The sequence below is a fragment of the Rhizobium sp. P2_G2 genome (genome assembly GCF_056403555.1).
In genome coordinates, this window is sequence record NZ_JBFUFF010000006.1 from 1 (window position 1) to 55,764 (window position 55,764).

General features: G+C 60.3%; 60 protein-coding genes and 1 riboswitch (1 of these 61 only partly in view). Of the genes, 34 read left to right on the forward strand and 26 right to left on the reverse strand.

The window, feature by feature from the left end; genetic code table 11:
• Positions 1–371, forward strand: a 371-nt coding sequence (locus AC1D06_RS07005) for an SEC-C metal-binding domain-containing protein (protein WP_477985699.1), incomplete at its 5' end; no start/stop codon positions are given.
• 223 nt (positions 372–594) lie between these two features.
• The gene (locus AC1D06_RS07010) at positions 595–1,335 is read left to right on the forward strand and encodes a hypothetical protein (protein WP_477985700.1); all 741 of its coding nucleotides are present in this window, start codon (positions 595–597) and stop codon (positions 1,333–1,335) included.
• Positions 1,336–1,343: 8 nt separating this feature from the next.
• Here the strand turns inward: AC1D06_RS07010 and ubiG are convergent, their stop codons facing one another.
• From ubiG to AC1D06_RS07035, 5 genes are all read right to left on the reverse strand, one after another.
• Positions 1,344–2,087: a bifunctional 2-polyprenyl-6-hydroxyphenol methylase/3-demethylubiquinol 3-O-methyltransferase UbiG gene (ubiG, locus tag AC1D06_RS07015; protein WP_477985701.1), complete on the reverse strand. Its 744-nt coding sequence runs from the start codon at positions 2,085–2,087 to the stop codon at positions 1,344–1,346.
• A 45-nt stretch (positions 2,088–2,132) separates the two neighbouring features.
• A complete protein-coding gene (locus AC1D06_RS07020; protein ID WP_477985702.1) occupies positions 2,133–3,320 on the reverse strand; it encodes a vWA domain-containing protein in 1,188 nt (395 codons plus the stop codon).
• A gap of 3 nt (positions 3,321–3,323) precedes the next feature.
• Entirely contained in the window at positions 3,324–4,271 is a 948-nt protein-coding gene (metA, locus tag AC1D06_RS07025) for a homoserine O-acetyltransferase MetA (protein WP_477985703.1), read from the reverse strand.
• A gap of 43 nt (positions 4,272–4,314) precedes the next feature.
• Positions 4,315–4,392, reverse strand: a riboswitch (SAM riboswitch).
• 79 nt (positions 4,393–4,471) lie between these two features.
• Positions 4,472–5,314 carry an AAA family ATPase gene (locus tag AC1D06_RS07030; RefSeq protein ID WP_477985704.1) on the reverse strand — a complete coding sequence of 281 codons (843 nt, stop codon included), beginning with the start codon at positions 5,312–5,314 and terminating at the stop codon, positions 4,472–4,474.
• A gap of 120 nt (positions 5,315–5,434) precedes the next feature.
• Positions 5,435–5,686, reverse strand: a complete 252-nt coding sequence (locus AC1D06_RS07035) for a hypothetical protein (RefSeq protein ID WP_477878198.1) — start codon at positions 5,684–5,686, stop codon at positions 5,435–5,437.
• Positions 5,687–5,829: 143 nt separating this feature from the next.
• Between AC1D06_RS07035 and AC1D06_RS07040 the strand changes: the two genes are divergently transcribed.
• Both AC1D06_RS07040 and AC1D06_RS07045 read left to right on the forward strand, forming a co-directional pair.
• A complete protein-coding gene (locus tag AC1D06_RS07040; protein ID WP_477985705.1) occupies positions 5,830–6,711 on the forward strand; it encodes an HpcH/HpaI aldolase/citrate lyase family protein in 882 nt (293 codons plus the stop codon).
• The gene (locus AC1D06_RS07045) at positions 6,708–6,914 is read left to right on the forward strand and encodes a DUF1737 domain-containing protein (protein ID WP_477878200.1); all 207 of its coding nucleotides are present in this window, start codon (positions 6,708–6,710) and stop codon (positions 6,912–6,914) included. The genes AC1D06_RS07040 and AC1D06_RS07045 overlap by 4 nt, the downstream gene beginning before the upstream one ends.
• A 69-nt stretch (positions 6,915–6,983) precedes the next feature.
• Here the strand turns inward: AC1D06_RS07045 and AC1D06_RS07050 are convergent, their stop codons facing one another.
• Both AC1D06_RS07050 and AC1D06_RS07055 read right to left on the reverse strand, forming a co-directional pair.
• On the reverse strand, positions 6,984–7,430 hold the full coding sequence (locus tag AC1D06_RS07050) for a hypothetical protein (protein WP_477985706.1): 447 nt from the start codon (positions 7,428–7,430) through the stop codon (positions 6,984–6,986).
• 28 nt (positions 7,431–7,458) lie between these two features.
• Positions 7,459–7,818 (reverse strand): antibiotic biosynthesis monooxygenase family protein, encoded by a 360-nt coding sequence (locus AC1D06_RS07055; protein WP_477985707.1) that lies wholly within the window; start codon positions 7,816–7,818, stop codon positions 7,459–7,461.
• A gap of 109 nt (positions 7,819–7,927) precedes the next feature.
• Between AC1D06_RS07055 and AC1D06_RS07060 the strand changes: the two genes are divergently transcribed.
• A complete protein-coding gene (locus tag AC1D06_RS07060; protein ID WP_477985708.1) occupies positions 7,928–8,389 on the forward strand; it encodes a MarR family winged helix-turn-helix transcriptional regulator in 462 nt (153 codons plus the stop codon).
• A gap of 15 nt (positions 8,390–8,404) precedes the next feature.
• On the opposite strand, the gene AC1D06_RS07065 is transcribed toward AC1D06_RS07060, so the two are convergent.
• The 6 genes from AC1D06_RS07065 to AC1D06_RS07090 form a co-directional block, all read right to left on the reverse strand.
• Positions 8,405–9,787 carry an FGGY-family carbohydrate kinase gene (locus AC1D06_RS07065; RefSeq protein ID WP_477985709.1) on the reverse strand — a complete coding sequence of 461 codons (1,383 nt, stop codon included), beginning with the start codon at positions 9,785–9,787 and terminating at the stop codon, positions 8,405–8,407.
• Positions 9,788–9,798: 11 nt separating this feature from the next.
• Positions 9,799–10,800 carry an ABC transporter permease gene (locus AC1D06_RS07070; protein WP_477878205.1) on the reverse strand — a complete coding sequence of 334 codons (1,002 nt, stop codon included), beginning with the start codon at positions 10,798–10,800 and terminating at the stop codon, positions 9,799–9,801.
• Positions 10,797–11,777, reverse strand: a complete 981-nt coding sequence (locus tag AC1D06_RS07075) for an ABC transporter permease (protein ID WP_477878206.1) — start codon at positions 11,775–11,777, stop codon at positions 10,797–10,799. Before AC1D06_RS07075 ends, AC1D06_RS07070 begins: the two co-directional genes overlap by 4 nt.
• Positions 11,774–13,291, reverse strand: a complete 1,518-nt coding sequence (locus AC1D06_RS07080; RefSeq protein WP_477985710.1) for a sugar ABC transporter ATP-binding protein — start codon at positions 13,289–13,291, stop codon at positions 11,774–11,776. The genes AC1D06_RS07075 and AC1D06_RS07080 overlap by 4 nt, the downstream gene beginning before the upstream one ends.
• A gap of 228 nt (positions 13,292–13,519) precedes the next feature.
• Positions 13,520–14,515, reverse strand: coding sequence for a rhamnose ABC transporter substrate-binding protein (gene rhaS, locus AC1D06_RS07085; protein WP_477985711.1), 996 nt, complete (start codon positions 14,513–14,515; stop codon positions 13,520–13,522).
• A gap of 48 nt (positions 14,516–14,563) precedes the next feature.
• Entirely contained in the window at positions 14,564–15,367 is an 804-nt protein-coding gene (locus AC1D06_RS07090) for a DeoR/GlpR family DNA-binding transcription regulator (RefSeq protein ID WP_477985712.1), read from the reverse strand.
• 196 nt (positions 15,368–15,563) lie between these two features.
• Here AC1D06_RS07090 and AC1D06_RS07095 point away from each other — a divergent pair, with 196 nt between their 5' ends.
• A complete protein-coding gene (locus tag AC1D06_RS07095; RefSeq protein ID WP_477985713.1) occupies positions 15,564–17,663 on the forward strand; it encodes a bifunctional rhamnulose-1-phosphate aldolase/short-chain dehydrogenase in 2,100 nt (699 codons plus the stop codon).
• Between the two features lie 248 nt (positions 17,664–17,911).
• Positions 17,912–19,201: an L-rhamnose catabolism isomerase gene (rhaI, locus tag AC1D06_RS07100; protein ID WP_477985714.1), complete on the forward strand. Its 1,290-nt coding sequence runs from the start codon at positions 17,912–17,914 to the stop codon at positions 19,199–19,201.
• Here the strand turns inward: rhaI and AC1D06_RS07105 are convergent, their stop codons facing one another.
• Positions 19,202–20,032 (reverse strand): alpha/beta fold hydrolase, encoded by an 831-nt coding sequence (locus AC1D06_RS07105; protein ID WP_477985715.1) that lies wholly within the window; start codon positions 20,030–20,032, stop codon positions 19,202–19,204.
• 212 nt (positions 20,033–20,244) lie between these two features.
• Between AC1D06_RS07105 and AC1D06_RS07110 the strand changes: the two genes are divergently transcribed.
• From AC1D06_RS07110 to AC1D06_RS07120, 3 genes are read left to right on the forward strand one after another with little or no spacing between them, the layout of a single operon-like run.
• Complete coding sequence (locus tag AC1D06_RS07110; protein ID WP_477878213.1) at positions 20,245–20,499, forward strand: GlsB/YeaQ/YmgE family stress response membrane protein; 255 nt, start codon at positions 20,245–20,247, stop codon at positions 20,497–20,499.
• Complete coding sequence (locus tag AC1D06_RS07115) at positions 20,499–21,179, forward strand: M15 family metallopeptidase (RefSeq protein WP_477985716.1); 681 nt, start codon at positions 20,499–20,501, stop codon at positions 21,177–21,179. Before AC1D06_RS07110 ends, AC1D06_RS07115 begins: the two co-directional genes overlap by 1 nt.
• A 55-nt stretch (positions 21,180–21,234) precedes the next feature.
• The gene (locus tag AC1D06_RS07120) at positions 21,235–21,660 is read left to right on the forward strand and encodes a metallopeptidase family protein (protein ID WP_477878215.1); all 426 of its coding nucleotides are present in this window, start codon (positions 21,235–21,237) and stop codon (positions 21,658–21,660) included.
• Positions 21,661–21,663: 3 nt separating this feature from the next.
• Here AC1D06_RS07120 and AC1D06_RS07125 read toward each other — a convergent pair whose 3' ends face one another.
• Positions 21,664–22,257: a CGNR zinc finger domain-containing protein gene (locus AC1D06_RS07125; protein WP_477985717.1), complete on the reverse strand. Its 594-nt coding sequence runs from the start codon at positions 22,255–22,257 to the stop codon at positions 21,664–21,666.
• A 122-nt stretch (positions 22,258–22,379) separates the two neighbouring features.
• Here AC1D06_RS07125 and AC1D06_RS07130 point away from each other — a divergent pair, with 122 nt between their 5' ends.
• Positions 22,380–23,186 (forward strand): DUF2066 domain-containing protein, encoded by an 807-nt coding sequence (locus AC1D06_RS07130; RefSeq protein WP_477985718.1) that lies wholly within the window; start codon positions 22,380–22,382, stop codon positions 23,184–23,186.
• A gap of 53 nt (positions 23,187–23,239) precedes the next feature.
• Here the strand turns inward: AC1D06_RS07130 and leuD are convergent, their stop codons facing one another.
• Complete coding sequence (gene leuD / locus AC1D06_RS07135; protein WP_477878218.1) at positions 23,240–23,845, reverse strand: 3-isopropylmalate dehydratase small subunit; 606 nt, start codon at positions 23,843–23,845, stop codon at positions 23,240–23,242.
• A gap of 258 nt (positions 23,846–24,103) precedes the next feature.
• On the opposite strand from leuD, the gene AC1D06_RS07140 reads away from it, so the two are divergent.
• Entirely contained in the window at positions 24,104–24,982 is an 879-nt protein-coding gene (locus AC1D06_RS07140) for a LysR family transcriptional regulator (RefSeq protein WP_477985719.1), read from the forward strand.
• Between the two features lie 3 nt (positions 24,983–24,985).
• On the opposite strand, the gene AC1D06_RS07145 is transcribed toward AC1D06_RS07140, so the two are convergent.
• Together AC1D06_RS07145 and AC1D06_RS07150 are read right to left on the reverse strand one after the other, a co-directional pair.
• Positions 24,986–25,378 (reverse strand): hypothetical protein, encoded by a 393-nt coding sequence (locus AC1D06_RS07145; RefSeq protein ID WP_477985720.1) that lies wholly within the window; start codon positions 25,376–25,378, stop codon positions 24,986–24,988.
• Between the two features lie 23 nt (positions 25,379–25,401).
• Positions 25,402–25,671 (reverse strand): type II toxin-antitoxin system prevent-host-death family antitoxin, encoded by a 270-nt coding sequence (locus tag AC1D06_RS07150; RefSeq protein WP_477985721.1) that lies wholly within the window; start codon positions 25,669–25,671, stop codon positions 25,402–25,404.
• Positions 25,672–25,955: 284 nt separating this feature from the next.
• On the opposite strand from AC1D06_RS07150, the gene AC1D06_RS07155 reads away from it, so the two are divergent.
• The 9 genes from AC1D06_RS07155 to AC1D06_RS07195 all read left to right on the forward strand — a co-directional run bounded on the left by AC1D06_RS07155 (position 25,956) and on the right by AC1D06_RS07195 (position 35,425).
• Positions 25,956–26,432, forward strand: coding sequence for a formate dehydrogenase subunit gamma (locus tag AC1D06_RS07155; protein WP_477985722.1), 477 nt, complete (start codon positions 25,956–25,958; stop codon positions 26,430–26,432).
• The gene (locus tag AC1D06_RS07160) at positions 26,429–27,985 is read left to right on the forward strand and encodes a formate dehydrogenase beta subunit (RefSeq protein WP_477985723.1); all 1,557 of its coding nucleotides are present in this window, start codon (positions 26,429–26,431) and stop codon (positions 27,983–27,985) included. Before AC1D06_RS07155 ends, AC1D06_RS07160 begins: the two co-directional genes overlap by 4 nt.
• A gap of 4 nt (positions 27,986–27,989) precedes the next feature.
• Entirely contained in the window at positions 27,990–30,869 is a 2,880-nt protein-coding gene (fdhF, locus tag AC1D06_RS07165; protein ID WP_477985724.1) for a formate dehydrogenase subunit alpha, read from the forward strand.
• Between the two features lie 7 nt (positions 30,870–30,876).
• Positions 30,877–31,698 (forward strand): formate dehydrogenase accessory sulfurtransferase FdhD, encoded by an 822-nt coding sequence (fdhD, locus tag AC1D06_RS07170; RefSeq protein WP_477878225.1) that lies wholly within the window; start codon positions 30,877–30,879, stop codon positions 31,696–31,698.
• Positions 31,688–31,933, forward strand: coding sequence for a formate dehydrogenase subunit delta (locus tag AC1D06_RS07175; protein WP_477878226.1), 246 nt, complete (start codon positions 31,688–31,690; stop codon positions 31,931–31,933). The genes fdhD and AC1D06_RS07175 overlap by 11 nt, the downstream gene beginning before the upstream one ends.
• A 49-nt stretch (positions 31,934–31,982) precedes the next feature.
• Positions 31,983–32,240 carry a type II toxin-antitoxin system Phd/YefM family antitoxin gene (locus tag AC1D06_RS07180; RefSeq protein ID WP_477878227.1) on the forward strand — a complete coding sequence of 86 codons (258 nt, stop codon included), beginning with the start codon at positions 31,983–31,985 and terminating at the stop codon, positions 32,238–32,240.
• The gene (locus AC1D06_RS07185; RefSeq protein WP_477985725.1) at positions 32,237–32,677 is read left to right on the forward strand and encodes a type II toxin-antitoxin system VapC family toxin; all 441 of its coding nucleotides are present in this window, start codon (positions 32,237–32,239) and stop codon (positions 32,675–32,677) included. Before AC1D06_RS07180 ends, AC1D06_RS07185 begins: the two co-directional genes overlap by 4 nt.
• Positions 32,678–32,902: 225 nt before the next feature.
• A complete protein-coding gene (leuC, locus tag AC1D06_RS07190; protein ID WP_477985726.1) occupies positions 32,903–34,312 on the forward strand; it encodes a 3-isopropylmalate dehydratase large subunit in 1,410 nt (469 codons plus the stop codon).
• A 306-nt stretch (positions 34,313–34,618) separates the two neighbouring features.
• Entirely contained in the window at positions 34,619–35,425 is an 807-nt protein-coding gene (locus AC1D06_RS07195) for a class I SAM-dependent methyltransferase (RefSeq protein WP_477985727.1), read from the forward strand.
• 8 nt (positions 35,426–35,433) lie between these two features.
• On the opposite strand, the gene AC1D06_RS07200 is transcribed toward AC1D06_RS07195, so the two are convergent.
• On the reverse strand, positions 35,434–36,264 hold the full coding sequence (locus tag AC1D06_RS07200; protein ID WP_477985728.1) for an aldo/keto reductase: 831 nt from the start codon (positions 36,262–36,264) through the stop codon (positions 35,434–35,436).
• 182 nt (positions 36,265–36,446) lie between these two features.
• On the opposite strand from AC1D06_RS07200, the gene AC1D06_RS07205 reads away from it, so the two are divergent.
• Positions 36,447–36,986, forward strand: a complete 540-nt coding sequence (locus tag AC1D06_RS07205) for a SixA phosphatase family protein (RefSeq protein ID WP_477985850.1) — start codon at positions 36,447–36,449, stop codon at positions 36,984–36,986.
• Here AC1D06_RS07205 and AC1D06_RS07210 read toward each other — a convergent pair.
• The 4 genes from AC1D06_RS07210 to AC1D06_RS07225 all read right to left on the reverse strand — a co-directional run bounded on the left by AC1D06_RS07210 (position 36,983) and on the right by AC1D06_RS07225 (position 39,238).
• Positions 36,983–37,699 (reverse strand): RNA polymerase sigma factor, encoded by a 717-nt coding sequence (locus AC1D06_RS07210; protein WP_477985729.1) that lies wholly within the window; start codon positions 37,697–37,699, stop codon positions 36,983–36,985. The genes AC1D06_RS07205 and AC1D06_RS07210 overlap by 4 nt on opposite strands.
• 35 nt (positions 37,700–37,734) lie before the next feature.
• A complete protein-coding gene (locus AC1D06_RS07215) occupies positions 37,735–38,058 on the reverse strand; it encodes a cupredoxin domain-containing protein (RefSeq protein ID WP_477985730.1) in 324 nt (107 codons plus the stop codon).
• 7 nt (positions 38,059–38,065) lie between these two features.
• Positions 38,066–38,584: a DUF4142 domain-containing protein gene (locus AC1D06_RS07220; protein ID WP_477985731.1), complete on the reverse strand. Its 519-nt coding sequence runs from the start codon at positions 38,582–38,584 to the stop codon at positions 38,066–38,068.
• Between the two features lie 129 nt (positions 38,585–38,713).
• Positions 38,714–39,238, reverse strand: coding sequence for a L,D-transpeptidase family protein (locus AC1D06_RS07225; RefSeq protein ID WP_477985732.1), 525 nt, complete (start codon positions 39,236–39,238; stop codon positions 38,714–38,716).
• A 136-nt stretch (positions 39,239–39,374) separates the two neighbouring features.
• On the opposite strand from AC1D06_RS07225, the gene AC1D06_RS07230 reads away from it, so the two are divergent.
• The 8 genes from AC1D06_RS07230 to AC1D06_RS07265 all read left to right on the forward strand — a co-directional run bounded on the left by AC1D06_RS07230 (position 39,375) and on the right by AC1D06_RS07265 (position 48,917).
• Positions 39,375–40,058, forward strand: a complete 684-nt coding sequence (locus AC1D06_RS07230) for a response regulator transcription factor (RefSeq protein ID WP_477878237.1) — start codon at positions 39,375–39,377, stop codon at positions 40,056–40,058.
• 10 nt (positions 40,059–40,068) lie between these two features.
• Positions 40,069–40,524 carry a cyclic nucleotide-binding domain-containing protein gene (locus AC1D06_RS07235; RefSeq protein WP_477985733.1) on the forward strand — a complete coding sequence of 152 codons (456 nt, stop codon included), beginning with the start codon at positions 40,069–40,071 and terminating at the stop codon, positions 40,522–40,524.
• A 17-nt stretch (positions 40,525–40,541) separates the two neighbouring features.
• Positions 40,542–40,757 carry a helix-turn-helix domain-containing protein gene (locus AC1D06_RS07240; RefSeq protein ID WP_477985734.1) on the forward strand — a complete coding sequence of 72 codons (216 nt, stop codon included), beginning with the start codon at positions 40,542–40,544 and terminating at the stop codon, positions 40,755–40,757.
• A gap of 225 nt (positions 40,758–40,982) precedes the next feature.
• A complete protein-coding gene (gene purU / locus AC1D06_RS07245; RefSeq protein ID WP_477878240.1) occupies positions 40,983–41,867 on the forward strand; it encodes a formyltetrahydrofolate deformylase in 885 nt (294 codons plus the stop codon).
• A 328-nt stretch (positions 41,868–42,195) separates the two neighbouring features.
• On the forward strand, positions 42,196–42,939 hold the full coding sequence (locus AC1D06_RS07250) for a helix-turn-helix transcriptional regulator (RefSeq protein ID WP_477985735.1): 744 nt from the start codon (positions 42,196–42,198) through the stop codon (positions 42,937–42,939).
• A 213-nt stretch (positions 42,940–43,152) separates the two neighbouring features.
• Positions 43,153–46,611 carry a pyruvate carboxylase gene (gene pyc, locus AC1D06_RS07255; protein ID WP_477985736.1) on the forward strand — a complete coding sequence of 1,153 codons (3,459 nt, stop codon included), beginning with the start codon at positions 43,153–43,155 and terminating at the stop codon, positions 46,609–46,611.
• Positions 46,612–46,796: 185 nt separating this feature from the next.
• Entirely contained in the window at positions 46,797–48,452 is a 1,656-nt protein-coding gene (locus AC1D06_RS07260) for a putative bifunctional diguanylate cyclase/phosphodiesterase (protein ID WP_477985737.1), read from the forward strand.
• Positions 48,453–48,518: 66 nt separating this feature from the next.
• Positions 48,519–48,917: a nuclear transport factor 2 family protein gene (locus AC1D06_RS07265; RefSeq protein WP_477985738.1), complete on the forward strand. Its 399-nt coding sequence runs from the start codon at positions 48,519–48,521 to the stop codon at positions 48,915–48,917.
• Between the two features lie 11 nt (positions 48,918–48,928).
• On the opposite strand, the gene AC1D06_RS07270 is transcribed toward AC1D06_RS07265, so the two are convergent.
• On the reverse strand, positions 48,929–50,035 hold the full coding sequence (locus AC1D06_RS07270; protein ID WP_477985739.1) for a CobW family GTP-binding protein: 1,107 nt from the start codon (positions 50,033–50,035) through the stop codon (positions 48,929–48,931).
• Positions 50,035–51,153, reverse strand: a complete 1,119-nt coding sequence (locus tag AC1D06_RS07275) for a D-alanyl-D-alanine carboxypeptidase family protein (RefSeq protein ID WP_477985740.1) — start codon at positions 51,151–51,153, stop codon at positions 50,035–50,037. The genes AC1D06_RS07270 and AC1D06_RS07275 overlap by 1 nt, the downstream gene beginning before the upstream one ends.
• Positions 51,154–51,294: 141 nt before the next feature.
• On the opposite strand from AC1D06_RS07275, the gene AC1D06_RS07280 reads away from it, so the two are divergent.
• The 4 genes from AC1D06_RS07280 (at position 51,295) to melA (ending at position 55,642) form a co-directional block, all read left to right on the forward strand.
• Complete coding sequence (locus tag AC1D06_RS07280; RefSeq protein WP_477985741.1) at positions 51,295–52,464, forward strand: M20 aminoacylase family protein; 1,170 nt, start codon at positions 51,295–51,297, stop codon at positions 52,462–52,464.
• Between the two features lie 116 nt (positions 52,465–52,580).
• Positions 52,581–53,810, forward strand: coding sequence for an AGE family epimerase/isomerase (locus AC1D06_RS07285; protein ID WP_477985742.1), 1,230 nt, complete (start codon positions 52,581–52,583; stop codon positions 53,808–53,810).
• Positions 53,811–53,812: 2 nt separating this feature from the next.
• Complete coding sequence (locus AC1D06_RS07290) at positions 53,813–54,154, forward strand: low molecular weight protein tyrosine phosphatase family protein (protein ID WP_477985743.1); 342 nt, start codon at positions 53,813–53,815, stop codon at positions 54,152–54,154.
• A gap of 138 nt (positions 54,155–54,292) precedes the next feature.
• A complete protein-coding gene (melA, locus tag AC1D06_RS07295) occupies positions 54,293–55,642 on the forward strand; it encodes an alpha-galactosidase (protein WP_477985744.1) in 1,350 nt (449 codons plus the stop codon).
• Positions 55,643–55,671: 29 nt separating this feature from the next.
• Here the strand turns inward: melA and AC1D06_RS07300 are convergent, their stop codons facing one another.
• Positions 55,672–55,764, reverse strand: the final stretch of a protein-coding gene (locus AC1D06_RS07300) for a divergent polysaccharide deacetylase family protein (RefSeq protein ID WP_477985745.1). The gene runs 1,101 nt beyond the window's last position; only the last 93 of its 1,194 coding nucleotides appear in the window; its start codon lies off the right edge, out of view; it ends in the stop codon at positions 55,672–55,674.

Here is a 55,764-nt window from a genome sequence, read left to right on the forward strand (position 1 = left end):
GCGGCTACGCACAGCGCGACCCGCTGCAGGAATACAAGCAGGAAGCCTTCGAACTCTTCCAGGCCCTGCTCGCCAACCTGCGCAATACCGTGACCGGACAGCTGATGCGTGTCGAACTGGTGCAGAACGCCCCAGACATGGAAGGCGAGGAACTGCCGTTCATGCGGGGCCACCACATCGACGCCACGACTGGCGAGGACGACTTCAACGAATCCGCTGGCGGCCGTAGTACTCAGGGCTTTTCAGCCGACGAGGTGAACCGCGACCCGAACAACCCTGCCACCTGGGGTGAAGTCGGCCGCAACGAGCCCTGCCCCTGCGGTTCGGGCAAGAAGTTCAAGCATTGCCATGGGGCTTATCAGACGGCTTGAGGCTGCGACATCTCCGGCAGATACAACGCCGCTCGAAAGGGCGGCGTTTTTTATGATAGCTGTTCCAAAAATCTCAGAGTCCGGCCTGGGGAATCCCAAAATTTTGTCCAATCAAGCCGCTTGCCGCCGAAGATGAAAATGCCTGGCTCAGTTTCCTTGATGGATCCGGTGAAGGCGGCAAAATAGTCTGTGTCGCCAAGCTTGCTTATCTTGAAAGCGGCCCTTGGTTGTTGATTTCAGCGCTGGCAGCTTATTGCATTCTGCAACCAAAAATCTAAGGTGCCGTGACTATCTGTTGATACCTGACCCGTACTGGTGGCTGATGTTTCGCGTTCTATTTGCCGTTCTGGCGCTGGTTTTGTTCAGGGGATCACAGCCTGCTTATGCCTTTGAGCCGGTTGAAACATATCCGAAAGTCCTCCGCGAAGACTGTCGTAATGGCAACGCGAAACTATATGACGAATGTGGCGACCAGTTCGAAGTCCTGAGGCAGGCAACTGCGGCTGCGGAGAAAGAGCATAAGGTGCTCGTCATCTCCTACGGCGCGGAATGGTGTATTTGGTGCCACGCGTTTGATGCCCATCTGAAGGGCCAATATGGAATGTTCAACTATGACGTCGAGGGCTTTCCGCCGCTAATGGTCGAAGCTCTTGGTCCAGATGATAAGAAACAGTCGGACGAACTCAATAAGCTCGCGGCACAAAACATTGTTGTTGCTCATATTGACGCCCAGTATTCACCGAACGGTTGGGACGTCCTGTCAGCTTTGGACGCTGATACATATTATGACAACGCCATCCCCTTCATCTTCTCAGTCAGAGAGGGCAAGCTCGCTAAGGTATTAAGCTGGAAATCAAGCGGTGATCCAAAGGAAAAGCGACGAGACGGTTTTTTCCCGTATCGAGGCTTCAACCGAGATGTGCTGCTTAATGACCTAAAGCAGATCATCGAGGCTGCAAAATAGGTCAAGCCTCAGAGCCGCTCCGCCAGCAACATGTAATTCACATCCATGTCCTTCGACAGATTCCACTGATTGGAAAATGGACTGAAGAACACACCCGTCCTATCGATCACAGTCATCCCCGCCGCATTGAGCGGCTTTTCAATCTCTTCCGGCCGCACCAGTTTTTCATATTGATGCGTGCCGCGCGGCAGCCAGCGCAGGATGTTTTCCGCCGCAACAATGGCAAGTGCGGCCGCCTTGAAGGTCCGGTTGATAGTCGCGACAAACATCAGGCCGCCGGGCTTGACCATGGTGGCGCAGGTCTCGATGAAGAAGGGCACGTCGGCGACATGCTCGACCACTTCCATGTTGAGCACGATATCGAACTTTTCGTCATCGGCAGCCAGCGCCTCGGCTGTGACGGCGCGATAGTCGACCGCCACGCCGCTCTGCTCCGAATGAATACGAGCAATGGCAATGTTCTTTTCCGATGCGTCTGCCCCCAGCACATTGGCGCCCATGCGAGCAATCGGCTCGGAGAGCAGGCCACCGCCGCAACCGATGTCGAGCACGCGCAGCCCTTCGAGCGGCCGATGCGATTTCGGATCGCGGCCGAATTTTTCCGACACCTTGTCGCGGATATAGGCAAGCCGCACCGGATTAAACTTGTGTAGCGGCTTGAATTTGCCCGTCGGGCTCCACCACTCCGCTGCCATGGCCGAGAAAAGATCAACTTGCGACTGGTCTATGCTGGTCTTGGCGGCTTCGGTCATGATGGCATGCTCCTTTTCGGCACGACCTATATAGGCTCGATCCCGTTATCGCGACAATTCTTTTGCCGCGGCCTCCAGTCCGCCGAGTGTCAGCGGATACATTTTGCCGCCGAACAGGCTGCGGATCATGCCGATCGAATGCGTATGGCCCCAATAGGCCTCTGCGACCGGGTTCAACCATACCCATTTGCGGAAATGGCCGGTAATCCGATTGAGCCAGACCGCACCCGGCTCCTTGTTCCAATGCTCGACCGATCCGCCAGCCATGCTGATCTCATAGGGGCTCATAGATGCATCGCCGGCAAAGATCACCTTATAATCGGGACCATAGGTGCGGATGACCTCTTCCGTCGGGAGCATCGACGACTTGCGCCTGAGATTGTCTTTCCAGACGCCCTCGTACAGGCAATTGTGGAAGTAGAAATATTCGAGCTGGCGGAATTCGGATTTCGCAGCTGAAAACAGCTCCTCGGCGATCTTCAGGTGATCGTCCATCGAGCCGCCGATGTCAAAGAACATCAAAAGCTTCACCCGATTGCGGCGCTCGGGCCGCGTCTGCACATCCAGCCAACCATGCTCGGCCGTTGCGCGGATGGTGTTATCGAGGTCGAGTTCCTCGTCGGCACCATCGCGCACCCAGCGCCGCAGCCGTTTCAACGCCACCTTGATGTTGCGCGTGCCGAGCTCGACGGAATCGTCGAGATTTTTGAAATTGCGCTCGTCCCAGACTTTCACTGCCCGCCGGTGACGCGATTCCGGCTGGCCGATACGGACACCTTCGGGATTATAGCCATAAGCACCGAAGGGCGAGGTGCCACCGGTGCCGATCCATTTATTGCCGCCCTGATGACGGGCTTTCTGCTCGGCAAGCCGCTGCTTCAGCGTCTCCATCAGCTTCTCGAAGCCGCCAAGGCTTTCGACCAGCCGCTTCTCCTCCTCGCTCAAATGCTTTTCAGCGAGCCTCATCAGCCATTCGGTCGGGATTTCGGCGACATCGACGATCTCGGTCGCACCCGAGGCCGCCTGCACACCTTTGAAATAATGCGCGAACACCTGATCGAAACGGTCGATGAACCGCTCGTCCTTTACCAGCGACGCCCGCGCCAGATAGTAAAAAGCTTCGACATCGTAGTCGGCAATATGCGCCTCCACCCCCTCCATCAGCGTCAAGAATTCCCGGAGCGTCACCGGGATTTTCGCCGCCTTGAGTTCGAGGAAGAAGGGAAGGAACATTGCTTACGCCACCCTGCGCTCTTCCAGCCGCTCCTCTTCGCCGATCTTTTCCAGCACGAACGGTGTCGTCTGGTAGACCTGGTTGATCCAGTTGCCGAACAACAGATGCGCATGACTGCGCCAGCGGTTGAGCGGAATCTGGGTCTCGTCATTGTGCGGGAAATAATTCGCCGGCATCTTGATCGGCACGCCGGCCGACTGGTCGCGGAAATATTCGTCGGCCAACGAGGTCGAGTCATATTCGACATGATTGAACATATAGAGCCGGTTGCCCTTCTTCTCGGCGATGAGGCAGAGGCCGGTATCGGCCGAGGTCATCAGCACTTCGAGACCCAATCCCGGATCGATGTCCTTGCGCAGCACCTCGGTCCAACGCGATACCGGCACGGCGAAATCGTCAGAGAAACCGAGCAGATAGGGCGAGGTCGGGTTGAGATTGCGGTGCTGATAGACCCCGAAAGCCTTTTCCGACAGCGTATATTTCGGCACATTGTGGAAGTGGTAGACCGCCGCCATCGCGCCCCAACAAATGTTGAGCGTCGAATGGACATTGGTCGTCGTCCATTCAAAAATCTGCGTCAGCTCGTCCCAATAAGTGACGTCCTCATAATCCAGCATCTCGACCGGCGCGCCAGTGATGATGAAGCCGTCGAACTTGCGATCCTTCACCTCGTCCCAGGTCTTGTAGAAGGACAGCAGATGTTCTTCCGACGTGTTCTTGGACTTGTGTCCGCCGATGCGCACCAGCGTCAGCTCGACCTGCAGCGGCGAGGCGCCGACCAGCCGGGCGATCTGGATCTCGGTTTTGATCTTGTTGGGCATGAGATTGAGCAGGCCGATCTGCAGTGGGCGGATGTCCTGCCGGATGGCGACGGAATCGGTCATCACCGAAACGCCTTCGGACAGCAGGGTCTGGAATGCAGGCAATTGATCAGGAATCTTGATCGGCATCGGGGAACTCCATAACACCGGCTCGAAATACAATTCGCCGGTCCCCGTATACGCGGTGGCCCATTTAGCGAGTTGTTTAACGTGGCTGCAAGCCGGCCGGCAAATCACCACGGTCTTTCTCTTATACCGGGTGACGGGAAATATCAATCGGGTGGAAAGCAGGCGTTTACGGACGCGAAGCTTGCTCAGGGCACCGCGCCCTATCGCATCTCCCTGCGCGCCATGAAGGCCAGGCGTTCGAAAAGATGCACATCCTGCTCGTTCTTGAGCAGTGCGCCGTGCAGCTTGGGCAGTGCGTTCTCGTCGCTCGCGGCCAGCGTCTCGGGCTCGACATCGTCGGCGACCAGCAGACGGATCCAATCGAGCGCTTCAGAAGTCGAAGGCTTCTTCTTCAACCCCGGCGTCTCGCGGATCTCGAAGAAGCGGGTCAGCGCCTGCGACAACAGCCGCTGCTTGATGCCGGGATAATGCACCTCGACAATCCGGCCCAGCATGTCGGCATCAGGAAAGCGGATATAGTGGAAGAAACAGCGGCGCAGGAAGGCGTCCGGCAGTTCCTTCTCATTGTTGGAGGTAATGATGACGATCGGCCGCACCTTGGCCCGGACCATCTTACCGGTTTCGTAGACATGGAACTCCATGCGGTCGAGTTCCTGCAGCAGGTCGTTGGGAAATTCGATGTCAGCTTTGTCGATCTCGTCGATCAAGAGAACGATTTTCTGATCGGCCTCGAATGCATCCCAGAGTTTGCCGCGGCGGATATAGTTGGAAATGTCGTGCACCCGCTCGTCGCCCAACTGGCTGTCACGCAGGCGCGAGACGGCGTCATATTCGTAAAGCCCCTGCTGCGCCTTGGTGGTGGACTTGATGTTCCATTCGATCAGCTTCAACCCAAGACCGGCCGCCACCTGCCGCGCCAGTTCCGTCTTGCCGGTACCCGGTTCGCCCTTGACCAGAAGCGGCCGCTCCAGCCGGATCGCGGCGTTGACAGCGATCATCAGGTCCTTGTCGGCGATATAGTGCTCGGTACCGGTAAACTGCATGCGGCCTGCTCTTCGGGAAATGCGCGGTGACGATACTGTCGGAGGAAATTCAGGGCAACAAAAAAGGCGGAACGAATCGTCCGCCTTCCGATCGGCCAAGGCTCACGCCCGGCCGCCTCATCACATGTCGATAATCGTGCCCTTGCCGTCGTTCCAGACGCGCATCTGGTCCTGTTCGCGGCGTGTCCGTGCGCGGGCATAGGCACGCACCGGCGCCGGTTTGTCCGAGAGCAGGCTCGACAGCCACTGGCCGAGCAACAGCACCGAAACCGCGCCGGCAATCGCCAGGCCGATCGAAGCGGTAAACAGCGCGGCCACGGCCACGAAGGTCAGGCCGGCGAGTGTCAGTAGAAAAGAACGTACACTTCTCATGGCAACCACCATTTTTTAACATTTTTAATGTGGGGCAGTTTCCCCTCAAATGCAAGGCATACCTCGATACAGAGTTTCACATATTCTTGAAATAAGGCGAAAGTCGCGCCATAACGGCTCCAAAACAATGCTATGACCCGAAAATGACACTGCTGCACCGCTCCATCCTCAGCCTGCCCGCTTCCAACGAAAGAGCCATCGCCAAACTGCCGTCGCTGGCGATGGACGGGGTGATCCTAGACCTTGAGGACTCTGTCGCCGAGAGCGCCAAGGAAGACGGGCGCCGCAACATCCGCAATTTCCTCGCCGAAAGGCCGCTGAGGGATCGCGAGATCATCATCCGCGTCAATGACATCTCATCGCCGCACTATACGGACGACCTCAGCCTGGTCATGGATTGCCAGCCGGATGCCGTGCTGCTGCCCAAGGTCAAGACGGCAGACGATATCCTCGAACTCGCCGGCGTCCTTGCCGATAGCGAAGCACCGGAGAGCCTGCGCATCTGGGCGATGATGGAGACACCGCTCGCCATCCTCAATGCGGGACCGATCGCCGAAACCGGCAGGACAGCCGGCGGTCGGCTTGATTGCCTCGTGGTCGGCCTCAACGATCTGAGGAAAGACACGGGCGTCCCGCCGGACCCGGAACGCCGCTTCGTCATGCCCTGGCTGATGCAGACAGTGCTCGCCGCCGGCGCCTTTGGGCTGACGGTGCTCGATTCCGTCTCCAATGATTTCCGCGACCTTGCCCCCTTCGAGGCCGAATGCGCCCAAGGCCGCGCCATGGGCTTCGACGGCAAGATGCTGATCCATCCGGCGCAGATCGAGGCAGCGAACCGGCATTTCCGGCCGTTGCCTGAAGAAGTCGCGGAAGCGGAAGCAATCATCGCCGCCTTCTCCAGCCCCGAAGCTGCGGGGCTGAATGCCACATCGATCGACGGCAAGATGGTCGAGCGGCTGCATTACCAACAAGCCCTGGCGCTGATGGCCAGGGTCGAGGCAATCAAAGCAAGGACAAACGCATGAAACTCTACCGCTTCCTCACCGGCCCGGACGACGCTTCCTTCTGCCACAAGGTCTCCGCCGCGCTCAACAAAGGCTGGGTATTAGAGGGGTCGCCGACCTATGCCTATAATGCCGACACCAAGCTGATGATGGCTGGACAGGCTGTGGTGAAAGAGGTTGTGGGGAAGGACTATGATCCGGAGATGAAGCTCTCGGAGCAGTAGAGCCTATCGAACGGCCGCCTCGCGATCGGCCATTCACCATCGCGAAACCGCACATCGCGACGATCCGGATCAAGCCGGCCGGCGGCGGAGTCGGCCCTTCATCTTCAGGCCATCGCGCATGTTAAGCCCAAGCAGGACGATGTTCGTGGCACCAGCCAAGAGTTCGATCGCCTGGACCGCATAGAAGGCGGGGTCGAATTCAACGGCTCGCGCCTTCGATGCAAGGAAGAGCGCCGCCGGAATAAGGATCAAGGCACCATTGAGCACAATCAACGGCATGCGTCGGACCTTGACGCCGACCAGCCCGGCTTGCCGACCCTTGGCGAGGGCAAAGCCCGTGCCTCCGACCGCCGCCATTGCCGGAACCAGGATGAGGAAACCCCAGGGCAGGGCTGTCTTGACGGTGATAATATCGGCCTCGGAACCGAACAACTCACTGGCCGCGGTCGACAGCCAGAAAATCACAATCGTCAGTAGCGCGATTGCGCCGGCGATCGGGTGGATGAGCTTGGTCATAGTGCCCACAACCTTTTGATCAAGCGACTCAGATGCCGGGAACCGCAGCCTTTTGGAACAGGTGCGGAGAGGCCTTGGCCGAAGCCGGATAGGCTGAGAGTTTTGCCCTGAACTCCGGACTGGTGAAGGCAGCACGAAAATCGGCCGTCGATTGCCAGACAGCATAGTTGAGATAGGTCGGGCTCGGGCCGATCGCGCGATGCAATTGCGTCGAGATGAAGCCGGGCTGGCGCTTCATCAGCGCTGCATCATCCTGCCAGGCCAGCAGGAAAGCTTGTTCATCTGCCGCATCGAGAGTGAAGACATTGACGAGCACGACGTTGGTCGCTTCGACCTCTAACTGGCGGTCGATCGGGAAGGCTGGGTCGAGGGGATGCATATTAGACATTGGGATCTCCGTTCGCTATGGCATTATGATGTCAATCGGGTATGATGAGTACGTAGATAATTGACACTATAATGTCAATTGGATTTCTTGATGACAATTGGACAATGTGATGCGAACACCCGCAAGCGATGCCTTGACCGCCCTTATTCTCTCCCTCTTCCGGGCCAACAATCTCACTTTGACCTGGGGTGACAGGCTTGTTGCACCACTTGGGCTGACCAGCGCCCGCTGGCAGATCCTCGGCGCCATCTCGGCCACAGAGCGTCCACAACCCGTTGCCTGGCTCGCGCGTGACCTCGGCGCCAACCGCCAGAACGTCCAGCGCATCGTCAATGATCTGGCAGAGGAGGGGTTGGTCGCGTTCGAGCCCAATCCGCATCATCGGCGGGCGCAGCTCGTCGTGCTGACGGAGAAGGGGCGGCAGACATTCGACGCTGCCCTTCGCCTCTACGAGCCGAAGGTCAATGCGCTGGCAGAGGGGCTTTCCCTTGAGGACATTGAAACGGCACAAAGAGTGCTCTTGTCACTCCGGAAGAAGCTGGAAAGTGACGAGCAGGAGGAGCGGGAATGAGGCTGGCCCGCCCGCCTAGACCTTGCCGATTGCCGCTTGCCAGCGGACGACATAATCCATGATCCGCGGATCGGGCGACAGCGTCACGACGTCTGCGCCTGTGTCGATCCGGGCATCGCGGCCGAGCGTCAGGCAGGCGGCGCCGGAGCTCGTGCCCGTCAGCCCCGCGCCGCCGGTGACGATCTCGCGGCCGGTCATCACGGCCAGCGTTTCCAGGAAAGTCCGGTTCTGCGCAAACGGTCCCTCGACGATGACGGGCCCATCGGCGCCGATCAGTTCGAGCGATGTGCCGGTCATCATGCCGAGATGCAGCGACACGGCCAGCAGATAGCCTCCAGGCGAGAGCTTTGAGGGATCGCCGACCCAGCCGCCCTTGCGGCCGGTAAACGGCCCCGAATCCTCCGGAATCGACGGCAGGAGCATAATGCCCTCGCCGAACACCCGGTCGCGATCGGCAGGTGAAATCTCGGCCTTGCCATCCGCCTTCAGCATCTGGAACAGGCGGCCGCCCATGAAGCGGGCGGAGGGAACGGGATCGCCATAAGCGTTGACATTGACCAGCGTGTCGCGCGCTTCGTCGAGCTTCACATTCTTGCCGCCAACCGAGAAGCAGATCACCCAGGTGCCGGTCGAGACGACCGAGAAAGGGGCGGCGCGGGATTTGAGATGGGTCAGCAGTGATGCATTGGAATCGTGCAAGCCGCCGAAGACCAGCGTTTCGGGCGATAGGCCGGTCCTAGCGGCGATTTCCGGTTTCAGCGTGCCGAGCGCATCGAAGGCGCTCGACATCGGCGGCATCAGGCTACTCCAGCCCATTTGCCCGACCAGCGAAGTATAATCACGCGTCCATGGATTCCAGAGATCGGTATGCGCACCGATCGAGGTCATTTCCGTCGCTCGCACGCCCGTCAAACGGAAGGCCCAATATTGCGGATAGGGAATGATCGAGGTCGTGCGGGCGAACTCAGTCGGAAATGTCTTCTGCTGCCAGAACAGCTGCACGCCGACATTGAGCCCGCAAACCAGCCGCGGCGAACCGGTTTCGTCGAAGTGCGGACGCACCGCGTCATAGTCGGTCGTGAGAGAATCCGGCCCATCAAACTCGTAATCCAGCACCGGCAATGCCAGATTGCCCTCCGCATCGACGAGTGTGATCGACGCGCCATGGGCGGTGATCGAAATGGCATCGATGGGCGTGGACGCTTGAATCCGGCTCAGCGAATCGAGAATGAACGCCCACATGCCCTCGATATCGTAGTGCGGATAGGGCGGCGTGCGGATGACCTCATTGGCGAAGGTGAAGGCATCGGCCTCATGATGCGTCGTCATGTCGAATCGGGTGACCTTGGCATTGGTCTTGCCGATATCGATCACCGCGATAGTGCGGATCTCGGGCATGCGTCCTCCCCTCACGCCATTCTTCTCTTGCGGCTGATCTTGCCGAGAATGACGGGGATTGCAATCACCAGGATCAGCAGCAGGCCGGTGAAGATCGACATGACGATGCCCGGCACATTGAGCAGGCCAAGCCCGAAGGTGACGAGGCCGACAATCAGCGCCGCCAGCACCACGCCGAGAATGCTGCCCGAGCCGCCATTGATGTTGACACCGCCGAGCACGACCATGGTGATCGCCTCCAGTTCCAAGCCAGTCGCGATCGACGGCCGCGTCGAACCGAGCCGGGCCGTCAGGCAGACGGCGGCAACCCCGGACATCAGTCCTGTCAGCATGAACAGGATGAACTTGATCCGCCCAACCTTGACGCCGGAAAACAAAGCCGCCGTCTGGTTGTTGCCGATGGAGAAGACCAGCCGGCCGAAACTCGTGCGATGGAGCAGGATATGGAACAGGATCGCCATCACAATGAACAGCACCAGTTCGAAGGTGAAGACGTACCAGACATAGCCCTGGCCGAACCAGGAAAAATCGTCCGGATAGCCGGTAAAAGCCTGGTCGCCGAGGATGATGTAGGAGATGCCGCGAAACAGGCTCATCGTGCCGATGGTGACGACGATCGACGGCAGACCGAGACCAGTTACCAGCCAGCCATTGACCATGCCGCAAAGCGCGCCGACGACGATGCCGACGACAACCAGCTCATAGGGCCCGGCGCCCATCTTCAGTGCCGCACCCATCAGCGTCGAGGAGAGTGCGATGATCGAGGCGACGGAGAGATCGATCTCGCCGGAAATGATCACCAGCGCCATGGCGAGCGCCACGAGCGCCTTCTCGGTGAAATTATAGGTCGCGTCTGAGAGGTTGTACGGGTCGAGGAAATAGGGCGAGGCGAAGGAGTTGACGATGAAGATCACCACGGCGACGGCGAGGAGCAGGCTTTCCCAGCTCTTCAGCGCTCGTTCGAAGCCGCCGCGCAGGCGATCGGGAATCTGACGTGTGGTCACCGTGCTCATGCCGTCACCTCGGCCCGTTTGAGGATTACGCGGCCCTTCTTGCGCTCGGCCCGGGCATTGAAGGCCACGGCGATGATGATCACCGTGCCGGAGATGGCAAGTTGCCAGAAAGGCGAGACATTGATTACCGGCAGCGCATTCTTGATGATGCCGAGGAAGAGCGCACCGAGCACCGCCCCGGGCACCGAGCCGATACCGCCGGCGATCGACACGCCGCCGATGACACAGGCCGCGACGACGTCGAGTTCGAAGCCGAGCGCGATATCGACATAGGCGACGGCATAGCGCGAAATCCAGAGATAGCCGGCGAGACCCGAGAGCGCGCCGGAGATCACGAAGGCGACGAAGCGCGTCCGGCCCGGATCGATGCCGGCATAAACAGCGGCATTGGAATTGCCCCCGACAGCAAAGAAGGAGCGGCCGAGCGCCGTACGGCCAAGGGCTGTGAACATGATGGCGATGACGATGATCGACGCCCAGCTCAGCACCGGAATGCCAATAAAAGTGTCGCGCGGCAGTGCCTTGAACGCGTCGCTCATCTGATGCGCATTGATCCACTTGCCGTTGGTAAGCAGGAAGATGACGCCACGGAATACCGTCATCGTGCCGAGCGTGACGACGATCGGCGGCATATCCAGTTTCCAGACCAGCAGGCCGTTGATCGCGCCGAGCAGGCCGCCAACCACGACGACGAACAGCACCAGCAGGATCACCGGAATATCCGGATACATGCTGTTGAGCATCGCTGCGATCATGCCGCAGAGCGCCAGCACGGCGGATGTCGAGAGATCGACGCATTTCGTCAGGATCACCGTCATCTGGCCGAGGGCCAGGATGATCAGGATCGACGTGTCGGTGTAGACGCTGCCAAGACTGGAGGGCGTGAGGAAGATTGGAAAACGCGCGGCGATGATCAGCGTCAACGCAACGATTGCCGCGAGCAGCTGGATCTCGCGATGTCGGAACAATGTCTTCATGCCGCGTCTCCAATGCCGGCGGCGGCACGCACCAGGGTCTCCGCCGTCAGGCCCGCGCGTAAAAATTCGCCGACGATGCGGCCCTCGCGCATGACGATGACGCGATCCGACATGCCGAGAATTTCTGGGATTTCCGAGGAGACCATGATCACCGACAGGCCCTGGGCAGCCAGTTCGCTCATGAATTCGTGCACGGCGGCTTTCGAGCCGATGTCGATGCCCTTGGTCGGCTCATCGAGGATGATCACCTTCGGCTTGGTCGCCAGCCATTTGGCGATGACCACCTTCTGCTGGTTGCCGCCGGACAGCGTGCCGACCGGCTGGTCGAGCGAGGCGGCGCGCAGGTCGAGCCGCGATGTATATTCACGCGCCAGCTTGAATTCTTCCGCCAGCCGCAGAAAGCCGGAGCGCGACGTCTTCGGCAGCGACGGCAGGGTGACGTTCTGGAAGATCGGCATAGCTGTGATCGCGCCCTGCCGGCCGCGCTCTTCCGGCACATAGACGATGCCCTTGGCCACCGCTTCGGACGGCGTGCGGATCACCGCCACTTCGCCATCGATCTTGATCGCGCCCTTGGACGGCTTGGTAATGCCGAACAGCGCCTGCATGAATTCCGAGCGGCCGGCGCCGATCAGCCCATAAAAGCCGAGAATTTCGCCTTGCCGCAATTCGAAGCCGATGGAGTCGAATTCGGTCGGATGGCAATAGCCGGAAACGGTCAGCACCGGCGGGCCGGGCGTGACCTCCTTCTTCGGAAAAACCTGGCCGATATCGCGGCCGACCATCATCCGCACCAACGCATCACGGCTAGTTTCGGCAATCAGTCCCTCACCGATCATCTGGCCGTCGCGAAACACGGTGTAGCGGTCGGCGATACGGAAAATTTCATCGAATTTGTGCGAGATGAACAGGATCGCCTTGCCATCGGCCTTCAGGCGCTCGACCAGTTCATAGAGTTCGCCGATTTCCTTGTGCGACAGAGCCGCCGTCGGCTCGTCCATGATCACCACGCGCGCGTCGACCGACAGCGCCCTGGCGATGGCGACGAGATGGCGCGAGGCGATCGACAGATCACGCAGCCGCATTTTCGGATCGATGTCGGCGCCGGCACGCTTCAGCAGCTCGCGCGCCTTGGCATACATCACGTTCCAGTCGATCAGTCCAAAACGGCCGCGTGGCGCATGGCCGATAAAGATGTTTTCGGCGACCGAAAGCTCATCGAACAGCACAGTTTCCTGATGGATGGCGGTGATGCCGGCCTTCAGAGCCGCATAAGCGCTCGGAAATATAGTCTGCTCACGGCCGAGATAGATGGCGCCTTCATCAGGCTGGTAGATGCCGGTCAGCACCTTGACCAGCGTCGACTTGCCGGCGCCGTTTTCACCGACAAGCGCCGTCACTTGGCCGGGATAAAGGCCGAGCGCAACGCCCGACAGCGCTTTCACGCCGGGGAAGGATTTCGAAATCCCCTCGAGCCTGATCGTGGATGCCTGTTGGGTGGTCATTGCGTCCATTGAATTTCTAACAGCCAGAGTGTTCAGGCGAAAACGCCATCAGTAGTGGGATGTGGCATCGCCGCGATCTCCCTCTTCTCCCCGTCGGGGAGAAGTGCCGAGCGTAGCGAGGCGATGAGGGGGCGCCCCGAGTGCGACAGCCCCCTCATCCGGCCCTGCGGGCCACCTTCTCCCCGAGGGGAGAAGAGGGAGCCCGCAGCACCGTCCCCGCCGATTTCGCGTCGCAGATCAGAAAATCTTTGCGAACTTCTCGACATTGGACTTGTCGTAGACGAACGGATCGGCCATGGCGCCTTCGGTATTGTCGTCAAGCTTGACCTTGCCCATGCGGCCCATGTCGATTTCGGCGCCTGGCTTGGCTTCGGCCTTCTTCGTCATCAGGTTATAGGAGATCATCGTCGCGGCGTAGCCGAGGTCGATCGGGTTCCAGATCGCGAACGACTTGGACGCACCGGTCTTCACATGGCCGGCCATTTCGGACGGCAGGCCGAGGCCCGTGACGTTGATCTTGCCGACCAGGCCGGCGTCTTCAACCGCCTGGGCCGCAGCCACGACACCGACGGAGGTCGGCGCGATGATTGCCTTGAGGTTTGGATAGGCTTTGATCAGACCTTGCGTTTCCGTGTAGGACTTGTCGGTCTTGTCGTCGCCATAGACGGTCGTGACGATGTTGACGCCCGGATATTTCGGCAGGACCTTCTTCATTTCCCCGATCCAGGTGTTCTGGTTCGTGGCGGTCGCAGTCGCCGAAAGAATGGCGACATCGCCCTTACCACCCGGCAGGTTATCGGCGGCCATCTTGACGCACATATTGCCGATCAGCGAATTCGACGACGGATTGAGCTGCATCAGCCGGCCACCCGGGGCCACACCGGAGTCGAAGGAAATGACGGTGATGCCGCGCTGCATCGCCTTCTTCAGCACCGGTACCAGCGCGTCCTTGTCATTGGCCGAGATTTCGATGGCGTCGACCTTCTGGGCGATCAGCGAATTGATCACTTCGATCTGGCCTTCGGCCGTCGTGTCGGTCGGGCCAGTATAGATGATGTCGACATCGCCGAGCTGCTTGGCAGCTTCTTCGGCACCCTTATGGGCTGCATCGAAGAAGCCGATGCCGAGCGCCTTGACCACCAGCGCGATCTTCTTGTGTTCCGCATGTGCGACGTTGGCGATCAACGCCACCGACACTGCGGCCGTAAACAGTAGTTTCTTCGCAACACCCATGATTTCCTCCCTTGGGTAAAACAAACTCCCCGCCCCTCCCCTCGAGGTTCAGGCGGACGATTTCTCGCTTTTCATGTCTTCCACGCCTGCGACAATCAGGTTGACGCCGGCGGCTTCGAGCATCGAGGCATGCCTGTCCTCGATGCCGGAATCGGTGATGATGGTGGCGATGCGCTTCAGCCCGCAGAGAATGAGGCTGGAGCGCTTGGCGAATTTCGACGAGTCGACCAGCACGACGAGATCGTCCGCCTGGTCGATCAGCTTCTGCTCCGCCTGGATCAACAGCGGATCGGCCTCCATCAGGCCGAGAGCGCCGATGCCCTGCGCACCCATGAACATCCGCTGGGCGTAGAAATTGCGCGTCACATCGTTTTCGAACGGCGACAGAATTATGTTCTGCTCGCGATAAATCACCCCGCCCGACRGCATCACCGTGTTCTTGGAGTGCTTGAGCAGGTGTTCGGCGATCGGGAATGAATTGGTGAACACCTGCAGGCGCCGGTTCACCAGGAAATGCACCATCTGATAGGTCGTCGTGCCGCCATTGACGATGATTGCATCGCCATCGCTGCAGAGCTTGACCGCTTCGCGCGCAATCGATTGTTTCTGACGGATATTGATCGTTTCGTTGACCGAGAACGGCCGGCCGGCCAGACCGACGAATTGCGGCGGATGCAGCGCCTCGGCGCCACCGCGCACCCGGCGCAGCTTCTTCTGCACGTGAAGTGCGGCAATATCCCGCCTTATCGTGGCTTCCGAACTATCCGTCAGCTCGACAAGTTCAGGCACGGTGACAACCGGCTTCTCCTGAACCGCTGACATGATGATCCGATGGCGCTCTTTCTCGTGCATGATCCCTCCCGATAGACTTCATGCTTCCATCAAACTCACGCAGTGTCAATCATGTTTAATCAAAATATTTCATTGTGCGACGCAATATGATCGGAAATGATCATTTATGATTGACAGGAGCGGTTAATCCGTGTGATCTGGCCGCAAATATGCTATTGCGCTGATCGCGCAGACGAGAACGTGCCGGGAGGACATCATGGCGGAAGAAACGAAGGGCTCGCGCCTCGCAAACCTGTGGGACAAGGCGAAAGCCGAGGGCATGAGCGAAGCCGAGCGGCTGATCTATCGCTCCAACCTGCTCGGCTCCGACAAGCGCATCACCAATTATGGCGGCGGCAATACTTCATCCAAGATCATGGAGAAAGATCCGCTGACTGGTGGAATGGTCGAAGTCATGTGGGTCAAGGGTTCCGGCGGCGATGTCGGCTCGATCAAGCGCGACGGTTTCGCTACCCTCTACATGGACAAGCTCCGGGCGCTGAAGAATGTCTATCGCGGCGTCGAATTCGAAGACGAGATGGTCGATTACCTGCCGCACTGCACGTTCAACCTCAATCCCCGCGCTGCCTCGATCGACACGCCACTGCACGCCTATGTGCCGAAGACCCATGTCGACCACATGCACCCGGATGCGATCATTGCCATTGCTGCCTCCAAGAATTCCAAGGAATTGACCCAGCAGATCTTCGGCGGCGAGATCGGCTGGCTGCCGTGGAAGCGTCCGGGCTACGAATTGGGCCTATGGCTCGGCAAATTTTGCGCGGAAAACCCGACCGCGCGCGGCGTCGTGCTGGAAAGCCACGGCCTGTTCACCTGGGGCGACACTGCAGAAGAGAGCTACCTGACCACGATCGAGATTATCAACCGTGCGATCGACTGGTTCGAGAAGAACATTCATGGCTCGGTCTTCGGCGGCGACAAGCATCGCCCGCTCGACGCTGCGGAGCGCCGCCGTATCGCCGGCGCGCTGATGCCTGTCATCCGCGGCAAAATCTCCGCCTCCGAGCCGAAGATCGGCCATTTCGACGACAGCGCCGCGGTGCTGGAATTCGTCTCCTCCAACAATCTGGAGCCCTTGGCAGCCCTCGGCACGTCCTGCCCCGACCATTTCCTGCGCACCAAGATCCGGCCGCTGGTCGTCGATTTTGACCCCGCCAATCCGGACCTCGCGGGCACGCTTGCCGGCCTCGATGCGGCGATTTCCGCCTATCGCGACGACTATGCGGCCTATTACGAGCGCTGCAAGCACCCGAATTCGCCCGCCATCCGCGATCCCAACGCCGTCGTTTACCTGATCCCCGGCGTCGGCATGATCACCTTCGCCAAGGACAAGGCCACTGCCCGCATCTCCGGCGAATTCTACGTCAACGCCATCAATGTCATGCGCGGCTCGTCCTCCGTCTCGACCTATATGGGCCTACCGGAGCAGGAGGCTTTCGATATCGAATACTGGCTGCTCGAAGAGGCAAAGCTACAGCGCATGCCGAAGCCGAAGACGCTGGCCGGCAAGGTTGCGCTGATCACCGGCGGCGCCGGCGGCATCGGCAAGGCCACGGCCGAGCGTTTCCTCAGGGAAGGCGCCTGCGTCGTGCTTGCCGACATCGACACTGGTGCACTAGAGGCAGCGAGCGGCGATTTCGCCAAGCGCTATGGCACCGACCAGGTGCGCACCGCGTTGATCAACGTCACCAGCGAGGATGCGGTGATTGCCGGTTTCGCCGATTCGGTGGTGGAATTTGGCGGCCTCGACATCCTCGTCTCCAATGCCGGCCTCGCCTCGTCCGCTTCGGTCACCGAGACGACCTTGGCGCTCTGGGACAAGAATATCGACATCCTCGCCAAGGGTTATTTCCTCGTCTCGCGCGAAGCCTTCCGCGTCTTCGAGACCCAGAAAATCGGCGGCAACATCGTCTTCGTCGCCTCCAAGAACGGCCTCGCCGCCTCGCCCAATGCCGCCGCCTATTGCACCGGTAAAGCCGCGGAAATCCACCTCGCCCGCTGCCTGGCGCTCGAAGGCGCGGAAAAGGGCATCCGCGTCAACACCGTCAATCCGGACGCCGTGCTGCGCGGCTCGAAAATCTGGACGGGCGAGTGGAAGGAACAGCGCGCCGCGGCCTACAAGATGTCGACCGACGAGCTTGAAGAACATTACCGCTCACGCTCCATGCTAAAACTGTCGGTCTATCCGGAAGATATCGCCGAAGGCATCTTCTTCTTCGCCTCGCCGGCTTCGGCTAAGTCGACGGGCAATATTCTGAATGTCGATGCGGGCAACGCGCAGGCGTTTACGCGGTAAGCGTCGGTGGGTGGGGTACCCCCTCACCCGGCCTTCGGCCACCCTCTCCCCGCTGGGGAGAGGAGGGAGTGCGTTGAAACAGCAACGCAAAAACGAGGCGTCAACATTCGCTGCAGGCGCCGAGCAAAAACAGTGCGTTAGGACGGAAGGGCGCCCCGCGCTCCCTCTTCTCCCCTCGGGGAGAAGGTGGTCCGAAGGACCGGATGAGGGGGCCGCCACACCCGCTACATAGATTTGGGAGGGACACCATGACCATGATTTCCGAGAGCGTCGTCAACGACGAGAATGAAAAATCCATCGCGGCGCTCAAAAGCGACTATGCCCATCTTGGCGACGTCCTCTCCCGCCGCGGCGTCGATATCGACTGGGTGAAGAACAAGGTCGCGGCCTATGGCGTCGCCGTTCCCTCCTGGGGTGTCGGCACCGGCGGCACGCGCTTTGCGAGATTCCCCGGCCAGGGCGAACCGCGCAACATTTTCGACAAGCTCGAAGACTGCGCCGTCATCCAGCAATTGACCCGCGCCACCCCGACCGTCTCCCTCCACATTCCCTGGGACAAGGTCGACGACCTCAAGGAACTGAAGCAGAAGGGCGACGATCTCGGCCTCGGCTTCGACGCCATGAACTCCAACACCTTCCAGGACCAGCCGCAGCAGCGCCTTTCCTATAAGAACGGCTCGCTGTCGCATGCCGATGGCGCCACCCGCAGCCAGGCGATCGACCACAATATCGAATGCATCGAAATCGGCCAGGTCCTGGGCTCCAAGGCACTGACGGTGTGGATCGGCGACGGTTCGAATTTCCCCGGCCAGAGCCATTTCACCCGCGCCTTCGAGCGCTATCTCGACGCGATGAAATCGATCTACAAGCACCTGCCGGATGACTGGCGTATCTTCACCGAACACAAGATGTATGAGCCGGCCTTCTATTCCACCGTGGTACAGGACTGGGGCAGCAACTACCTGATTGCCCAGGAACTCGGTCCGAAAGCCTTCTGCCTTGTCGACCTCGGGCACCATGCACCGAACGTCAATATCGAGATGATCGTCGCCCGCCTCATCCAGTTCAAGAAGCTGGGCGGCTTCCATTTCAACGATTCGAAATATGGCGACGACGACCTCGACACCGGCTCGATCGATCCCTACCGCCTGTTCCTGGTCTTCAACGAACTGGCAGACGCCGAACTGTCGAAGGCGGATGGCTTCAATCCGGCCCATATGCTCGACCAGAGCCACAATGTCACCGACCCGATCGAAAGCCTGATGACCTCGGCCATGGAAGTCTGCCGCGCCTATGCCCAGGCCTTGATCGTCGACAGAAGCGCGCTCGACGGCTACCAGAATGGCGGCGACGCGCTGATGGCCTATGAGACGCTGAAGACGGCTTTCCGCACCGATGTCGAGCCGATCCTCGCCATGGCACGCTACGAGCGCGGCGGCGCGATCAAGCCGGTCGCCACCTACCGTGCCGCCGGTTATCGCGGCAAGGTTGGCGCCGAACGGCCGGCCGTTACCGGCCTCGGCGGCGGCATCGTCTGATTATTGCGCATTCAGCCATTCACGGAGGAAATCCGTGAATGCGCTCGGCTCGGCGTCCGGCCAGAAATGGTTGACGCCGGGTATCATGAAATGCTGGCCAGGCACATGCCGCATTGCCACCTCCGAGACCAGCTTGTAGGCCGGCCGGGTCTTGGCGCCGCAGGCAATGGTGATCGGCACCTGCAAAGCCTCCAGGTCCTCGGCGGAAATCCTGGGCGGCGGCATCTGCGCCATCAGCTTCGGCAGCATCGCCGCGTTTTCGCGCTCGGTCTGCATCTGCAGCTCGGTGCGGCTGTCGAAATACCAGTCGTCCAGCGCCGAACCATTGACGAGCAACCGGGCAGCCTCATCAAGCTGGCCGGCGCTAGCCGCCGCAAACACCGGGCCCATCAACGCATCGGAATCAGACTTGAAGGCGGCGACCTCGGTCGGGGCAGCCAGGAAGGTCTGCACGCCGGTTTCGTAGATGAACATCGCCCGGAAGAGATCCGGTCGCAGCTGTGCGGCCCTCAGCGCCGCATGGCCTGCATAGGACCAGGCGATGAGAAAAACCGCACCAGCGCCGAGCGCCTCGACAAAGCCGACCAGGTCCTCGGCATGCGTCTCGATTCCAAACGAGGGACCAGCCTCCGGCCAGGGCCGCGTGCCGAAATGGCGCTGCGTATAGCTGATCGCCCGATAATGCGGCGACAGCATCTGGGCATGCGGCGCAAACGTCCGCGCATCGCCCAATGCACCGTGCAGGAAGATCACCGGCCGGCCCGTGCCGGCCTCGAAATATTCGAATTCCTGGCCCTTTACGACCAGCGTCTTCATGTTTTCCGCATCCATGCCCATGCATCCCGCTTCGCTTCATCCTCTATAGCGCGGCCCAGGGGCATGGCACAATTGATTGAAGAGTGTCCACCAGCACATAAGATTGCCGCTGGATTCCAGCTTTCAGGTCAATTCGGTTTGGCGTAGTCTTCCGCTTGGGAACGGACAATCCATTCCTGCATTAGGAGTCGCCGCATCAAGAGAGCGGCATGCAAAGGGAGCATATCATGGGCATTGAGGCCATTATCATCTTTCTCATCATTGGTGCGATCGCCGGCTGGCTGGCCGGTGTGATCGTGAGCGGCTACGGCTTTGGCCTGATCGGCAATATCGTCATCGGCATTGTCGGCGCCTTCATCGCCGGATTTCTTTTCCCGCGCATCGGCCTTTCACTGGGAGGCGGCATTCTCGGCTCCATTATTTCGGCCGCCATCGGCGCAATCATATTGCTCCTGCTGATAAGGCTTGTCAGAAGAGTGTAATGGCGTGTCTTCGGACGGCCACCGCATTCACATTTTCCGCCGTGCTCGTCTGGAATGCGAGCGCGGCGGAGCTGCATGAAGGCTTCGTCTATCTCTCCGGTATCGATCCGACGATCCGCCAGGACATCCGCTATGCCGGCCCCGACAACTTCACCCATGCGCCTGTGCCCGGCTATCAGGCCGCAGAATGCGTGCTGACCGAGAAAGCGGCGCGGGCACTCGCAGCGGTTCAGGCCGACCTCGCGCCAGAGGGTTGTGGCCTCGTTGTCTATGATTGTTACCGCCCGGCAAAAGCGGTCAACCATTTCGTTCAATGGGCGTCGCAGGCCGGCCCGACCGATCCGGCGCACTATCCGCATGTCGCGCGTAACCGCCTGATCGCCGACGGCTATATCGGCCGCAAATCGGAGCATTCGGCCGGCAGTACGGTCGACCTGACGATGACCTATAAAGGCGTGCCGGTCGATATGGGCACCGGCTTCGATCTCTTCGATCCACTCGCCTTCACCAATGCCCGCGCTGTTTCCGCCGCTGCCGGGGCGAACCGCCGACGGCTCGTCGCAGCTATGAAAGTGCGTGGTTTCAAGAACTATCGCCGCGAATGGTGGCACTTCACTTATGCCCGCCAGCCTTTCGCCGGCACGATGTTCGATTTCAACATCCTGCCGAAAACGCCTTGAAATTCACTCGCAAATCCCGCCCGGACACTTTATATAAGCCCCGACAGGAGAGACCATGGCGAGCATAGACCAGACAGACAAGTGGCGGGACGTGTTCTCGCCATCGCTGGAAGCGATTGAGCAGCTGGCGCGCGAGGCCTATGGACATCTGCCCGAGGATTTTCGGGCACTTTGCCAAGACCTGATCATCGAGATCTCCGACTTCCCTTCTGACGACGTGTTTGAGGACATGGCGCTCGAAACGCCTTTCGACCTGCTCGGCCTGTTCGAGGGGCGTGGCGTGACCGAACGGTTCTCGGTCGAGAACGGAGAGCTGCCCAACCGCGTCTCGCTCTATCGCCGGCCGATCCTCGACTACTGGGCCGAAAACGAAGAGACTTTGGGCGACATCATCACTCATGTGCTGATCCACGAGATCGGCCACCATTTCGGCCTGTCCGACGACGATATCGAGGCGATCGAAGCCACCGTCGCCGCCTGATCATCATCCCCTCGCGCTCACCTCTTCAGCCTGCATCCGGCTTCGGAAACCCCGCACCTTCGCCCGGTTGCCGCAGGTATCCATCGAGCACCAGCGCCTTGGCTTGGAGCGGCTGTTGTCGAGGAAAAAGCCACCACAGGGATCACCCTCGCATCGACCGATCCTGCGCTCGGCCGGAATCAGCTGAAGGCTCGCGATCGACAGCGCAGTCCGGATTAGAGGCAGTGACATTAAGTGTGCCGGAGCGACGTGCATTGTTTCCAGCCCATTGATCAATAGGACCGGATCAGCAAGCGCCTTGGCAAGCCGGCGCTCCAAATCGTCTTCTCTCCCCCTGGTCTCCTGATGAACCATGCGACTGGACAGGCAATCTCGCCAGCTCGTCCTCAATGCAATCGCTTCGGCATGAACGGCCTCTGCCGCTTCAGGCGCCGGCCCCACAGCCGCCAGCAGTGCCGCGACCTCGGCCTGTGTCAGCAAGCCCGCTGGCAAGGACCACTCGACCAGTGATCGGTAGTCTCCAATGAAATCCGCCTGCCGTCCCTCGCGCCAATGAAAAGTATTGGCGAAATCGAGCGCCGGATCGCCGGCCAGCATCCGCATCCGGCCGAGATGGGAAAAGTAGGCACGGACTTCATCGATTGAATTGCTCGAAATCTTCATGTAACCTCTTAACAGGTTACGAAACTGTTTGACAAGCAGTCATCCTGGAGGTGTCGATGGTTTTGCTGAGGTTTCTTATTGCGTTCGCCGCGCTTTCGCTGCCGGCAGAGCGGCTGACGGCGGCTGAGCAGACCGAAGATCTCTACAGCTCCGTCGCCATCGTCACCGGCCAGGGTGTTGAGAACCGGCAACCGGGCTTCCGCGATTGCCTCGATCGTGTCCTTGTCCGTGTTTCCGGTGATCCCCGCCTGCCGGGCTTGCCGGCTGCGGCGAAGCTGCGCAGTCACGCCGGCGATTTCGTCAGGAGCTTTTCCTACCATGACCGTCTGGCCGGCCGCCCCATCCATGACGAGCAGGGCACCTATGACCGCCCGCATGACCTCACCTGCCGCTACGACCCGCAAGTGATCAACGGGGCGCTCGCCCAACTCGGCAGTCGCCCCTGGCTTGGCAAGCGTCCACGCTTCACCATTTTCCTCACCGTTGAGCGCAATGGACAGAAATTTAGGCTGTCTTCTGACAATCCGCGCGATGAAGCAATGCGGGAAGCCTTTGCGACTGCCGCAACGCCGCTTGCGCTAGCGCTGGCATTTCCAACTGCCGATATCGTTGACAAACTTGATGTGAACGGGGATGTCCCATCCCCCAAGCTCGCCGATGTGGCTCGGAAAGCCGGGGGCGATAGAGCTTTGGCGGGAACGCTCACCTGGAGCGACCAGGATCTCGGCTGGGTCGCGACATGGCGGCTGGCCGAAAATGGCAAGACCTATGCCTGGACCGTGCGCGGCGTCAATTTCGACGAAGCCTTCAGGGTTGCGCTCAATGGCGCTACGCAAATCCTCTCCGGCAACGGATCGCCGTGACGGTGAGCGCGGATCGAATGGCCCATGACCATCCGATCCGGAAGCAGTTGTGATCAGGCCCAGGGACGAGTGCCGGCCGCAGTCTTCTCGAAAGCGTCGATCGCCGCGGACTTTTCCAGCGTCAGGCCGATATCGTCGAGGCCGTTCAGCAGGCAATACTTGCGGAAGGCATCGAGATCGAACTTGATGACGCCGCCGTCGGGACCGCGGATTTCCTGTGCTTCGAGATCGATGGTCAGCGTCGCATTGGCGCCGCGGCTCGCGTCGTCGAGCAGCTTATCCAGTTCGTCCGGTGTCACGACGATCGGCAGGATGCCGTTCTTGAAGCAGTTGTTGTAGAAGATGTCGGCAAAGCTGGTGGAGATCACGCAGCGGATGCCGAAATCAAGCAGTGCCCAGGGCGCATGCTCGCGCGAGGAACCACAGCCGAAATTGTCGCCGGCGACAAGAACCTGCGCATGCCGGTAGGCCGGCTTGTTGAGCACGAAATCGGGATTTTCGCTGCCGTCTTCCTTGTAGCGCGCCTCGGCGAACAGACCCGTGCCGAGACCGGTCCGCTTAATGGTCTTGAGGTAATCCTTCGGAATGATCATGTCCGTGTCGATATTGACGACGGGATACGGAGCGGCGATGCCGGTCAGCGTGGTGAACTTGTCCATGGATCAACCTTTCGGATTTTTCGTGCGGGCTGCGGTTTACTCCAAGACAGCCGAGAAATGAAGGGGAATCTTCTGCCGGATTATCGCGGACAGCACCCATGCTGGCGTGATCGCACGATTTTCTTCGCACGCCGCATCGCGTCGTCGTGAGCACGGCGCCGGGCATTCGTTTTGCCTATGACGACATGACGCCGTTGGAGTGCAATTCCGCCAGTTTGATGCCAAGATCAGGCGCATGAAGAGGCCAGGCACACACTGATGATCGACAAACTGCAATTCTTTCTGACGCTGGCGCGCGAAAAACACTTCGGTCGCGCGGCGGAGGAGTGCGGCATCACCCAGCCGACGCTTTCCGCCGCGATCCGCCAGCTCGAAGGTGAATTGGGCGTGATGCTGGTCAATCGCGGCTCACGCTACCAGGGCCTGACTCCGGAGGGACAACGGGTGCTGGAATGGGCTCGTCGCATCGTCGGCGACACCCGCACGATGAAGGAAGAGATGCGCGCCGCGCGCTCTGGCCTGTCCGGCCATGTACGCATCGCCGCCATCCCGACCGCACTGTCGCTGATTCCGAAGATCACCGCGCCTTTCCAGGAGAAGCATCCGAACGTCACCTTCTCGATCCAGTCCACCACGTCGCTGCAGGTGATGAGCCAGCTCGAAAACCTCGAGACCGATATCGGCATCACCTATCTCGACAACGAACCTCTCGGCCGTGTCGTCAGCGTGCCACTGATCGAAGAACGCTATTACCTGGTCACCGCCAAGCGCGCCGCACCAGCTGGGCGCAGTTCGATCACCTGGGCGGAAGCGAGCCGTATGCCGCTCTGTCTGCTGACCGCCGACATGCAGAACCGACGCATTATCAACCGGCATATCAGCGAAGCCGGCGCCAAAATCGAGCCACGGCTCGAATCCAATTCGATGATCGTCCTCTTCACCCATGTGCTGACCGGCCGCTGGGCTTCGATCATGCCGCTCGACGCCGCCCGATCCTTCGGCTTCGCGGAGGAGGTGGCCGTCATTCCGCTGGTTGAGCCGGAAGCCAGCCATTCGGTTGGCGTTGTGGCGCTGGAACGCGATCCGAACACGCCGCTGGTGTCGGCACTGTTGAATGCGGCGCGGAATGTGGGGTGATCGTTAAGTGCGGTCAACTTGTGCTGGGCGAGCCTGAGCACGAAAGCACTCGATCAGATGCAGGAAGAATCTTTGCGGCAGGAAGCCGTATACAGGGCTCTCCGAATTGCCCGCCTCTCGCAGATCATACCCAGGCCAAAGAAACTGATTGTATTCGTCGACCAATATCCAAGACCGTTCGTCGTCGAGTTTCAAATAACGCTTGATTTCCGCAGGTATTTCAACTGCAAGATCATCTCTGGAAGGCGGCGAATGGGTGACGGGCAATATCTGTACACGCGTTCCTCTGTCTCCGCTTTCGGTCGTAAGGATGATAGCACAAGGTCGGTCCTTGGTACCCTCCTCCCGTCCCGCGCGGGCCTCCCGAGCCCAAAGATAGGAATAGCTGATGACCATACCCGCCTTTGGTGCCGGGATTCTCATTTTTCAGGCTTCCAATCCTTGATCAAATCGTCAAGGTAGGCATATTCCTCTGGTACGCGCTGTTGGGCGAGCAAGGCGAGATCCTCGTCGGACATTTCCTCGGCCAGGAAAGCCCTGCGATAACTTGCCCTCAACCTTCGATATTCCTCGCTCGAAATCAGCACGAGCCGATCGCGGCCATTTCGGGTGATGGTAACCGGCTCCTGCAGTGCCTTGTCAGCCAGCGTGCCGTAGTTCTTGATGAATTCTGCCGATGAGACTTTCATGGTCGAAATCCTCGAAAGTTTCGAATAATTCGAATTATACCGGTTGCAGGCGACAGCGACAACAGCAGATCTGCGTTCGGCGTTTGATAGAAATTTCCTATCGCTCCACAAAACGCCCCTTATTGACCTTCTTTCGGCCAAACGTCATCATCCGGCGCAGATGCGAAATCGACAGGGTTCCGATTTTGCCATAAATTTCCTGGAAAAATCCGGTATGATGCGGATGGCCGGCAGTTTGCCTGTTACGCGCGGAGGTCATGCCGGAGACAAGGGTGGAGACCCGGATGAATGTCCATGTGAAAGACGATGTCGCCGAGCGCACGCTGGCCATCGTTTCCGAATTGAAAAGCCTCGAAGGCCCGCTCCTGCCGATCCTGCACGCGATCCAGCATGAATATGGTCATGTGCCGCAGGCTGCACTGCCGCTGATCGCTCGCGAGCTCAACCTGTCGCGCGCCGAGGTCCATGGTGTCGTCACCTTTTACCATGAATTCCGCGAACAGCCGGCCGGTCAGCATGTCGTGCGCCTCTGTCGTGCCGAGGCCTGCCAGTCCAGAGGAGGCCGCGAGATTGCCGACCATGCCCGCAAACTGCTCGACCTCGACTGGAACGAGACGACGCCGRACGGCCGCGTGACGCTGGAACCGGTCTATTGTCTCGGCCTCTGTTCCGTCGCCCCCTCGGCTGAAATCGACGGGCAGCTGCATGGCCGCCTCGACGCCGAGGAACTGACCGCTCTGATCAAGGAGGTGCGCCAGTGACCGTCAGGATTTTTGTCCCGCGCGATTCCGCCGCCCTTTCCGTCGGCGCCGACAAGGTGGCCGCGGCCTTCGAACAGGAAATCGCCGCCCGCAAGCTCGATGCCAAAGTCATCCGCAATGGCTCGCGCGGCCTGCATTGGCTGGAAACGCTGGTCGAGGTGGAAACACCGCAAGGCCGGGTCGCCTATGGCCCGGTCAAAGCGGAGGATGTTGCCGGCCTGCTTGATACCGGCCTTATCGACGGCAGAAGCCATCCGCTCTGTCATGGTGCGACTGAAGAAATCAGCTGGCTCAAGAACCAGACGCGCCTGACCTTCGCCCGCTGCGGCATCACCGATCCGCTGTCGCTCGAGGATTACAGAGCACATGGTGGCCTCAATGGCCTCGAAATTGCACTGGGTATGGTCCCAGTCGATGTGGTCAAGCAGGTCACCGATTCCGGCCTGCGCGGCCGCGGCGGCGCGGGCTTCCCGACCGGCATCAAATGGAAGACGGTTCACGATGCCGCCGGCCCGCAGAAATATATCGTCTGCAATGCCGACGAGGGCGACTCGGCAACCTTTGCCGACCGGATGATCATGGAAGGCGATCCCTTTGTGCTGATCGAGGGCATGGCCATCGCCGGCATCGCGGTTGGCGCGACCAAAGGCTATGTCTACCTGCGCTCGGAATATCCGAACGCCATTCTGATCATGAACGAGGCGGTCGGGGTCGCGCGCCGCGCCGGTGTGCTCGGTAACTCCGTGCTGGGGTCGGGCAAGGCCTTCGACATGGAAATCCGCTCCGGTGCCGGCGCCTATGTCTGCGGCGAGGAAACCTCGCTGCTCAATTCGCTCGAAGGCAAGCGCGGCATCGTCCGCGCCAAGCCGCCGCTGCCGGCACTGGAAGGTTTCCTCGGCCGGCCGACCGTGGTCAACAATGTCATCTCGCTCGCCTCCGTCCCGGTGATCATGGAAAAAGGCGCGCAATTCTATAAGAATTTCGGCATGGGCCGCTCACGCGGCACGATCCCCATCCAGATCGCCGGCAATGTCAGATATTCCGGCCTCTATGAAGTGGCCTTTGGTCTGACGCTCGGCGAGATCGTCAACGATATCGGCGGCGGCACTGCCAGCGGCCGGCCGGTCAAGGCGGTGCAGGTCGGTGGGCCGCTCGGTGCCTATTTCCCAACCTCGCTGTTCGATACGCCGTTCGACTATGAGGCTTTCGCGGCGAAGGACGGCTTGATTGGCCATGCCGGCATCACCGTATTCGACGACACCGCCGACATGCTGGCGCAGGCGCGGTTTGCCTTTGAATTCTGCGCGGTCGAATCCTGCGGCAAATGCACGCCCTGCCGTATCGGCTCGATCCGCGGAGTTGAGACCATCGACAAGATCTTGCAGGGCATCGAGCCGGAGAAAAACCTGGCCCTGATCAAGGACCTGTCGAATACGATGAAATTCGGCTCGCTCTGCGCGCTGGGCGGCTTCACGCCCTATCCGGTCATGAGCGCCATCACCCACTTCCCGGACGATTTCCGTCCGGCAGCCACTCTTCAGGCAGCGGAGTAAACCCATGTCTCTCATTCATGAAATCGACTACGGCACGCCCGCTTCGAAATCCCAGAAAATGGTGACACTCACCATCGACGGCAATGAGATCACCGTGCCAGAGGGCACGTCGATCATGCGTGCGTCGATGGAAGCGGGCATCGAAGTGCCAAAGCTCTGCGCCACCGATATGATGGATGCCTTCGGCTCCTGCCGCCTCTGTCTGGTGGAGATCGAGGGCCGCAACGGCACGCCCGCCTCTTGCACCACGCCGGTGGCGCCGGGCATCAAGGTCTATACCCAGACATCGCGCCTCAAGGATATCCGCAAGGGCGTGATGGAGCTCTACATTTCCGACCATCCGCTCGACTGCCTGACCTGCGCTGCCAATGGCGATTGCGAATTGCAGGACATGGCCGGAGCTGTCGGCCTCCGCGACGTGCGCTATGGCTATGAGGGCGACAATCACGTCAAGGCGCGCAGCAATGGCGAAGCCAATCTCAAATGGGCACCGAAGGACGAGTCCAACCCCTATTTCACCTATGATCCGGCGAAATGCATCGTCTGCTCGCGCTGCGTCCGCGCCTGCGAGGAAGTGCAGGGCACGTTCGCGCTGACCATCGAGAGCCGCGGCTTCGATTCGCGCGTCTCGGCCGGCATGCACGAAGAGTTCCTGGCCTCCGAATGCGTCTCCTGCGGCGCCTGCGTGCAGGCCTGCCCGACGGCGACACTGACGGAAAAATCGGTGATCGAGATCGGCCAGCCCGAGCATTCCGCCGTCACCACCTGCGCCTATTGCGGCGTCGGCTGCTCCTTCAAGGCCGAGATGCGCGGCGAAGAACTGGTGCGCATGGTGCCGTGGAAGGACGGCAAGGCCAATCGCGGCCATTCCTGCGTCAAGGGCCGCTTCGCCTGGGGCTATGCCACCCACAAGGATCGCATCCTCAACCCGATGATCCGCGAAAAGATCTCCGATCCTTGGCGGGAAGTGTCGTGGGAAGAGGCGCTGACTTACACGGCTAACGAATTCCGACGCATCCAGTATCAATATGGCCGCGATTCGGTCGGCGGTATCACCTCATCGCGCTGCACCAATGAGGAAACCTATCTGGTGCAGAAGCTGATCCGCGCCGGCTTCCGCAACAACAATGTCGATACCTGCGCCCGCGTCTGCCATTCGCCGACCGGCTATGGCCTGGGCCAGACGTTCGGCACCTCGGCCGGCACGCAGGATTTCGACTCGGTCGAAGATACCGATGTCGTCATCATCATCGGCGCCAACCCGACGGAAGGCCACCCGGTCTTCGCCTCGCGTCTCAAGAAGCGGCTGCGCCAGGGCGCCAAGCTGATCGTCATCGACCCGCGCAAGACCGAGATCGTCTCGACCGCGCATGTGAAGGCCGACTACCACCTGCCGCTGAAGCCGGGCACCAATGTCGCTGTTGTCACCGCACTTGCTCATGTCATCGTCACCGAAGGCCTCTATGACGAAGCTTTCATCCGCGAGCGTTGCGATTGGAGCGAATTCCAGGACTGGGCGGAATTCGTCTCTGAAGAGCGTCATAGCCCGGAAGCGATCCAGCAGTACACCAGCGTCGATCCGGAACTGATCCGCGGTGCCGCCCGCCTGTTCGCCCGCGGCGGCAATGGCTCGATCTATTACGGTCTCGGCGTCACCGAGCACAGTCAGGGCTCGACCACGGTCATCGCCATCGCCAACCTTGCCATGGCGACGGGCAATATCGGCCGCCGCGGCGTCGGCGTGAACCCGCTGCGCGGCCAGAACAATGTCCAGGGCTCCTGCGACATGGGTTCCTTTCCGCACGAACTGCCGGGCTACCGCCACATTTCCGACGACGCCACCCGCGCCATCTTCGAAAAGCTCTGGGGCGTCGAGCTCAACAACGAACCGGGTCTGCGTATCCCCAATATGCTGGACGCCGCTGTCGACGGCTCGTTCAAGGCGCTCTACGTCCAGGGCGAAGACATCCTGCAGTCCGATCCGGACACCAAGCATGTCTCGGCCGGCCTTGCGGCTATGGAATGCGTCGTCGTCCAGGATCTGTTCCTCAACGAGACTGCCAATTACGCCCATGTCTTCCTGCCGGGCTCGACCTTCCTCGAAAAGGACGGCACCTTCACCAATGCCGAGCGCCGCATCAACCGCGTCCGCAAGGTCATGACCCCGAAGAACGGCTATGCCGACTGGGAAGTGACGCAGGAACTGGCGCGCGCCTTCGGCCTCGATTGGAACTACGCCCATCCGTCAGAGATCATGGACGAGATCGCCGCCACCACGCCGAGCTTCGCCAAGGTAAGCTACGACTACCTTGAAAAGATGGGTTCGGTGCAATGGCCCTGCAACGAAGCGCATCCCGAAGGCTCGCCGATCATGCATATCGACGGCTTCGTGCGCGGCAAAGGCAAGTTCATCCGCACCGAATATGTCGCCACCGACGAGAAGACCGGCCCACGCTTCCCACTGCTGCTCACCACCGGCCGCGTGCTCAGCCAGTATAATGTCGGCGCCCAGACCCGCCGCACCGACAATGTCGCCTGGCATCCGGAGGACCGGCTGGAAATCCATCCGCACGACGCCGAGCAGCGCGGCATTCGCGACGGCAGCTGGGTGCGCCTGCAGTCGCGTGCCGGTGAAACCTCGCTGCGCGCACTGCTGACCGACAGGGTCGCGACCGGCGTGGTCTACACGACCTTCCACCATCCGGACACACAGGCCAACGTCATCACCACCGACTATTCCGACTGGGCGACCAATTGCCCGGAATACAAGGTGACGGCGGTGCAGATTTCACCGTCGAACGGGCCGTCCGAATGGCAGGAGGATTATAACGAGCTGGCGAAGCGCTCGCGCCGGATCATGGGCAAGCTGGAAGCGGCGGAGTGAGGTCGCTATGACCTCAATCTCCCGCCGCGTCCCGGAAATCTCATTCCGCAATCGCGTTCTCTCCTCCACACATCGCGTGGTCGCGGAGGAAGCCGCGATTGCGCTTTCCTATGGCGGCTCGACCGAAGCCGTGATGATGGCGACTCCGGCCGATCTCGAGGATTTCGCCATCGGCTTCTCCCTCTCCGAAGGTATCGTCGAAAACCTTGATGAAGTCACCGGCATCGAAGTATTGGAAGCCTTTGATGGCGTCGACCTGCAGATCAGCCTCACAGACAATGTCGATCGGGCGCTACGCGTCCGCCGCCGCGCCAAGGCCGGTCCCGTTGGCTGTGGCCTCTGCGGCGTCGAATCGATCGAAGAAGCGCTGAAGCCGGCCGCCGACGTTTCAGGGATCAGCTTGCATCTCACTGCCGGCGATATATCGCAGGCGATGCAGTCGCTATCGGCCAGCCAGCCGCTGAATGCCGAGACCCGCGCCGTGCATGCCGCCGGCTTCTATATCCCTGGCCAAGGCCTGATCGCCGTCCGCGAGGATGTTGGCCGCCACAATGCACTCGACAAACTGATCGGCCATCTGGCCCGCAACGGCGTTGTCGGTTCCGAGGGCGCGATGATCATGACGTCGCGGCTCTCGGTCGAACTGATCCAGAAGACCGCCAAGCTCGGCAGTGCCGTGTTGATCGGCATTTCGGCGCCGACGGCACTGGCGATAGACATGGCCAATCGCGCCGGCATGACCCTCATTGCGCTGGCGCGCGGCGAGGATTTTGAAATTTTTACCGGTTTCGACCGGATCGACACAGGAGACGCAGCCGATGCAGCATGACGGCAGCAAGATCATACGCATGGCGAACCAGATCGCCACTTTCTTCATCTCGCAACCTGAGGCCGACCGAGTGAAGGGCGTTGCCGGCCACATCAATAAGTTCTGGGAACCGCGCATGCGCCGCGAATTCTTCGAGATCGTGGATCATGGCGGCGAGGGCCTGATGCCGCTGGTGATCGAGGCGTCGAAACAGATCAAGCGCCCCGCGCCGCCGCAGCCTTTGCCGAGCAATTGAGCGCCTGTCGGCGACATGCTATCTTTCCGACAACGGAAAGGTCATCGCCATGAGCATCGTCAAGATCAACGACATCAAGGATCAGGTCGAGGAACTGGTCACCCGAGTCCAGGCGGGTGAAACAATCCTGATTGAGAGGGATGGGCAGACGGTGGCGCGGATTGTGCCGATGATGGCGGAGCCCTCCCAGTCGAGGCCGACAAAGATCGACGTGACGGCCCTAAGAGAATTCACGCAATCGCAGCCGCTGCAAAAAGAATCGGCAGGTGAATTCATCAGGCGCATGCGAGACGAGGACCGGTATTGAAACTATACTTCGACACATCGGTCTTTGTTTCCCTTGTCACGAACGAAGTCGCCACACCGCAAATCACAACCTGGTTTTCCCAACAGGATCCCCAAAACCTCGTCGCCAGTGACTGGAACATCACGGAATTTCATTCAGCAATTGCATTTAAGCTGCGCACGGGTCAGATTTCCGCTGATCTTCGAAGAGGGGCTGAAGCGCTTTTCAAGCGTTATATCGAGGAAAATTTCGCGATCATCGCCGTCGAGCGGTCAGACTTTTTGAGAGCCGCTCAGTTGGCGGGAAGGGAAGAGCTGAAACTCCGCGCCGGGGACGCCCTGCATCTCGCAAAGGTCGAGGCGCGCGGTTTTATGCTTTGTACCCTGGATCTTGCCATGCTGGGCGCTGCGACCGTCGTCGGCATCCCCTGCTTAGATCCGCTTTCGCAGCTTCAATGACTGCCATTGCCGCCCCATCAAAAAAATGCTAATCCCCGCCGCATGACTGAGGAAACGGCAAAAAACCACATCTTCGTGCTGCAGGACCGCAAGCGCCTGCCGGCCCGGTTTTTTGCCGAGCTTTCCGGCCTGGCGACTGCGCAGCTTCGCTGACCGTCCGTTTGCGGCGGCCCGCCGTTTCCTGTCGTTTTTCAAAAATCCCTTCGCAATATCCGGGTGAAGACCATGAGCGCACCGCGTACACTCTATGACAAGATCTGGGACGACCATCTGGTCGACCAGCAGGCCGATGGCACCTGTCTCCTCTATATCGACCGTCACCTCGTCCACGAAGTGACCAGCCCGCAGGCCTTCGAAGGCCTGCGCATCACCCACCGCAAGGTCCGCGCGCCGGAAAAGACGCTGGCCGTCGTCGACCACAACGTGCCGACCTCGCCCGACCGCTATCAGGGCATCAAGAACGAGGAAAGCCGCATCCAGGTCGAGGCGTTGGCCAAGAATGCCGCCGATTTCGGCGTCGAATATTATTCCGAGCACGACAAGCGCCAGGGCATCGTCCATATCGTCGGCCCCGAACAGGGGTTTACCTTGCCGGGCATGACCATCGTCTGCGGTGACAGCCACACGTCGACGCACGGCGCTTTCGGCGCACTGGCGCATGGCATCGGCACGTCGGAAGTCGAGCATGTGCTCGCTACCCAGACGCTGATCCAGAAGAAGGCCAAGAACATGCTGGTGCGCGTCGACGGCAAATTGCCGCCGCATGTCACCGCCAAGGACATCATCCTGGCGATCATCGGCGAGATCGGCACCGCCGGCGGCACCGGCCATGTGATCGAATTTGCCGGCGAAGCGATTCGTTCGCTTTCGATGGAAGGCCGTATGACCGTCTGCAACATGACGATCGAAGGTGGCGCCCGCGCCGGCCTGATCGCCCCGGACGAAACCACGTTTGAATACATCAAGGACAAGCCGCGCGCGCCGAAGGGCGAGGCTTGGGATCGTGCCCTCGACTACTGGAAGACGTTGAACTCCGACGAAGGCGCCCATTACGACCGCGTCGTCGTGCTCGACGCTGCCAGCCTGCCGCCGATCGTCTCTTGGGGCTCATCGCCGGAAGACGTCATCTCCGTGCAGGGCGCCGTGCCGAACCCGGACGACATCAAGGACGACAACAAGCGGACGTCGAAATGGCGTGCGCTCGACTATATGGGCCTGAAGCCGGGCACGCCGATCACCGAGATCAATATCGACCGCGTCTTCATCGGCTCCTGCACCAATGGCCGTATCGAGGATCTGCGCGAAGTCGCCAAGGTCGTCGAAGGCAAGCAGGTCGCCTCGACCGTCTCGGCCATGATCGTGCCGGGCTCCGGCCTCGTCAAGGAACAAGCGGAAGCCGAAGGCCTCGACAAGATCTTCAAGGCCGCCGGCTTCGACTGGCGCGAGCCGGGCTGCTCCATGTGCCTCGCCATGAACGACGACCGCCTGAAGCCGGGCGAACGCTGCGCTTCGACCTCGAACCGCAATTTCGAAGGACGCCAGGGTTTCAAGGGCCGCACCCATCTGGTCTCGCCGGCCATGGCGGCGGCGGCAGCGATCGCGGGCCATTTCGTCGATATCCGCAGCTGGCAATAAGCCTGCTGACAATTTGAAATCTGGATGGCCGCTCGCGAGAGCGGCCATTTTTATTGGATGCGCCTACCCATTCGTGAAACACAACGTCAAGGCAATCGGGCAACGCGCTGGCCTCCGTTTGCGGGCATCGTAACACCAGGCGGTTTCGAGGCGTTCTTCCCTGTCGTCGCCTAGCGCAACAGCAAACTGCCTGAAGATCTTGCAGAATTCACCGGTCCGCCGCTGCGCTGAGCGAAAAGCAGAGCCAAGCTTCTGTCCCCCGTGCTATAGGATCGGTGCAATCCGCGCCGATCCTGGGAGGGACCCATGGCAGACAATACTTTCGCCGGCAACACGCCGGCGAATTATGAGCGATATATGGTGCCGATGATCTTCGTGCCCTATGCCGAGGATGTGGCGCGACGCATAGCGCAGCTGAACCCGAAGGACGTGCTGGAGATCGCTGCGGGAACTGGGGTCGTTACCCGCGCCATGGCCGCCGTCCTCGGACCCGATGCCCGGATCATCGCCACCGATCTTAGCCAGCCCATGCTGGATACGGCGATCGCACGCGGGGGCGTGGATGACCGAGTCAGCTGGAAGCAGGCCGATGGGCTGGCTCTGCCCTTCGGCGACAGCCTGTTCGACGTGGTGGTCTGCCAGTTCGGTGTTATGTTCTTTCCCGACAAGGTCAAGGGTTTCCGTCAGGCCCGCCGTGTGCTTCGACCGGACGGGCGCTATATCTTCGCCGTTTGGGACAGAATTGAAACCAATGAATTTGTCTCAGTCCTCGGCGCAAAGCTGACTGAGCTTTTCCCGGACGATCCGCCGCGTTTCATGGAGCGGACCCCGCATGGCTATTGCGATTTCGAAAAGATCAGCGCGGACGTAACGGCGGCCGGCTTCTCCTCTGTCGAGTTCGAAACCGTCGATCATCTCAGCCGCGCCGCTTCGGCTTTGGATGCGGCCATAGGCTACTGCATAGGCAGCCCGCTCAGCGGCGAGATCGAAGCTCGAGCACCGGGGCGGTTGCGGGAAATCACCGAGAAAGCAGCCGAAGCGCTGGAAAAGCACTTCGGCTCCGGTCCGATCGAAGGCAAGATCCGGGCACATTTCGTGACCGCGATCCCGTAAGGACGAACTTAAAACGTCGCCGTCGCGGGATTCGGGCCGATACGGTTGGCATCGGCATCGAGCGCGTCCAATGCTTTCAGATCGGCGTCGTCGAGCGCAAAATCGAACACCTGGAAATTCTCCGCGATCCGGCTCGGCGTCACCGATTTCGGGATCACCACAAGGCCGTTCTGCATATGCCAGCGGATGATCACCTGTGCCGGCGTGCGGCCGGTCCGCTTGGCGATCTCATCGATCGCCGGATGGGTCAGCAGATGGCCCTGGCCGAGAGGGCTCCAGGATTGGGTGCGGATGTCGTGTTTTTCATGCGCGGCCCGTAGCGCCTTCTGCTGGAAATCCGGATGCAGTTCCACCTGGTTGATGACGGGCACGACGCCGGTTTCGCCGATGATCCGCTCCAGATGTTCGGCATTAAAGTTCGATACGCCGATCGAGCGCGCCCTGCCCTCTTCCTTGATGCGTAGAAAGGCCTTCCAGCTTTCGAGATAGAGGTTGCGGTGCGGCGATGGCCAATGGATGAGATAGAGATCGATATAGTCGGTGCCGAGTTCCTTCAGGCTGCGGTCGAAAGCGCGAAGCGTCGAATCGAAACCCTGGTCCTCGTTCCAGAGCTTGGTGGTGATGTAGATGTCGCGGCGGTCGACGCCGGAATTTTTGATGCCGCGACCGACACCGTCTTCGTTGCGATAGGCGGCAGCGGTATCGATATGCCGATAACCGGCTGCAAGCGCCGCTTCGACGGCGCTCACCGCCACATCATTGGGTGTCTGCCAGACGCCAAGTCCGACCTGCGGGATGGAATGACCGTCGTGAAAGCGGATTTGCGGTTGATCTGCCACGGGAAACTCTCCAGGTGTTGACGAAAGCGCACAAGCTGCGCCAGAAAGGAAGCGGACGAAAACTATCGGCGAGTGGGTGCCGACCGGCAACGCCCGTTTCGCATATAGGGCAGGCCGGAGCGGTTTTTACCTTCGGGTCGACAAATTCCGCCAATTCGGCACATATTCTTCTGGGAGCTCGGATTCCTGTTGCAGACAGGCTCAAACGGCGCAAGCGCCTCATCCTCTTCCGGCATGCCAAGTCGGAATGGCCTGATGGCGTGGCCGATCATGAGCGGCCACTGTCCGACCGCGGCAAGAAAGCAGCGCCTGTCATGGGTGTCTATCTGCAGAAGCATAAGCTGGTGCCGGACCTCGCGCTGGTATCGACAGCCCGCCGCGCCCAGGAGACCTGGAGCAGGACATCGAAGGCACTGCAGGCCACCGTGCCCGCCGTCAGCACCCGCAACATCTACGAAGCTGAGCCGGATAGGATTCTTGACGCCATCAAGGGCACCCCTCCCGAAGTCAGGACACTGATCGTCGTCGGCCACAATCCAGGCCTGGAGGAACTGGCCAAAAAGCTGATGAAGGATTTGGGCGGCGAAGCCGGCACGCGGATGCGGGATAAATTCCCCACTGCAGGGATTGCGGTGCTGTCTTTCGAGGCCGACAGCTGGCAGGACGTCGCCCCGCAGACCGGGTCGCTCGATCGTTTCGTCACGCCGAAGTCGCTTAGCTAGACTGCCTTGATGTCGCGCAACTGCGCAATGACGCGATCCGCCATTGCGACACAGCGCGCGCCGTCGAACGGAAACAGCGATGAGAATGTGCCGGCAAGCTGCTTCTCAATGGCAAGCCGCATCATCTTGCGGGCGCGGTGCAGACGTGTCTTTGCGGTCTCCGGCTTGATGCCCAGATGCGAAGCAGCCTCTTGCGTGCTCATGCCCTCGATGTCGCGCAGCACGAAGATCGAACGAAAATCGTCCGGCAGCCCGTCGACGGCGTTTTCGAGCAGGCGCCGCGTCTCGCTGCGCGACAGCTCGGTTTCCGGATCGGCGACCGACAGCGACGAGGGAAATTGCAACACTTCGCCATGTCCCGGCTTCGCCTGCATATCGATTTCCTCAAGTCCTGTCGTCGGGCGGCGACGTCGCACACGCGCCAGCGCCTCGTTGAGCGCGATCCGGGTGAGCCAAGTGGAGAGCTGCGCCTCGCCGCGAAAGGCAGCGAGATGGGTGAAGGCATGCACATAGGTCGCCTGGACCACATCCTCCGCCTCCGTATCATTGCGGACAATGGCGCGCGCCGAGCGGAAGAGCCGCTGGTTATGCCGGCGAATGATCGTGCGCACCGCCAGTTCATCGCCCGTTCTGGCGTGAACGACGAGATCGATATCAGGCAATGCTGCCATGTCCGGCATGAGCCTCGGCACAGAGGCGGGGCTAGCAACCATGATCACTCCACACATTTATGCGCCGTCGCGGCGGCTTAGGGCTGAACATCGAGCGTACCCTTCATCATCGGATGAAAACGGCAGTAAAAGTCCACCTTTCCAGCCTGCTTGACCGTCATGCTGTGTTGCGATTTCGGCGGCAGGTCGACATCGAAACTCTTGTCGCGCGCGGTCGCGGTATGACGGAATATATCATCATTGTGCCAGACGATCACGTCGCCGACATGCAATGCCGGCACCGGGCCGAATTTCATCTTGGCGATCGTGATGTCGTAACTGGCGGCCAGCGCACCGACCGGGTCGCCAACCACGAGCCCCGCAAGTACCAGCGCCRGAAGGATGCGGAAGAGGGCGCGCATGGCAAACCTACTTGACCATGGATGCCAGATGTTCGGCATGCTGCTGGTGCTCCCTGAACAGCGTCAGACCGGTCTGCAGCAACGATTTCAAATCGGTATTCTGAGCCGAAGGGATCAGAAGCGTTTCCAGCGCACCGTTGACCTGCTTGTGATAGGCGACTTCATTGTCGACATAGGCCTTGTCGAAGGCGGCGCCGTGAAGCTTGGCGAGCTTTGACAGTTCAGCCTTGGCAGCGGCCGACAGAGACTTGCTGGTATTGTTGTCTTCCGGCTTGACCTTCAGCTTCTTCAGCAGCGCGAGCGCCTGTTCGTTCACCGCCTTGTGGTCACGCTCCATGGTCTTGGCAAAATCCCGCACTTCGGCATTCTTGCTCTTCTTGAGCGCCTGCCTGGCGGCGGCAATGTCGATTTCGCCGGCCGTATAGGCGATATGGGCGATCTGCGGGTCGGTCGGCTTATCGGCGGCGATTGCTGCGGTCGCCAGCGATGCAACCATGGCGGTCGCGGTGAGAAATTTTTTGAACATGACGGATCTCCTATCCTCCAGACGGGGCTCCTGGCGCGCTTTGCACCGGAAGTGGCCATTGGATGCAGATCCGCTCAAAAGGTTCCCAGGATTTTTGCCTGTCTTTCGAGACAAGCAAAATGGTTTGCCCTATAGGACCCTCACCACTGTTTTCGGCCCGAGAAGCGGCAGCAAGCGCAACATGTCGCGCATGCGGATTGCCACGCAGCCCTCCGTCGGCTGGTAGCCAGCCTTGGCCAGATGAAAGAAGATCGCCGAACCGCAACCGTGCCTGCGGCTGGATATGTTCCAATCCATGACGAGGCAGATGTCGTAGAGATGATCCCTGCGCTTCATCCTCTCATGGCTCCCGGCAAAAGGCGCATGGACCGGGCGATTGTAATTGGCATTGCCACTCTCATCACACCACAGCATGTCCTCGTGAATCAGGCGCATTGCCAAATCAGTTCGTAATGCGCCGACGCCTCGGTCTCGACGATAATAGCCTGACATCAGCCGCATCGCTGCGATCGGCGTGGCGCCATCGCCCTCCCGTTTCAAGCATGCCCGGCCGCTGCGGCCGAGCGCCGCCCGGAATGTCAACGGGCCGGCCTGAACGATCGCCTGGCGGGGATTTCCGGGTGCTGCGCGGACCAGAATTTCGGTGAGTGCCATGTTTTCACAGCCTTTTGCCTTGCATGTGATCGTTTTTCCTGATGAGCCGGGGCCGAACCTGCCCACGCCCTTGCTCTTATTGGCGATTCTGGCATACCAATCACCATCACACCATGTGAACGGGAAGAATAACATCATGACAGCCCGGACAATCCTCCTGGTCGACGACGATCAGGACCTGCGCGAAACCCTTGTCGAACAGCTCGGACTTTACGAAGAATTTTCGGTGATCGAGGAGGCGAACGCGACGAAGGGCATACAGGCGGCGCGCGGCGGCCAGATCGACCTCCTGATCATGGATGTCGGCCTGCCTGACATGGACGGCCGCGAAGCGGTAAAACTTTTGCGCAAGGGCGGCTTCAAGAGCCCGGTGATCATGCTGACCGGCCATGACACCGATGCCGACACCATCCTTGGCCTCGAAGCCGGCGCCAATGACTATGTCACCAAGCCGTTCCGCTTTGCCGTGCTGCTGGCCCGCATCCGCGCGCAGCTCCGTCAGTATGAGCAGAGCGAGGATGCCACCTTCAATGTCGGCCCCTATCTGTTCAAGCCGGCGCAAAAACTCCTGACCGACGCCGAAGGCAAGAAGATCCGGCTGACCGAGAAGGAAGCGGCCATCATCCGCTATCTCTTCCGCGCCGGCCAGAAGGCAGTGACCCGCGACGAACTCCTGGAAGAAGTCTGGGGCTACAATTCCGGTGTCACCACGCATACGCTCGAAACCCATGTCTACCGCCTTCGCCAGAAGATCGAGAAGGACCCATCCAGCGCCGAAATCCTTGTGACCGAAAATGGCGGCTACAAGATCATACCCTGAAAGCGACTAGATGGCCCTAAAGGACGATATTACGCTCTTCATGCAGCTTTCGATCTTCGAGGGCCTTTCGGAAGAGCATTTGCGTCTGCTTGCTTTCGGGGCCGAACGCCGCCGGCTGGAGAAGGGCCATGTGCTCTTCCGCCAGGGCGCCGCAGCCGATTCCGCCTTTGTCGTGACCATGGGGCGGTTGCGGCTGACCATGCATTCGCCCTCCGGCGGCGAGCGGACAATGGGAGAGGCCGGCCCCGGCTCTATCCTCACCGAGATCGCCATGATTGCCGACGCGGAGCGGCATTTCACCGCAACAGCCGTCGACGAGAGCGAGGTCATCCGCATCAGCCGCCTGCTTTTCCGGCGCATGCTGGAAGAATACCCGGAGGTGGCCATTGCCATCGACCGGCGGCTGCGGGAAAACTTCACCACGCTGGCCGCCGCGATCCAGGTCTATGGGGACAAACCGGGTTGAGATGGGAGAGTGATGTCATGACGACCGATCTGAAGCCGATCCACACAGAGGCGGGGTATCAGGCATCACTTGCAGAGCTCGGCCTTCTATGGGGAGCACCGATCAGTACGGCAGACGGCGACCGGCTCGATGCTCTTGCGACCCTTATCGAAACCTATGAATCGCTGCATTATCCGATGGACCCACCCGACCCGGTCGAAGCAGTCCGCTTTTGGATCGAACAAATGAGTTGACCTGTCCGCCGTTGCTCCGGGCCAAGATAAAAGCCGCTGCGCACAAAGTCATGTCGCAATCAGAAAATAGCGACACGCGGATTTTCCTATGATGTCGCTCGATCCGGGCTCTCCAAGACATTGATCGCCCCTCATGAGCCTCGTTGACATCCACTTGTCAGATGTCGCGGCGCGGTCTAATGCCGGGCGGAGATCCCATTGCAACGCAACAGAAACAGGCGCCCTATGAAAAGCTATGTCCTGACCGTCTCCTGCACATCCACGCGCGGCATCGTCGCCGCCATCTCCGGGGTCCTGGCGGAGAAGGGTTGTTACATTATCGACAGCTCGCAGTTCGACGACCTTGAAACCGGCCTGTTCTTCATGCGCGTCACCTTCACCAGCCAGGAAGGGGCCAGCCTTGAAGAGATCACCAAGGCTTTCGAACCGGTCAAGAAGCGCTTCGACATGGATTGCCAATTCCATGATGGCGACCATCGGATGAAAGTGCTGCTGATGGTGTCGCGCTTCGGCCACTGCCTCAACGATCTGCTCTACCGTTGGAAGATCGGCGCGCTGCCGATCGACATCGTCGGCGTCGTTTCCAACCATTTCGACTACCAGAAGCAGGTGGTCAATGCCGACATTCCATTCCACCACATCAATGTGACCAAGGCCAACAAGCCTGAGGCCGAGGCGCGCCTGATGGACGTCGTCGTCAGCTCCGGCGCCGAACTGATCGTGCTGGCCCGCTACATGCAGGTCCTGTCGGACGAAGTCTGCAAGAAAATGTCGGGCAAGATCATCAACATCCACCACTCCTTCCTGCCGTCGTTCAAGGGCGCCAATCCCTACAAGCAGGCCTATGAGCGCGGCGTGAAGCTGATCGGTGCCACGGCGCACTATGTTACCGCCGACCTCGACGAAGGCCCGATCATCGAACAGGACGTCGCCCGCATCACCCATGCCCAGTCCGCCGGCGACTATGTCTCGATCGGCCGTGATGTCGAGAGCCAGGTGCTCGCCCGTGCCGTCCACGCGCACATCCACAATCGCGTCTTCATGAACGGCAACAAGACGATCGTCTTCCCGGCGAGCCCCGGCTCCTACGCCTCCGAGCGCATGGGCTGACATTCAAAACGGGCCGATTCGCCGCAAGCGAGCGGCCCGATCTCTGCAGCAATTCCTATCGCAGCGCAGAATAAATATATACATCCAAAGCTTACATCTTGAATCGTGAATTAAATTTCTCGCAGCAAAACACGATATTTACGGAAAGCCAGGTCCAAGTCGTAGCGACAACTTGGAATTCCGTTAAAATTGTAATAAGTCCTGAGCATGCTCTGATGTTGCTTTAAATCTGCAATCCGGAGTTCATTTTGTCAGATGAAAAGTTGTTATTGACGCGCCATTTGCGAGGGGCCAGTATGGCGCCATATTCGCGTCGTGGGGACAACATTTGCGTTTCAAAGATATTATGCATTTTCTCGTCGCCGTTGGCGAAGCACCTTCCACAGAGGTGCTGACGAGCGAACTCGAGCGCCTGCTCAACGAGTTCGGGTTCAAATATTATTGTGTCTTTCATCAGCCCAAGCCGATCGAGAACGCAGCCGAACTGATCGTCGCCGCCAACTGGCCGCCGGAATGGGTCGCGCGTTACGTGGAGAAGAAATATATCGTCATGGACCCGACGATCCGTTTTCTCCTGCGCGCCAATCGCAGTTTCTCCTGGGCGCAGGCCGTCGAAGCCTACCGCAACAACCCGCATTATCGCCGGATGAAGGCGATGATGGCCGATGGCAAGGCGCATGGGCTGACATCGGGCTATATCTTCCCCGTCTTCAGCCGCAACGGCCTGATCGGCGCCACGACCGTGGGCGGCCCGACCGAAGTCGAATTGGCCCCCGTCGAAATCGCGCTGCTCGAAACCGCCTTCCGCAGTTCCTATCTCCGCTATCTGGAATTCATGGGCGAAAAGCATGCCGACAGCGTTGCCGCAGGCATGGAAATCACCATGACCCATCGTGAGATCCAGGCGCTCAACAATCTCGCCGAAGGCCGCACCTCGCCGGAAATCGCCTCGATCCTCGATGTTTCGTCCAATACGGTCGACTGGTACGTGACCAGCCTGCAAACCAAGCTCAAGGCGCGCAACCGTAATCATGCGGTGGCGCTGGCTTTCCGTCAGGGCCTGATCTCCTGACGGAAGGCGGATTCACAATTCTGACAAAATTCGAAATTGCGCTTCTTGCTGCAACGCGCTAGGATTTGCTCGCGCATGCGAAAAGTCCTGCCGTTCTGCACAATTTCTGCCGGAATCAGGCAACCGGCAGGCGGGTTTTGACCCGGATTGGGGCGCGATGAAGGGCCATTATGCGTACGTTTTCAGACCAGCCCCAGCGTCAGGAGCCCGGCCTTGCCGATCAAGAAGATCCTCGTAGCCAACCGTTCAGAAATCGCCATTCGCATTTTTCGTGCCGCCAACGAACTGGGCCTGAAAACGGTCGCTATCTGGGCCGAGGAAGACAAACTTGCGCTCCATCGCTTCAAGGCCGACGAATCCTACCAGGTCGGGCGTGGCCCGCATCTGGCGCGTGATCTCGGCCCGATCGAAAGCTATCTCGCCATCGACGAGGTCATCCGCGTCGCCAAGCTTTCGGGCGCCGATGCCATCCATCCCGGCTACGGGCTGCTGTCGGAAAGMCCCGAATTCGCTCAGGCTTGCGCAGACAACGGCATCACCTTCATCGGCCCCAAGCCGGCGACCATGGTCCAGCTCGGCAACAAGGTCGCGGCCCGCAATCTGGCGATCTCGATCGGCGTGCCGGTCGTACCGGCCACCGAGCCGCTGCCGGATGACATGGACGTCGTTGCCAAAATGGCAGATGAAATCGGCTATCCGGTCATGCTCAAGGCGTCCTGGGGCGGCGGCGGCCGCGGCATGCGCGCCATCCGAGATCCTAAGGATCTCGCGCGCGAAGTGATGGAAGCCAAGCGCGAAGCCAAGGCTGCCTTCGGCAAGGATGAGGTCTACCTCGAAAAACTGGTCGAGCGCGCCCGCCATGTCGAAAGCCAGGTGCTGGGCGACACGCATGGCAATGTCGTGCACCTCTTCGAACGCGACTGTTCGGTTCAACGGCGCAATCAGAAAGTCGTTGAGCGTGCGCCGGCGCCCTATCTCACCGAGGAACAGCGCGCCGAGCTCGCCTCCTACTCGCTGAAGATCGCCGAGGCTACCAACTATATCGGCGCCGGCACCGTCGAATATCTGATGGATATGCAGAGCGGCAAATTCTACTTCATCGAGGTCAATCCGCGCATCCAGGTCGAACACACCGTCACCGAAATGGTGACCGGCATCGACATCGTCAAAGCCCAGATCCACATCCTCGACGGTTTTGCCATCGGCACGCCGGAATCGGGCGTACCGAAGCAGGCCGATATCCGACTCAACGGCCATGCGCTACAATGCCGCATCACCACCGAGGACCCGGAACAGAACTTCATCCCCGATTACGGCCGCATCACCGCCTATCGCGGCGCCACCGGCTTTGGCATCCGCTTGGATGGCGGTACCGCCTATTCCGGCGCGGTGATCACCCGCTTCTACGATCCGCTGCTCGAAAAGGTCACCGCCTGGGCGCCGACGCCGATCGAGGCGATCCACCGCATGCACCGCGCTCTGCGCGAATTCCGCATCCGCGGCGTCGCCACCAACCTGACCTTCCTGGAAGCGATCATCACTCACCCCGCCTTCCAGACCAACAGCTATACGACCCGCTTCATCGACACCACGCCGGAACTCTTCCAGCAGGTCAAGCGCGCCGACCGCGCCACCAAACTGCTCACCTATCTCGCCGACGTGACGATCAACGGCCATCCGGAGGCTCGTGGTCGCGCCCGGCCGCCGAAGGATGCCGCCCTGCCGGAAGTGCCGTTCTGCGATCTGACGGTCAAGCCAGGTACCAAGCAATTGCTTGATGATCTCGGTCCGAAGAAATTCGCCGACTGGATGGTGGCACAAAAGCGCGTGCTGGTGACCGACACCACGATGCGCGACGGCCACCAGTCGCTGCTCGCCACCCGCGTCCGTACCTTCGATATCGCGGCCATCGCCAATACCTATGCCAAGGCGCTGCCAAACCTTCTGTCGCTCGAATGCTGGGGCGGGGCGACCTTCGACGTCTCTATGCGCTTCCTCACCGAGGACCCGTGGGAACGGCTGGCGCTGATCCGTGAAAACGCGCCGAGCTTCCTGCTGCAGATGCTGCTGCGCGGCGCCAATGGCGTCGGCTACAAGAACTATCCCGACAATGTGGTGAAGTACTTCGTTCGCCAGGCGGCCAAGGGCGGCATCGACCTGTTCCGCGTCTTCGACTGCCTGAACTGGGTCGAAAACATGCGCGTGTCGATGGATGCCGTCGCCGAGGAGAACAAACTCTGCGAGGCGGCAATCTGCTACACGGGCGACATCCTCAATTCCGCCCGGCCGAAATACGATCTCAAATACTATGTCGACCTGGCCAAGCAGCTCGAAAAAGCCGGCGCCCACATTATCGCCGTCAAGGACATGGCCGGCCTGCTCAAGCCGCAGGCGGCACGCGTGCTGTTCCGCGAATTGAAGCAGGCCACCTCGCTGCCGATCCATTTCCATACCCATGATACGTCGGGTATTGCCGCCGCCACCGTGCTTGCCGCCGTCGAAGCCGGCGTCGATGCCGTCGATGCGGCCATGGATGCGCTGTCCGGCAACACCTCGCAGCCCTGCCTTGGCTCGATCGTCGAGGCGCTCAAGGGCACCGAGCGTGACCCGGGCCTGGATACGGAATGGATCCGCCGCATCTCCTTCTATTGGGAGAATGTCCGCACTCAGTACACGGCCTTCGAAAGCGACCTCAAAGGCCCGGCCTCGGAGGTCTACCTGCATGAAATGCCGGGCGGCCAGTTCACCAATCTCAAGGAACAGGCCCGCTCGCTCGGCCTCGAAACCCGCTGGCACAAGGTCGCGCAGGCCTATGCCGATGCCAACCAGATGTTCGGCGACATCGTCAAGGTGACGCCGTCCTCCAAGGTGGTCGGCGACATGGCGCTGATGATGGTGAGCCAGGACCTGACCGTCGAGGACGTCGTCAATCCGGGCAAGGAAATCTCCTTCCCGGAATCGGTGGTGTCGATGCTGAAGGGCGATCTCGGCCAGCCGCCCTCGGGCTGGCCCGACGCGTTGCAGAAGAAGGCGCTGAAGGGCGACAAGCCTTACACCGTCCGCCCCGGCTCGCTTCTGCCGGATGCCGATCTCGACAAGGAGCGGCTGGATATCGAGACCAAGCTTGAACGCAAGGTCAGCGATTTCGAATTCGCCTCGTACCTCATGTATCCGAAGGTGTTCACCGATTTCGCCATTGCCGCCGAGCAATACGGCCCGGTTTCGGTTCTGCCGACACATGCCTATTTCTACGGCCTGCCGCAGGGCGAGGAACTGTTCGCCGATATCGAACGCGGCAAGACGCTGGTCATCCTCAATCAGGCGCAGGGCGAACTCGATCAGAAGGGCATGGTCACCGTGTTCTTCGAACTCAACGGCCAGCCGCGTCGCATCAAGGTGCCGGACCGGGCGCATGGTGCCTCCAATGGCGCGATCCGCCGCAAGGTTGAGCCCGGCAATGCCGCCCAGATCGGCGCACCGATGCCGGGCGTCGTTTCGACCGTGGCGGTCGCCCCCGGCCAGACGATCAAGGCGGGTGACGTGCTTCTGTCGATCGAAGCGATGAAGATGGAGACGGCCTTGCATGCCGAAAAGGACGGCACGATCGCCGAAGTCCTGGTTCGCGCCGGCGACCAGATCGACGCCAAGGACCTGCTGATCGTCTTCAGTTGAAATCCTGATCAGAGCAGGGGCAGCGTTTGACTTCGCTGTCCTTGCTTTTCTGCACCTGGTTTTAGTTTCGGTTAAGCATGTGCAGGGGAAGTACAGCCTTTTATTACAATTGGATTCAAAATTAAGCTTTTTGACAGGAGCCAATTGTTAAGCAGCATTCCGGGACAGCACTCTCGGGATCAGTCATGCGTAACGATGACGCGACTTTGGAACAGCATAAGACGGCACGCCGGTATTGGCTGCAGAACCTCCTGGTTCTCGGTCTAACCGTTTGTCTCTTCGTAGCGGCTGACCACTTCGATCTCTACGGCCGTCTGCGTCATGTCCTGCAGGAACCGAATTCCAGCTTGACCTTGAAGATGCGGTCCCTCGAACGTCAGGTTGAGTCCGCTCCTGCTTTGATCAATGTCGATCGCTCCGGCGTTTTCGATTTCAATTCGCTGATGTCGCTGGGCCTGGTTGCCAGCCTCGGCCTTACGGTCTTCGCCTTCCTGCAATATGGCAGGTTGCGCACCGCCTTTGCCAGGCAGCGCGAGGCCGAGCACCAGTCCCGGCAGCTTGCCATGCGTGACCAGTTGACCGGGCTTGCCAACCGCCGCAGTTTCGAGGAATTCGGCCAGCGCGTCATATTCGAGCGGCCTGCTACGGAACATCGCGCCGTGTTTCTCGTCGATCTCGATCATTTCAAAGCCGTCAACGACGTCTATGGCCATCCCGCCGGCGACAGTGTGCTGGTGGACTATGCCCGCCGCATCGAAAGTCATTTCCCCGGCGGCATCGTTGCGCGCTTCGGCGGCGACGAATTCGCCATGATCACCCCGCCGCTGAAGGACGAAGGCGAGGCGCTGCATTATGCGCGCTTCTGTCTGGCGGGCGTCAGCGAACCGTTCAAATATGGCAGCACCAACCTCGTTCTCGGCACCTCCGTCGGCGTCGCCATGATCGGCGACTTCGACTCGGTCGCTGAGGCGCTGCGCCGTGCCGACATCGCGCTCTACAAGGCCAAGCGCGCCGGCCGCCAGCAGATCGCCTTCTTCGAGGATACGCTCGAAAAGGTGGTCAAGGAGCGCAATTGGCTTGAGACGGAACTGCGCCAGGCGCTCAAGGACGGCAGCATCGTCCCCTATTTCCAGCCGATCGTCGACCTTACCAGCCGCGACGTCCTGGGCTACGAAGCCCTGGCGCGCTGGAACCATCCCGAGCGCGGCCCGATCAGTCCGGCGGAATTCATTCCCGTCGCCGAGGAATGCGGCATGATCAGCCAGCTCGGCGAATCCATCCTCATCCGCGCCGCCGGCGTCGCACGCCATTGGCCGAGCCATGTCATGCTGTCGGTCAACCTGTCGCCGGTGCAGCTGCGTGACAAGGCGCTGTCCCGCAAACTGCTCGACATCCTTGCCGCCGCGGATTTCCCTGCCAGCCGCCTGGAGGTCGAAGTCACGGAGAATGCGCTGGTTTCCGATCTCGAAACCGCGCGCGATACGATCCGCCAGTTGCGCGCCGCTGGCATTTCGGTGGCGCTCGACGATTTCGGCACCGGCCATTCGACGCTCAACCATTTGCGCGTTTGCCGCTTCGACAAGCTCAAGATCGACCATTCCTTCGTGCAATCGCTGGCCGACAGCCGCGACAGCCGCGTTCTGGTTGACGCCATTCTGGCGCTGTCGCGCAATTTCGGCCTGCGCTGCACCGCGGAAGGCATTGAAAAGCTGAGCGATGTCGAACTGCTCTCCGGCTGGGGTTGCACCGAAGGCCAGGGCTATCTCTTCGGTCGACCGGCGGAGAAGACGTCGTTTGACGTCGATGTCCAGGCGGATGGAGAAGTTCGCCTGACGGCATAAATCAGCCTAGGATTGCGTTTCAGCACCCCTCTGCTAGTCTCTGGTTAGGAGACAAGGGAGGCGGGCATGGACGACAAGACAGCAATTGCTGCGAAGCTCGACAGGGCGAGCGAACTCATGTTCAACAGAGACAGCGCCATCGTCAATGAACTCTGGAGTGACGGCTTTCAACTGATTGGGTCGGAAGACGGCGAGACCGCATCCAGCCGTCAGGATCTTGAGGGCCTGGTAACCGCCCTTTTCTCGGCGTCCTTCCGGTTGCGCTGGTTCTGGGACAATAAATCGATCACCATCGATAACGATACAGCCTGGGTTTTTGCGCAGGGGCGTCTCGATTTCGTCTACCCTGACCGTACCATCCCGGTGGCATACCGCCTCGTGGCGATCTTCAAGCGGGCAGGCAGCGACTGGGTTTGGCGGCTCTATAGCGGGTCCGAGCCCATTCCGCGCAGACCCCTGCAGTAAAGCCCAAGCCCTTACAGCCGCATTCCGGGGATCGCCAGCGGATTGTCCTCCAGCGCCTGCCGGTCCGGCCGGTCGATGCGCGGCGTGCCGGTAAACGCGTCGAAGAGGCTCTGGACGAAATCACGCGGCAGGTCCTTGGTGATCAACACCATCCGCGTGCGGCGATCCGTCGGATCCGGCCAGCGCGGCAGCCGTTCCGGCGCGTGGAACACCGATTGCACGCCGTGCAGCACGAGCGGCCGGTCCGGATCATCGGCCAGCGCCACCACCGCCTTCATCCTGAGCAGTTTCTCGCCATGCGCCGAACGCAGGAGATCGACGAACATGGCCAGTGCCGCCGGGTCGATCGGCCGGTCATGCACGATGCTGAACGAGTCGATATCGTCATGATGGTGATGATGGTCATGCCCCTCATGATCATGGTCGTGATGATGATCATGCTCGGCTTGATCATGCAGCCAGCGCTGCACATCGGCGATCTTTGTCGCCGGATCATAGAGCCCGGCCGACAGCGTAACGAACGCACTGGCGCGCTCGGAATCGCCGTCGATCACCTCGGCCAATGGATTGAGCCGCCGGAGCCTCGATGCCAGCGCGGCAATCTGCTCCGCACTCGCCAACCGCTTCTTGCTCATGATCAGCCGGTCGGCAACGGCTGCCTGGCGGCGTGCCTCCTCATGATTGTCGAGCGTCGACAACCCATTGACCGCATCGACAAGCGTGATCACGCCATCGACGGAAAAATCCAGCGAAATCTGGGGGTGGCCGATGATCGACTGGATGACCGGCGCCGGATCGGCAAGACCGGTCGTTTCGATCACCACCCGTTTCAGCGCCTTGATGCGGCCATCGGCGAGACGCTCGCTGAAATCGGCAAGCGTGTCGGTCAACTCGCCGCGCACGGTGCAGCAGAGGCAGCCATTGGAGAGTTCCACCAGCGAATCGCCGGATGACTCGACCAGCAGATGATCGATGCCGACCTCGCCGAATTCGTTGATGATCACGGCCGTGTCGGCCATGGCCGGATCCTTGAGCAGCCGGTTGAGCAGCGTCGACTTGCCGGCGCCGAGAAAGCCGGTCAGGATCGAGACCGGAATGCGTTCAGCCGGGCGTGCCATCAGTTGACCGGGCGCGGCTCAGGGATCGGGATATACTGGGTCTGGCCACCTGTGTCGCCCTGGCCCGCGTCATCCTCATCGACGACAGTCTTGCCCGCTGGCGTGATGGTGATCAGCGCCACGTTGAGCGGATGATCGATCGGCAGCGAGAAAGGTGAAACGGTCTTCGAACCGTCCGCATCGTCATTGGCTTCGGAGCGGACCTTCTTGCCCTTCTTCTTGCAGATCTGCTGGCTGACATCGGCGACGACGTCGCGTGTCGCACCATAGGGCGGCAGTTTGGCGAGCTGCGGCATTTTCCAGGTCTCGTCCGTTGCCATGCCCTTTTCGAGCAAAGCCGCGGACATATCCGAGCGGCCGATCAGCGTATCGGCGCCGAGCACCACCGACAGCATGGTGTGGCCGTTGCGGGTCGCCGTCGAGATCTGATTGTAGCCGGAGGCGCAGATGAAGCCGGTTTTCATACCGTCAGCACCGGCGAAACGGCCGATCAGCTTGTTGTAGTTGCCGTATTGGCGTTTGCCGATCTTGATGCCTTCGAGCGAGAAATAGCCGGCATATTGCGGAAATTCGCGGCGCAGCGCCATGACCAGCACGGCGAGATCGCGCGCGCTGGTATATTGCCCGTCGCCCGGCAGGCCGTTGGGATTGATGAAATGGGTCGAGAACATGCCGAGACGAACCGCTTCGGTGTTCATCATGTTGACGAAAGTCGGCATGTCGCCACCGAGATTCTCGGCAATGGCATAGGCGATATCATTGGCCGACTTGGTCAGCATAGCCTTCAGCGCATCGTCGAGCGTCATGGAATCGCCGGGCTTGAGATAGAGTTTCGACGCCGGTTGTCCGGCCGACTCCTTGCTCATCACGATCCGGGTCGCAAGCGTGATCTTGCCGGATCGGAGCAGGTCGAACGTGGTATAGGTGACCATCAGCTTGGTCAGCGAAGCCGGATACCAGCGCTGGAACGCCTGGTCATGTTCAATGACCTTGCCCGTCGTCACGTCGACCAGGATATGGGGGCCGGCAATCGTCTCGGCCGCGATTCCGAGGGTGAGCGCCACGCCCAGCACCACCGTCGCCGCCGTTCTGCCCGCATGCCGCAAAATCATTCTCATCGGGTCAACCGCCTCAAACCAGTCATGGAAGAAAATCTTTACCGGCCCCTATTTAGCCTATATGGCAAGGAAATGGCAGACGCTTTTTATCCCCGCCATTGTTTTCCGTCTGCCAGACCGCATGAATGAAGGTGCCAGACGATGCCGATCCTGAACCGCGCCAGCGAAATGCATGACGAGATCACCGCCTGGCGCCGCGAACTTCACCAGATGCCGGAAATCCTGTTCGACACTGTCAAGACGGCGGCTTTCGTCGAGAAAAAGCTCCGGGAATTCGGCGTCGACGAGGTGGTCACCGGCCTCGGCCGCACCGGCGTGGTCGGCGTCATCCGTGGCGCCAACGGCCCTGGCCCAGCCATCGGGCTGCGCGCCGACATGGATGCGCTGCCGCTCACCGAAACCTCCGGCAAGGCCTGGGCCTCGAAGACCGCAGGCAAGATGCATGCCTGCGGCCATGACGGCCATACCGCCATGCTGCTCGGCGCCGCCAAATATCTGGCGGAAACGCGTAATTTCGCCGGCACGATCGTCGTCATCTTCCAGCCGGCCGAAGAAGGCGGCGGCGGCGGCCGGGAAATGGTGCGCGACGGATTGATGGATCGGTTTGGGATTTCCGAAGTCTACGGCATGCACAACATGCCGGGCATCGCCATCGGCGCATTCGCCACCCGCAGCGGCCCGATCATGGCCGCGACAGATGAATTTTCGATCAGCGTCCGCGGCCGCTCCAGCCATGCCGCCATGCCCAATCGCGGCATCGACCCGGTGCTGATCGCCGCCCACATCATCACCTCGCTGCAGTCGATCGTCTCACGCGTCTCCGACCCCTTCGATTCGACGGTCGTGTCGGTCACCAAGATGCAGGGCGGAACGGCCAGCAATGTCATCCCCGACGTCGCAACGCTTGCCGGCACGATCCGCACGCTCAGGCCCGAATCACGCGACTCAGCCCGAGCACAGATGAGCAGGATCGCGGAGGGCATTGCCGCAGCCCATGGCGCCGAGGCGACCGTCTCTCATCATGCCGGCTATCCTGTGACCGTCAACCATCCCGGCCAGACCGAGGCAGCCGTCGGTGTCGCCAACGACATCGTCGGTGCTAGCCAGGTCAATCCGGCAACGACGCCGACCATGGGCGGCGAGGATTTCTCCTATATGCTCAATGCCCGACCGGGCAATTTCATCTTCATCGGCAATGGCGACACGCCGGGACTGCACAATACCGGCTATGATTTCAACGACGAGATCATCCCCTATGGCGTCTCCTACTGGGTGCGCCTCGCCGAGACGCGCCTCGCGCAAATCGCCTGATATTTTCTGCCGGCATTGCTGTTTTCTTCGGGTGACGGAAATGCCCTCGCTATTGTTTCATGCAATTCCCCAAGCCGCTTTGCGCTGGTCCGGAATTGCCCAGAGGAGGACCGCCCGTGACCACTCAAAGCTGGCTCAACCTGCCGACCCATCGCGACTGGCTGCGTGGCGAGGCCACCAAACTGTTCGACTATTTCCAGTGGCGCTCTGTCAACCCCAAGGGCGGCTTCTTCGAATTCCATGATGACGGACAGCCGATCAATCCGGAAAACCCGGTACGCGGCATCCATTCGACGGCGCGCATGGTCCACTGCATGGCCATCGGCCACCTGCTCGGCCGTCCCGGCTGCGCCGACCTGATCGACCACGGCATGGCCTATCTCTGGAACGTCCATCGCGACCAGAAGCGCGGCGGCTATTTCTGGCAGGTCAACAATGACGGTTCGATCGACGGCATGAAGCAGGGCTATGGCCATGCCTTCGTGCTGCTCGCCGCCTCGTCGGCAGCCCTGGTCGGCCATCCGGCGGCAGAAGCCATGCTGACCGACGTCACCGAGATCATCGAGCATAAATTCTGGGAAGAAGATCATGGCGCCATCGCCGAGGAATTCCAGGCCGACTGGTCGCCGGTGCCAGGCTATCGCGGCCAGAATTCCAACATGCACCTGACCGAGGCATTGATGGCCGCCTATGAGGCGACCGACGACGATTTCTATCTCAACAAGGCTGAACGGATCGCCGACCTGATCATCAACCGCAAGGCCCGCGAAACCGGCTTCCGCGTCGGCGAACATTTCGACGAAAACTGGAACCTGCTTAGGGATTACAAGGGCAACGAGATGTTCCGCCCGTCGGGAACGACACCGGGCCATTGGCTGGAATGGGCGCGGCTTATCCTGCAGCTTTACGCGCTCGGCGACCGCAAGCAGGACTGGATGCCAGGTGCGGCGCAGGCGCTGTTCGCGCAATCCATGGCGCTCGGCTGGGACAATGACAAGGGCGCTTTTTTCTATACGCTCGATTGGAACGATGTCCCGGCCAAGCGCTCGAAAATCTGGTGGCCAATGGCGGAGGGCATCGGTGCTGCAGCCTTCCTCATCAACCATGTGCCCTCCGACATGCATGAGCAAAGCTACCGGCTGATCTGGAACACGATCGCCAACAACTTCCTCGACCGCGGCAGGGGCGGCTGGCACGAGGAACTGAGCGAAGACCTGCAGCCTGCGCATACGCTCTTCGCAGGCAAGGCCGATATCTACCATGCACTGCAGGCCTGCCTGATCCCGCTTTATCCCTCGGACGGTTCGCTGACCAAGGGCATCATGGATGAACAACAGGGCGGCTGAACATGCTGGCGGCGCCAAGATATCAAAAGCTGCTGTTCATCTGCAGCCAGAACAGGCTGCGCAGCCCGACGGCGGAACAGGTGTTCTCGCAATATGACGGCGTCGAAGCCCTGTCGGCGGGCACCAACAACGATGCGAATATCCCGCTCGACGGAGACCTGATCGACTGGGCGGATGTCATTTTTGTGATGGAGAAAAGCCATCTCAACAAGGTTCGCCAGAAATTTCGCTCGCGGATCGGCAGTAAACGCATTGTTTGCCTCGATATTCCCGACGATTACGAATTCATGGACCCGGGGCTGATCCGTCTGCTGGAAGCGCGTGTCAACCGATATCTGCGTTAGGCGAATTTCTTCTCAGCGTGGTCGCAAGCAGCTGAGCACGATTTTACCATCATAAGCACAAGCTTCCTCTTAACGCCTGATACTGCAGGCATTATCACCTTGATCCAATAAATCATCATCCTCCAGAGGAAGCACGAAATGGCACGTGATCCCAAAATCACCTTCATCGGCGCCGGCTCGACCGTGTTCATGAAAAACATCGTCGGCGATATTCTGCAGCGCCCGGCACTCGCGGGTGCCACGATCGCGCTGATGGACATCAATGCCGAACGCCTGGCAGAAAGCGAGATCGTCGCCCGCAAGCTGGTGTCGACGCTCGACGCCACGGCCAAGGTCGAGACCTACATGGACCAGCGCAAGGCGTTGGAAAATACCGATTTTGTCGTCGTAGCCTTCCAGATCGGCGGCTATGAGCCCTGCACTGTCACCGATTTCGATGTGCCGAAGCAATACGGCCTGCGCCAAACGATCGCCGACACGCTCGGCATTGGCGGCATCATGCGCGGCCTGAGAACAGTGCCGCATCTCTGGAAAATCTGCGAGGACATGCGCGCCGTCTGCCCGAACGCGGTGATGCTGCAATATGTCAACCCGATGGCGATCAACACCTGGGCGATCGCGGAAAAATACCCCGATATCAAGCAGGTCGGTCTCTGCCATTCGGTGCAGGGCACGGCGATGGAACTCGCCCATGACCTCGATATTCCCTATAACGAAATCCGTTACCGCGCCGCCGGCATCAACCACATGGCCTTCTACCTCAATTTCGAGCACCGGCAGCCGGATGGTTCCTACAAGAACCTCTATCCGGATCTGGTGCGCGGCTACCGCGAAGGCCGGGCACCGAAGCCCGGCTGGAACCCGCGCTGCCCCAACAAGGTGCGCTATGAAATGCTGACCCGGCTCGGCTATTTCGTCACCGAGAGCTCGGAGCATTTCGCCGAATATACGCCCTGGTTCATCAAGGATGGCCGCGACGACCTGATCGAGAAATTCGGCATTCCGCTCGACGAATATCCGAAACGCTGCATCGAGCAGGTTGAGCGGTGGAAGAGCCAGGCCGAAGCCTTCCGCAGCGCCGACAAGATCGAGGTGGCCAACAGCAAGGAATACGCCTCCGAGATCATCAACTCGGTCTGGACCGGCACGCCTTCGGTCATCTACGGCAACATCCGCAACAACGGCTGCATCACCTCGCTGCCGCAAAACTGCGCTGCCGAAGTGCCTTGCCTCGTCGACCACAACGGCATCCAGCCGACCTTCATCGGCGACCTGCCGGTGCAGCTCACCGCACTGATGCGCACCAATATCAACGTCCAGGAACTGACGGTGGCGGCGATGATGACCGAGAACCGCGAGCACATCTATCACGCCGCGATGATGGACCCGCATACCGGCGCCGAGCTTGATCTCGACCAGATCTGGAAACTCACCGACGATCTGCTCAAGGCGCATGGCCAATGGCTGCCCGAATGGGCGCGGATCTGATCAGACAGAAGTGAAGCCGGAGTGACCAGTCACTTCGGCACTTCCGCCAGTGCCGAAATACCGACGATCTCGACGCCGCGGCCGTTGGCGGCCTTGGCCCATTCGGCCACGGCGTCGACCGT

Bases quoted from the DNA above. Each gene is read 5' to 3' on its own strand.
- ubiG (WP_477985701.1), bottom strand. From the start codon at position 2,087: ATGACCGAAGCCGCCAAGACCAGCATAGACCAGTCGCAAGTTGATCTT.
- AC1D06_RS07020 (WP_477985702.1), bottom strand. From the start codon at position 3,320: ATGTTCCTTCCCTTCTTCCTCGAACTCAAGGCGGCGAAAATCCCGGTG.
- metA (WP_477985703.1), bottom strand. From the start codon at position 4,271: ATGCCGATCAAGATTCCTGATCAATTGCCTGCATTCCAGACCCTGCTG.
- AC1D06_RS07030 (WP_477985704.1), bottom strand. From the start codon at position 5,314: ATGCAGTTTACCGGTACCGAGCACTATATCGCCGACAAGGACCTGATG.
- AC1D06_RS07035 (WP_477878198.1), bottom strand. From the start codon at position 5,686: ATGAGAAGTGTACGTTCTTTTCTACTGACACTCGCCGGCCTGACCTTC.
- AC1D06_RS07040 (WP_477985705.1), top strand. From the start codon at position 5,830: ATGACACTGCTGCACCGCTCCATCCTCAGCCTGCCCGCTTCCAACGAA.
- AC1D06_RS07045 (WP_477878200.1), top strand. From the start codon at position 6,708: ATGAAACTCTACCGCTTCCTCACCGGCCCGGACGACGCTTCCTTCTGC.
- AC1D06_RS07050 (WP_477985706.1), bottom strand. From the start codon at position 7,430: ATGACCAAGCTCATCCACCCGATCGCCGGCGCAATCGCGCTACTGACG.
- AC1D06_RS07055 (WP_477985707.1), bottom strand. From the start codon at position 7,818: ATGTCTAATATGCATCCCCTCGACCCAGCCTTCCCGATCGACCGCCAG.
- AC1D06_RS07060 (WP_477985708.1), top strand. From the start codon at position 7,928: ATGCGAACACCCGCAAGCGATGCCTTGACCGCCCTTATTCTCTCCCTC.
- AC1D06_RS07065 (WP_477985709.1), bottom strand. From the start codon at position 9,787: ATGCCCGAGATCCGCACTATCGCGGTGATCGATATCGGCAAGACCAAT.
- AC1D06_RS07070 (WP_477878205.1), bottom strand. From the start codon at position 10,800: ATGAGCACGGTGACCACACGTCAGATTCCCGATCGCCTGCGCGGCGGC.
- AC1D06_RS07075 (WP_477878206.1), bottom strand. From the start codon at position 11,777: ATGAAGACATTGTTCCGACATCGCGAGATCCAGCTGCTCGCGGCAATC.
- AC1D06_RS07080 (WP_477985710.1), bottom strand. From the start codon at position 13,291: ATGGACGCAATGACCACCCAACAGGCATCCACGATCAGGCTCGAGGGG.
- rhaS (WP_477985711.1), bottom strand. From the start codon at position 14,515: ATGGGTGTTGCGAAGAAACTACTGTTTACGGCCGCAGTGTCGGTGGCG.
- AC1D06_RS07095 (WP_477985713.1), top strand. From the start codon at position 15,564: ATGGCGGAAGAAACGAAGGGCTCGCGCCTCGCAAACCTGTGGGACAAG.
- rhaI (WP_477985714.1), top strand. From the start codon at position 17,912: ATGACCATGATTTCCGAGAGCGTCGTCAACGACGAGAATGAAAAATCC.
- AC1D06_RS07105 (WP_477985715.1), bottom strand. From the start codon at position 20,032: ATGGATGCGGAAAACATGAAGACGCTGGTCGTAAAGGGCCAGGAATTC.
- AC1D06_RS07110 (WP_477878213.1), top strand. From the start codon at position 20,245: ATGGGCATTGAGGCCATTATCATCTTTCTCATCATTGGTGCGATCGCC.
- AC1D06_RS07115 (WP_477985716.1), top strand. From the start codon at position 20,499: ATGGCGTGTCTTCGGACGGCCACCGCATTCACATTTTCCGCCGTGCTC.
- AC1D06_RS07120 (WP_477878215.1), top strand. From the start codon at position 21,235: ATGGCGAGCATAGACCAGACAGACAAGTGGCGGGACGTGTTCTCGCCA.
- AC1D06_RS07125 (WP_477985717.1), bottom strand. From the start codon at position 22,257: ATGCTGGCCGGCGATCCGGCGCTCGATTTCGCCAATACTTTTCATTGG.
- AC1D06_RS07130 (WP_477985718.1), top strand. From the start codon at position 22,380: ATGGTTTTGCTGAGGTTTCTTATTGCGTTCGCCGCGCTTTCGCTGCCG.
- leuD (WP_477878218.1), bottom strand. From the start codon at position 23,845: ATGGACAAGTTCACCACGCTGACCGGCATCGCCGCTCCGTATCCCGTC.
- AC1D06_RS07140 (WP_477985719.1), top strand. From the start codon at position 24,104: ATGATCGACAAACTGCAATTCTTTCTGACGCTGGCGCGCGAAAAACAC.
- AC1D06_RS07145 (WP_477985720.1), bottom strand. From the start codon at position 25,378: ATGGTCATCAGCTATTCCTATCTTTGGGCTCGGGAGGCCCGCGCGGGA.
- AC1D06_RS07150 (WP_477985721.1), bottom strand. From the start codon at position 25,671: ATGAAAGTCTCATCGGCAGAATTCATCAAGAACTACGGCACGCTGGCT.
- fdhF (WP_477985724.1), top strand. From the start codon at position 27,990: ATGTCTCTCATTCATGAAATCGACTACGGCACGCCCGCTTCGAAATCC.
- fdhD (WP_477878225.1), top strand. From the start codon at position 30,877: ATGACCTCAATCTCCCGCCGCGTCCCGGAAATCTCATTCCGCAATCGC.
- AC1D06_RS07175 (WP_477878226.1), top strand. From the start codon at position 31,688: ATGCAGCATGACGGCAGCAAGATCATACGCATGGCGAACCAGATCGCC.
- AC1D06_RS07180 (WP_477878227.1), top strand. From the start codon at position 31,983: ATGAGCATCGTCAAGATCAACGACATCAAGGATCAGGTCGAGGAACTG.
- leuC (WP_477985726.1), top strand. From the start codon at position 32,903: ATGAGCGCACCGCGTACACTCTATGACAAGATCTGGGACGACCATCTG.
- AC1D06_RS07195 (WP_477985727.1), top strand. From the start codon at position 34,619: ATGGCAGACAATACTTTCGCCGGCAACACGCCGGCGAATTATGAGCGA.
- AC1D06_RS07210 (WP_477985729.1), bottom strand. From the start codon at position 37,699: ATGGTTGCTAGCCCCGCCTCTGTGCCGAGGCTCATGCCGGACATGGCA.
- AC1D06_RS07220 (WP_477985731.1), bottom strand. From the start codon at position 38,584: ATGTTCAAAAAATTTCTCACCGCGACCGCCATGGTTGCATCGCTGGCG.
- AC1D06_RS07225 (WP_477985732.1), bottom strand. From the start codon at position 39,238: ATGGCACTCACCGAAATTCTGGTCCGCGCAGCACCCGGAAATCCCCGC.
- AC1D06_RS07230 (WP_477878237.1), top strand. From the start codon at position 39,375: ATGACAGCCCGGACAATCCTCCTGGTCGACGACGATCAGGACCTGCGC.
- AC1D06_RS07235 (WP_477985733.1), top strand. From the start codon at position 40,069: ATGGCCCTAAAGGACGATATTACGCTCTTCATGCAGCTTTCGATCTTC.
- AC1D06_RS07240 (WP_477985734.1), top strand. From the start codon at position 40,542: ATGACGACCGATCTGAAGCCGATCCACACAGAGGCGGGGTATCAGGCA.
- purU (WP_477878240.1), top strand. From the start codon at position 40,983: ATGAAAAGCTATGTCCTGACCGTCTCCTGCACATCCACGCGCGGCATC.
- AC1D06_RS07260 (WP_477985737.1), top strand. From the start codon at position 46,797: ATGCGTAACGATGACGCGACTTTGGAACAGCATAAGACGGCACGCCGG.
- AC1D06_RS07265 (WP_477985738.1), top strand. From the start codon at position 48,519: ATGGACGACAAGACAGCAATTGCTGCGAAGCTCGACAGGGCGAGCGAA.
- AC1D06_RS07270 (WP_477985739.1), bottom strand. From the start codon at position 50,035: ATGGCACGCCCGGCTGAACGCATTCCGGTCTCGATCCTGACCGGCTTT.
- AC1D06_RS07275 (WP_477985740.1), bottom strand. From the start codon at position 51,153: ATGAGAATGATTTTGCGGCATGCGGGCAGAACGGCGGCGACGGTGGTG.
- AC1D06_RS07280 (WP_477985741.1), top strand. From the start codon at position 51,295: ATGCCGATCCTGAACCGCGCCAGCGAAATGCATGACGAGATCACCGCC.
- AC1D06_RS07290 (WP_477985743.1), top strand. From the start codon at position 53,813: ATGCTGGCGGCGCCAAGATATCAAAAGCTGCTGTTCATCTGCAGCCAG.
- melA (WP_477985744.1), top strand. From the start codon at position 54,293: ATGGCACGTGATCCCAAAATCACCTTCATCGGCGCCGGCTCGACCGTG.